The following is a 57671-nucleotide window of genomic DNA, read 5'->3' as shown; positions in this document are numbered from 1 at the left end:
CCCCGCGCAGCCGCGCGACCGCCTGGGCGCTCGAGGCCGAGCCCAAGATGCAGGCGGCCGCCCAGGCCGGCGCCTTCGCGATCGACGGCGTCATGCCCCGCAGCCGCGAAGAGGCCGATTCCATGATCGATGCCGAGATCGCGCGCGGCCGGGCGCTCATCGGCCGCCACGGCCCGCACTCGTTGTTCTTCGTGCCGATGGAGGCCATCGGCATCCTCGCCATGGTGAGCGGCCTCGGATTCCTCGGCGTCGGGGTGTTCCTGACGATCATGGGGTGAGCGCTGAGCGCTGAGCGCTGAGCGCTGAGCGCGCGCCGCGCCCAGCGCCGCGGCCCGCCTACTCTCGACGCTCCTGCGGCGCCGCGTGCCGGTACCCGCGCGGCAGCTCCTCGAGCAGACGCAGCCACAGCTCGGAGGCCGCCGGATAGCTCGGCACCGCATGGCGCAGCACGTCGACCGGGATCTCGCCGACGATCGCGACGGTCGCCGCGTGCACGATCTCCGCGGCGTCCGGGCCCGCGAAGGTCGCCCCGAGCAGCCGGTGCGTCACCGCGTCCACGACGATCTTCGCGACCCCGGCGGCGTCGTCGCGCAGCAGCGCGCTGCCGGCCGACCCCTCGAAGGGCACCTGGGCGACGACCACGTCGAAGCCCGCATCCCGCGCCGCGCTCTCGGTGAGACCGACGCTCGCCACCTGCGGATCCGTGAACACGACCTGCGGGACCGCCCGGCCCTGCGCGACCGGCTCCGGAGGGGGCGTGGGCTCGACGTCCGCGAGGGCGGCGTCCCGGATCTCCTCGCCGATCACGCGCGCCCGGTACTTGCCCCAATGGGTCAGCGGCGCCTCGCCGCTCGCATCCCCGACGGCGCGCAGCCAGTCGGGGAGAGCCTCGCCCGTGACGTCCTCGGGGGAGAGGCCGACCGCCTCGAGCCCCACGTCCTGCAGTCGAGGCCGACGACCGGTCGCGACGAGGATCTCGTCGGCCGTGAAGTCACCACCGATCCCACCACCGTCCCCGTTGTCGTGCGCGCCGGTTCCCGCCGCGCCCCCGACGCGCACCCGCACCTCGCCGCCGTGGACGCGACCGATCCCGCTCTCCTCGGCGGCGTCCTGCGAGACGCCGTCCCGCGAGGCGTCCTGGACAGAGGCCCCGGTGAGCACGCGGACCCCGATCGCCTCGAGACCCGTGCGCACGTGCTCGGAGGCCTCGGGCTCCGCCGACGGCAGCAGACGCTCGCCGCGCACCAGCATCGTGACCTCGCTGCCCAGCGCACGCATCCACGTCGCCGCCTCGCACGCGACCACGCCGCCGCCGACGATCAGCAGGCGCCCCGGCACCTCCTTCACCCCGGTCGCATCGCGCGAGGTCCACGGCGCGAGCTCGCGGTACGGCGCGGGGATCACGGGCTCGCTGCCCGTCGCGAGCACCACCGTCCGGCGGGCACGCAGCACGCGGGGCGCGTCGTCGCCGGCAGGCGTCCCGTCGGCGCCCGTCCCGTCTGCCGCTCGCACGGTCACCTCGCGCTCGCCGCTGAGCGCCCCGTGGCCGCGCACCACGGTGAGTCCCGCGCCCTCGGCCCACTGCACCTGGCCGGTGTCGTCGTAGTGGGAGACCCAGTCGTCGCGCCGGGCGAGCAGCTCCTCGACGTCGATCTCCGGAGTGGTGATGCCCGGCAGGTGCGCGGCCGCGGCACGCACGTCGAGCGGGCGCAGCAGCGCCTTCGACGGCATGCACGCCCAATAGGAGCACTCCCCGCCCATGCGCTCGCCCTCGACGATCGCCGCGGTGAGCCCCGTGCCCTCGATCGCGTACTGGGCGACGTTCTCGCCGACGGGGCCGCCCCCGAGCACGATCACGTCGACCTCGAGGACGTCGTCGGAGGGGGTGGACGCAGAGGTCGGCGTTGCGTCGGAAGAAGGATTGGGAACAGGAGAAGCGGAGGCGGAGCGCGAAGCTCCGGCGGTCCGCGGATCGCTCGTCATGTGAGCCACGCTACGCGCGTCGGGCCGCCCGTGCGTTCCCTCGCTCACGCGACCCGGTGGGCTTGCGTGCAAGCGTGCATGCAAGCCCTTAGGCTGGAGTCGTGAACTTCGAGAACGACGAGAGCGCATCGCCCGCACAGGCTGCGGCCGAGCGCGCATACGAGCACGTCAAGAGCGCCATCATCCGCGGCGAGCTGGCCGGCGGGGAGAGCGTCAGCGAGAACGCGCTGCGCCGCGAGCTCGACCTCTCCCGCACCCCCATGCACGAGGCGTTCCTGCGGCTGGCTGCCGAGGGCCTGCTGAGTCTCGAGCACCGCCGCGGCGCCGTGGTGCGCCCCATGTCCCCGCACGAGGCCCGCGACGTGCTCGAGATGCGCGAGGCCATCGAGTCCTCCGCAGCGGCCCGGGCCATCGCCGACGGCGCGGCGGGGGACCTCGCGTCCGCTCTCGAGGACCTTCTGGACGAGCAGTCCCGCGCGATCGAGGCCGAGGACGTCCCGGCCTTCATCGACGCCGACTCGCGCTTCCACTCCGCCGTCATCGAGGGCTCGGGCAACGCCGTCGCCGTCATGTTCACCGCGACCCTGCGCGACCGCCAGCAGCGCCTGCGCCACCAGCTCATGCGCGTGCGCCCCGAGCAGCTGCATGCCTCGCTCGAGCATCACCGCCGGCTCGCCCGGGCGCTCGCCGAGGGCGATGCCGCCGCCTATGCGCGCACCCTGCACGAGCACGTCGCCTCGCACCAGGGGGTCCTGTGAGCGTCACGGAGACGGAGACGGAGCAGGAGGGCGCGACGGCGGAGGCGGAGACCGAGATCGGGACGGAGACGACGACGGTCCTCGCCGTCGCGTCGGCCGCGGAGGAGCCGGTGACTCCGGCCCGCCGCGCCGCCCTCGGCGGGGTGAAGCCCTGGATCGCCGCCTGGGGCGCGGTCTTCGTGTGCTCGTGGGCGGGCAATCAGTTCAGCCCGCTCCTGCTCATGTACGAGAACAGGGAGCACTTCTCCTCGCTCCTGGTGAACATCTTCCTGGGCGTCTACGTGCTCGGTCTCGCCCCCGCGCTGCTGATCGCCGGGTCCCTCTCCGACCGGCACGGCAGGCGTCCGCTCATGCTTGTCGGCGTGCTCGCCGCCCTGATCGGGAGCGTCCTGCTCGCCCTCGGGCCCGCCGGGGCGCCCTTCCTCGCGGTCGGCAGACTGTTCTCCGGCGTCTCCGTCGGCGTCGCGATGGCCGTGGGCAACGCCTGGATCAAGGAGCTCTCCCAGGGGCGCTTCGACCCCGGAGCCGCCGAGGACTCCGGTGCGCGCCGCGCGTCCCTCGCCTTCACTACGGGCTCCGCGGCCGGGGCGCTGCTGGCCGGGCTCGTCGCCCAGTGGGGCCCGCTGCCCGAGGTGCTGCCCTTCCTCGTGCACCTCGCGCTGGCCGTCCCGTTCCTGGTCATCGTCGCGCGCCTGCCCGAGGGGCGCGTGCCCGGCGGCCTTGCCGGGCCGTGGTGGCGCCAGCTCGGGGTGCCGAGCGCCGGGCACCGCCGGTTCACGCGCGTCGTGCTGCTGGGGGCGCCCTGGATCTTCGGCTCCGCTGCGATCGGCTACGGCTACCTGCCCACGCAGCTCGCCGGCGCGACCGGCAGCTGGGGCCTGGTGTGCGCGACCGCCGCCACGGTGATCGCGCTCGGCGTCTCCAGTGCGATCCAGCCGCTCGCCCAGAGGGTCCACTCGCTCGAATCCGCCCGCGGCCTCGTCGCGGCCGTGGGGATCATGCTGGTGGGCATCGCCGTCGTCGCCCTCGCGATCCGCACGCAGTCGGTGGCGATCGGCCTGGGCGCGAACGTCGTGATCGGCGTGGGCATGGGAATCGCGCTGGTCTCCTCCCTGCTCGAGGTGCAGCGCATCGCCGGCGCGCGCGATCTCGCCGGGCTCACCGGCGTCTTCTACGCCGCCGCCTACGCCGGCTTCCTCGCCCCCGCGGTGATCGCCGCCGTCGCCCACCTCGTCGACGTGCACGTCGTGCTCGCCGTCATCGTGGGTCTGGGCGGGCTGTGCTGGATCGGGATCCTCGTCGCCTCGCGGCGGCATCTCCCGGCCGACGAGCGCGGCCTCGCGGCCGACGGCCCTGGTGCGCGCGCGAGGACGGAACCGTCGCGACCATCGATCGCTGAGCACGGCGCCCCAGCCGCATCGAGGATCGCATCGAGCATCGAAAGGTGAGTTCTCGCCTCATCGCGACATCGAGAGGTGAGTTGTCGTCGTCAAAAGGGTGTTTTGACCACAACAACTCACCTCTCGGTGGGATGTGAACCACGTCTCATCTCGTCGGTGATTCTGCACCGGCGAGATGGAGGAAATCGCCGCCCCTAGCGTGGGGGCATGTCCACGACGGGGTCGCTGCCGACTCCCGCCCATCCGCGCGAGGCCGAAGTCATCGACGCCTTCCGCGGCGGCGGGACGCTCACCCGCGCTCTCATCGCGGAGTCGACGGGCCTGAGCCGCTCGACCGTCTCCGCCGTGCTCACCCGCCTGGTCGAGGAGGGCGCCGTCGAGGTCGTCGGCCACGACGAGCAGCCCGGCCGCGGCCGCCCCACCGAGCGCGTCGCGATCGACCGGGCCGCCGTGCGGTCGATCGGCATCGACCTCGCCCACGGCGCGGTGCGCGTCGTCCACCTGAACACCCTCGGCGAGGTCCTCGCGAGCCGGGAGCGGACCCACGAGGAGAGCCTCGGCGCCGCCCGCCGCCAGCAGCTCGTGCTGCGCATGCTCGCAGACCTCGACGGCGCCGACGACCGCCCGTCGAACCGCCCGACCGCCCTGCGCGGCGTCGGCCTCGGGATCTCCGGCCCGGCCGCGCTCACGCGTCCCGAGCGCGCCCCATGGCACGGTCTCGTCCAGGCGCTGGAGGCGCGCTACGGCGTCCCCGTGCACGTCGACAACACGACCCGCTGCGCCGCCTTCGCGGAGCATCTCGCCGCGGGCGACGGCCACCGCACCACCCTGCACGTGCGCTGCTACCAGGGCGTCGGCGGAGCCGTCGTGCGCGACGGAGTCCTCGACCTGGGGGCCGACGGCATGGCCGGCGAGATCGGCCATCTGCCCGTCGAGCTCCCCGGCATGGCGTGCCGCTGCGGACGCTCCGGGTGCCTCGAGACCGTCGCCTCGACGCCTGCGGTGCTCGCCGCTCTGCGCAGCCACGGCGTGTTGCTGCGTTCGCCGTCCGCGCTGCGCGATGCCCTCGCGGACGACGCCCCGCAGCTGCGCGGCGTGCTGGATCGCGTCGCCCGTGCGCTCGCTCGGGCGATCGTGCTGGCCACCACCATCGTCGACCCCGACGAAGTCATCCTCACCGGCGACCTCCTCGACGCCGACGACCGCCTCCTCGAGGCGGTCCGCCCGCTCGTCGCCGAGGACGTGGGGGAGCGATTCCCCCTGATCCCGCTCGAGCGCGGACGGCTCGACGCCTTCGCGGGCGCCACCGGCGCCGCCCTCGTCGTCCTCCACCCCCGCACCTGAACCACCGCCGCGACCAGCGCATCGGCGCAGCGCTCGTCGCCGCTCCGGATCGCACCCCCGCCTCGCCTTGTACCCCGCCGTATCCCACCCGCCTCGCACCCGCCGCACGTCGCATCGCCGCCCGCCGACCAGGAAAGGACCTGATCGCATGACACACCCCGACCCGTCCACGGCCTCCGCCGGGCCCGGCCCGGACGTCCCCGCCCCCGAGGCGACGCCCGTCGTCCCGCGCGCCGCACGGCGTCGTGCGCTCGGAGCCGCGCTGGCAGCCTCGATCTCCGGCCTCATGTTCGGCTGGGACGCGATGTCCCTGAACGTCATCAAGAACGCGCTCGCCTTCCACACCGGCGCGAGCACCGGGATGCTGGGCTTCGCCGTCGCGTTCGGCGTGCTCACCGCGGTGCTCGGCGCGTTCCTCGCCGGGCGGCTCTCGGATCGCATCGGCCGACGGGCCATCATGATCGTCGCCGCGATCCTGTTCATCGTCTCCTCCGTGGGCACCGCCTTCGTGGGCGACTCGATGGCGATGTTCCTGTTCTGGCGGATCTTCTCCGGGATGGCGATGGGCGCCGCGATGACCATCGCCCCCGCCTATGTCTCGGAGACCTCCCCCGCCTCCATGCGCGGCATGCTCGTCTCCCTGCGCCAGTTCATGCTGATCATCGGTCTGTTCGTGTGCGGCCTGCTGGGCGATGCGATGCTCGCCGCCGCGCCCGCTCCGCAGGGCGACGCCCCGCTGTCGACTTCCCAGCTGGGCCTGCTCGGCCTCCATCTCGAGGTCTGGCAGTGGGCGTTCCTCTCGGTCGCCGTGGGCGGCGTGATCTACCTGGTCGCCTCGCTGCTGATCCCCGAGTCGCCCCGCTTCCTCATCGCCCACGGCCGCACCGACCAGGCTCGCGCCGTGCTCGCCCGAACGGTCGGCGAGGAGGGCGTGGACCAGCGCGTCGAGGAGATCACCCGCTCCCTTACCGGCCACGACTCCGGCCCCGGCTCCGGCCGACGGGGCAGCGGCTTCCGCGCCCTGCTCGTCCCCGGCACGTCCCGGCTGCAGCGCATCGTCTGGGTGGGCATCGGTCTGGCGGCGCTGCAGCAGCTGGTCGGCATCAACGCGATCTTCTACTACGCGACCACGATCTTCTCGACCATCGGCTTCGGCGAGCAGGACGCCCTGAAGCAGACCCTCGTGCTCACCGCGGTGAAGGTCGTCGCGATCATCCTGGGCATGCTGCTCGTGGACCGGGTGGGCAGGCGGCCGCTGCTGCTGTGGGGGTCGATCTCGATGTTCGCCGCGCTCGTGGTCACCGCCGTCATCATGCTGACCGCGCCGCAGGTCGCGCAGGACGGCGGAGGCACCGCCCCCGATCTCGCCTCCTCGCCGGTGCTCGGCATCCTGGCGCTGCTCGCCCTGTGCCTGTACGTCGGCGCCTACGCGGGGACCTGGGGCCCGATCATGTGGGTGCTCATCGGCGAGATGTTCCCCAACCGCATGCGCGGCGCCGCGACCTCCGTCGCGGGCGGCGTCGAGTGGGCCTCGAACTTCGCGGTCACCCTCACCTTCCCGGTGCTCGCGGCCTGGTCGATCGGGACCACGTACGCGGTCTACGCGATCATCGCGCTCGCCTCGATCCTCTTCGTCCTCAAGCTCGTGCCCGAGACCAAGAACCTCGAGCTCGAGCAGATGGACGACATCGCCGACGCCCCCGCCGCCGCCCGCGGCTGACCGTCCCGCGCCGCGCCTCGCGCCTGCCCGACCGTCGCACCTCCGCGACCCACGCGCCCACGAGCTTTCCGCTCCGGCGCGCTCCGTCGGACCGCGAGTGGTACGAAATGGTTGCCAAGAGCGTCCATGGCAACGATTTCGCACCTCTCGCGGTCGGATCCGGGACGGGTCTGGGGTGCGGGGCGGCTCTCGGCCTCGTTCTTCGTCCCACCGCACGTTCCACATCCTCGATGGAAGGATTCCGATCATGACCTCCGGCTCCGCCACCTCCGCCACCGGCACCTCCACGTCTGATGCCTCCGCCACCGGCACCGCTGCGCCCGCCACCGCTGCCCCCGGCACCCCAGCCCCCGACGCCCCCGCCCGCCGGAGCATCCTCATGCTCATGACGGACCAGCACCGGGTCGACACCCTGGGCTGCTACGGCAGCCCGATCTGCCGCACACCGCACCTCGACGCCCTCGCGGCCGAGGGCACGCGCTTCGAGAACTGGTTCACGCCCACGGCGATCTGCACCCCGGCGCGCGCGTCCCTGTTCACCGGCGCGGCACCCTTCCGTCACAAGCTGCTGGCGAATCACGAGCGCAACGTCGGCTACATCGAGGACCTGCCCGAGGACCAGTGGACGGTCCCCGAGGACCTGCGCGCGAGCGGATACGAGTGCGGGCTGGTCGGCAAGTGGCACGTGGGGGAGGAGCGCACGGCCGCCGACTTCGGCTTCGAGGCCGAGCACTACCCGGGCTGGCACAACGCCGTGGACCACCCCGACTACCTGGCGTGGCTCGAGGAGCACGGGCATCCTCCGTACGAGATCAGCGACCGCATCCGCGGCACCTTCCCCAACGGCGAGGTCGGGAACCTCATGGCCGCGCGCCTGCACCAGCCCGTGGAGGCGACTTTCGAGCACTACCTGGCCGATCGCACCATCGAGATGCTCACCCGCTACGCGCAGGGAGCGCGCAGCGGCGAGACGCCGTTCTTCGTGGTCTCGAGCTTCTCCGGCCCCCACCTGCCCTACGTGATCCCCGACGAGTACTTCGACATGTACGACCCGGCGGACGTCGAGCTGCCCCGATCGGTCGCCGAGGACTTCGCCGACAAGCCCCCGGTGCAGCGCAACTACTCCGGGCACTGGGCCTTCGACACCATGACGGAGGAGCAGTCGCGCAAGCTCATCGCCGTCTACTGGGGCTACGTGACCATGATCGACCGCGAGTTCGGGCGGATCCTCGCCGCGCTCGACGAGCTCGGCCTCTCGGAGACCACCGCCGTCGCCTTCAGCTCGGACCACGGCGAGTTCACCGGCTCCCACCGTCTGCACGACAAGGGCCCGGCGATGTACGACGACATCTACCGCACGGGCGGCATCCTGCGCGTCCCCGGCTGCCCGGCGCAGGTGCGGGAGGATTTCGTGAGCCTCATCGACCTGCCCGCGACGTTCCTGGATCTCGCCGGTCGGCCGACGGATCCCGCCGTGGACTCCCGCTCCCTGCTGCCGATCGTGCGGGGCGAGCATCCGGAGTGGGACGAGAACGTGCTGTGCGAGTTCCACGGCCACCACTTCCCGATCGCCCAGCGCATGCTGCGCGGGCCCCGCTTCAAGCTCGTGGTGAATCCCGAGTCGCGCAACGAGTTCTACGACCTGCAGTCGGACCCCGACGAGCTCTCCAACCGCTTCGAGGACCCCCTGCTCGAGCAGCCGCGCCGGGCGATGCTCGCCGACCTCTACGAGCGCCTGCGCGAGCGCGGCGACAACTTCTACCACTGGATGAGCTCGATGGATGCGGTGGGCCACCTCGACCACGACCCGACGATGTCGGGGCTCGACGAGTCGACCTATCGCGGCTGATCGGTCGGAGGGTGTCGCCGTCCGGATTCGCCGTCCCGTTTCGCCGGCCGGATGCGCCGGCCGGCTCCGTCGGACGGCGGGCTTCCGCCGAACGGCGTCGTGAACTCCCTCAGCCGACGGGGTAGGGGAGGCCCTGCGCGATCCGGGGCGGGAGCGCCGCGAGCTCGTCGGCCGACGCGGTCCGCCTGCCCGTGAGGATCCGCAGCAGATCCGCGTCGGGGACGTCGATCGACGGTGGGTCGCCCGGTCCGGCGATGACACGGATCAGCAGCTCGCGGGCGCGCGCGAGGGAGGCGGCCGACGGGGCGGGGGTGCCCGATGCCCCCTCGACGAGGTCCAGATGGTGCAGGGTCCACTCGAGCACGTAGGCGTCCGCGAAGTCCCCCGCGCGCAGCACCATGCCCTGCGTCTCGACGAGGCGGTCGGGGTCGGCGTCCCGCATCGCGCGCGAGGCGGCCGACCCCAGGTCGTCGAGATGGAAGGTGAGCAGGGCAGGGTCCCCGTACGCCGCGGCGAGGCGGGGGATGAGCGCATCGAGCGGGTCCTCGCCCGTGGGCGCGTCCACGATGCTCCAGTAGCCCGCCGCGTCGACGGGTCGCTGCGGTTCCTCGTCGGCCGACGTCCCGGCATCCGCCTCGACCGGGGTCGCGCCCGGGGCCTCTGCCGACGTCCCGGCCGGCGTCGCGAGCGTGATCAGCACGTCCTGCACGTCGATCACCAGGTGGCAGACGAGGTCGCGCACCAGCCAGCCCCGGCACCCCGAGGGTTCGGAGAAGGCCTCGGAAGGGAGCGCGTCGATGGCGCTCCATAGGTCGCCCCACGCGTCGAGATAGGCCTCGATCCGGGCGTCCCTGCCCGGTGCTGCCGTCCGCCCCATCACGCACCCCGCTCCTCGCGCCGTGTGAAGGATCGTGCCACGCCCTGCGGGGCCGCGTCGGGGACGACGCGGTGCGCGCTCAGCCCAGGGCATCCACCACGTGCCGGGTGACCTGGGCGATCAGCTCCGTCGGCAGCTCGGCGTCCTCGTTGCGGCCCGTCGTGTACACGGCGAGCACGAGAGGCGCCGCATGCGGACGGGTGATCACGGCGACGTCGTTGCTGGTGCCGTAGCCGCCGGCGCCGGTCTTGTCCGCGACGGTCCAGGTCGACGGGACGCCCGCGCGGATCGCCGCGTCCCCCGTGGTGTTCGCGCGCATCATCGCGAGCAGCTGCGCCGAGCGGTCGCGTCCGAGGGCATTGCGACCGTGGCCGTGGCCGAGCGTCGCGACCTCGAGGTCGGCTGCCATCTGGGCTGGGGTGGTCGTGTCGCGGGCATCGCCGGGGATCGCGGTGTTCAGCTCGGGCTCGGTGCGGTCGGTCCGGGTGATGCCGTCGCCCAGGCGCCGGAGTCGGCGCTGCACCGCGCGCGGTCCGCCCAGCTCCGTGAACAGCAGGTTCTGGGCCGTGTTGTCGCTGCGGGTGAGCGCGGCGTCGATGAGCTCGATGAGGCGCATCCCCTCGTCCACGTGCTCGCTCGTGACGGGGGAGTACTCCTCGAGATCCTCGGCGGTGAAGCGGATGATCTGCTGGAGCCGCTCGTCGGAGGCCTCGCGCAGGACGAGCGCCGAGGTGAGGACCTTGCCCGTGGAGGCGAGGGCGAAGCGTTCGTGGCCGCGGTGGGTGAGAGCAGGGGAGCCGCCGACGACGCGGGCGCTCACCCCGATCCGGGCGTCGTGGGCGGTCTCGAGGTCCGCGAGGGCCCGGCGGAAGCCCCGCCGTGCGCCTCCCTGCTCGGCGTCGGCAGCGGGCTCGGCGCGGGCCGCGGAGGCCGAGAGGACCCCCGGCGTGATCGCGGCGGCGGAGAGCAGGGCGCGTCGGGTGAACGTCATGCAGCCATCCTCGCGTCGGTGTCCGAGCGGCTCAAGACGAGCCGCACCGGAGGGCGATCCGCCCCGGAAGGCGGTCAGCACCGGACGGCGGTCTGCACCGGACGCCGCCGGGGCGTCGCCGACTCGGATGTCCGCGCCTCCGCATAGGCTCGTCGACATGTTGATCCTGCACACCTCGGACTGGCACCTGGGGCGCACCCTGCACGGCGAGGACCTGCACGAACACCAGGTCGCCTTCCACGACTGGCTCGTGGACCTGGTGCGCGAGCGCGAGGTCGACGTGGTCGTGATCCCCGGCGACGTGTACGACCGCGCCGTGCCGCCGATCCCTGCGATCCGGCTGCTCGGGCGCACCCTCTCGCGCCTCGCGGAGACCGCGACCGTGGTGCTGACTCCCGGAAACCACGATTCTGCGGACCGCCTGGGCTTCGGTCGCGAGCTCATGCGTGCGGGCGTCCACCTGCTGACCGACACCCCCGGGCTCGACCATCCGGTGAGCGTCGAGGACGAGCACGGCGAGGTGCTGTTCTTCGGCCTGCCCTATCTCGAGCCGGACACGGCCCGCCACCGGCTCGTCGCGGAGGGGGAGGAGCCGCTGGGCCGCAGCCACGAGGCCGTCACCCGCGCCGCCCTGGACCGGGTGCGCGAGCGCGCGGCCGAGCATCCCGGCGCCCGCACCGTCGTGCTCGCCCACACCTTCGTCAGCGGCGGCGAGCCCAGCGAGTCCGAGAGGGACCTCTCGGTGGGCGGCGTCGACTCCGTCCCGGCGCCCGTGCTCGCCGGATTCGACTACGTGGCCCTCGGCCACCTCCACGGATGCCAGGACCTCACGCGGTCCGTCGGCTCCCCGGCCCGCTACTCGGGCTCCCCGCTCGCCTTCTCCTTCTCCGAGAAGGACCACCGCAAGTCCGTGCTCCTCGTCGAGCTCGGGGCACGCGGGGAGATCGAGGTCGAGCGCATCGGGACGCCTGTGCCCCGCCGCCTCACCGCCCTGCGCGGGGACCTCGAGTCCCTGCTCGCGCAGGCCGGCGCGCACGGCGAGGACTGGCTGAAGGCCACCGTCACCGACACCGCCCGTCCCGCCCACCTGCAGGAGCGCCTGCGCGCCGCCTACCCGCACCTGCTGCTCACCTCCTACGAGCCCGAGGGGCGCGAGGCCGGCGAGGCGGCGCCCGAGGTGCGGCGCGAGGCCGATCCCCTCGAGGTCATGGACGAGTTCCTGGGCTACGTCACCGGCGGCGAGCCGAGCGCGCGCGAGCACGAGGTCATGGACGAGGCGTACACGGCCGTGCGCTCGCGCGATCAGGAGGCCTCGTGAAGCTCCACCACCTGCACCTGCGAGGGATCGGCCCCTTCGCGGGGGCCGTCGACATCGACTTCGCCGCGCTCGGCGCGAGCGGCATGTTCCTCCTCGAGGGGCCGACGGGCTCCGGCAAGTCCACGATCCTCGACGCGATCGTCTACGCGCTCTTTGGGAGCGTTGCCGGCAGCGGCGCGAGCAGCGACCGGATCCGCTCCCAGTTCGCCTCCGCGAACTCCGCGAGCGTGGTCGACCTCGTCTTCGAGACCGGCGCCGGCATCTTCCGCGTCCACCGCGAGCCCGAGTACGAGCGCGCCAAGAAGCGCGGCACCGGCACCACGAAGCAGCAGGCCAAGGCGCTGCTGTGGCGGCTCGGCTCACCCGAGCTGCTGCCCGGCGTGATCGCGGAGGTCACCGGGGGAGCGGCCGACGGGACGGACTCCCCGTCGGGCACGGCGGGCGCGGCATCGTCCCCGGTCGGCGCGGCGGAGCCCCTGGCGACCCGCCTGGACGAGGTGGGTCGCGAGATCCAGCGCGCCGTCGGCCTCAGCCGCGAGCAGTTCACGCAGACCGTCCTGCTGCCCCAGAACGAGTTCGCGCGCTTCCTGCGCGCCGGCACCGCCGAGCGCCAGCAGGTGCTGCAGCGCGTGTTCGGCACCGAGATCTACCAGGACGTCGAGAAGCAGCTCGAGGAGATGCGCAAGGAGGCCAAGCGCGAGGTCGACGCCGCGAAGGGATCCCTCGGCCGCGCCCTCGCCCGCTTCGTCGAGGCCGTCGGCGTGGAGGGCGAGCCGCTCGACGCGCTCGAGGGCCATGCCGAGGCGCTGCGCCTGGACGAGCTCGGCGCCGCCGCCCGCGAGCACCTCGAAGCGAGCCGGCAGACCGCTGCCGACGCCGCGCAGGACCAGGACGCCCAGACCGCCTCCGAGGCGTCCGCCCGCGCCCACGCGGAGCAGACCGCTCTCTCGCGCACACGCATCGACCGCCGCCGTGAGCTCGACGCCCTGGGCGCGCGCCTCGACGCGGCCGCGCCGCAGATCCGCTCGGCCCGCGCCCGCCTCGCCCGCGACGAGGCCGCACGCCCCGTCGCCGAGCTGCTGCGCCGCCGCGAACAGGCGGCGGGCAGAGCCGCCCGGGCCGAGCGCGACCTCACGGATCTCGCCGAGACCACCCGGAACCAGCATCCCGAGATCGCCGAGCTCCTGTCCGGGGAGGACGCCCCCGCTGCGCTCGCCGCCTCCGCCGAGGAGGACACCGCACGCGCCGGAGCGCTCGCCGACCTCGCCTCCCTCGAGGAGGGCCTCGAGAGCCGCGGCGCACAGCTCGCCGACCGTGCCGAGCGCAGCGACCGTGCCGCCCGCGACCTCGCCGCCCTCGACGAGACCATCGCTGCGCGTCCCGCCGCGAAGCAGGAGCTCCTCGCCGCTCGGGACGACGCCCGCACCCGTGCCTCCGGCCTCGCCGACGCGCGCCTCGCCGAGAAGACCGCCGCCGAGCGCCTGCAGGCCGCCCGCGCCGCCGCTCAGCAGCAGACCGCGCTGACCCGGGCCGAGACCCTCGCGGCGAGCACCCTCGAGGCCGCGCGCCTCGCCTCCGAGACCGAGGCCGACCTGCGTCGACGCCGCTTCGCGGGCATCGCCGCCGAGCTCGCCGTCGATCTCGGCGAGGACGCCCCGTGCCCCGTCTGCGGATCCGCCGACCACCCGCATCCCGCCACCCCCACGCATGATGCCGTCGACGCCGAGCAGGTCGAGCAGGCGGAGGCCCAGCGCCAGCAGGCCGAACGCACCTACCACGATGCTGCGCGGAAGAAGGCCGTCGTCGAGGGCGAGCTCGAGACCCTGCGCGAGCGCGCCGGCGGCCTCGACACCGACGCCGCCGAGGCCGCGCACACGGCCGCCCGCGAGGCCACCGCGAAGGCCACGGCCGCACAGACCGAGGCCACCGAAGCGGAGACCGCGATCACCGCCCACGACGAGGCGACCTCGCAGCTCACCACCGAGCGCTCCCAGCAGGCCCTGGCCCTCGAGCGCGAGCGCACCGCGCAGCGGGAGGCGTCGGCCGCACTCGAGAAGGATCGTGCGCGCGTGGCGGACGCCCGCGGCGAGGCGGAATCGATCGCCGCGCGCCGCGGCCACCACGCAGCCCGCGCCCGCGCCGCGACCGCCCTGCGCGAGGCCCTTCGCGCCTCCACCGAGGAGGCGGCGCGCGCCGAAAGCCTCGCCGAGGAGACCGAGGCCGCTCGCGAGAACGCGCGGGCTGCACTGCGCGAGCAGGCGGAACGGACAGCCCAGGAGCGGACGGAGGACGGCACGTCGGCGGCGGGCGCGCCGCGCGACGACGCCGCGTCCGACGACGACGTTCTCGTCGACGACGGTGCTCTCGTCGACGGCGATGCCCTCGCCGATGACGCCGCCGTGCGCGAGGCCGTGCTGCCGGAGGCCGAGCGCCGCACCCTCACGGCCTCCCTCCAGCAGCGCGCCGTCGAGGAGTCGCGCCATGCCGACGGCCTCGCCGAGGACGGCGTGTCCGATGCCGACCCGAGCGACGAGGCGCTCGAGGCCGCCCGCGTCGCAGCCTCCACCGCCGGCGAACAGCTCGTCGCGGCGCAGAACGCCCTGCGCGAGGCCTCCGCCGTCGCGGCCCGCCTCGGTGCCGTCGCCGAGCGCTCCGCCGCCGCCCTCGAGGCGCTCGAGCGGGCGATGCGCGAGGTCACGGGCGTCAGCGAGCGCGCCGGCGTGGTGGTGCGCGTCGCCGACCTCGCCACCGCCCGCTCCGCCGAGGGCCGCCGCATCCCGCTGTCGACATTCGTGCTCATGCGGCGGTTCGAGGACGTCGTGGACGCCGCCAACGCCCGGCTCGCCCGCTTCTCCGGCACCGACCTCGAGCTGCTGCGCGACGACGGCGCCCGCGGCGCCCGCAAGACCGGGCTGGACCTGCTGGTCATGGACCGGCGCACCGACCAGGCGCGCGTGCCCGAGACCCTCTCCGGCGGCGAGACCTTCTTCGTCTCCCTCGCTCTCGCCCTGGGTCTGGCGGACATCGTCACCGGTGAGGCCGGGGGAGTGCGCATGGAGACCCTGTTCATCGATGAGGGCTTCGGCTCGCTCGACCCGCAGACCCTCGAGACCGTCGTCGCCGAGATCGGCCACCTCGCCCAGCACGGCCGCACCATCGGCATCGTCAGCCACGTCGGCGACCTCAAGACCCAGATCTCCGAGCAGATCCACGTGCGCCGCAGCCCGTCGGGCTCCTCGACCGCCACCATCACCGCCTGAGCGGCCGACGGGAGCGATGGCCGGGAGCGGTCGGGGCGGCGGCCGACGCGGGAGGTCGGCCGTGTCCCTGCGCTCGAGAAGTACGAAACGGTTGCCATGGGCGCCCATGGCAACCGTTTCGTGCTTCTCGTCAGGCAGCGCGGTTTCGTGCTTCCGGGCAGGCGGCGCGGGCGGAGCCCCGCACGCTGCGCGAATCGCCGCACCTTCCCCGGAAAAGTTGCAGAGGACGTCACGCGTCAATCGTTTTGCGATACGGTCGTGCCGTGATCGGGGTCACCTCTCGTGCTCCGGCATGGTCCCCGATCCCCCCGTCCCCGACCCCCAGGAATCCCCATGACCAGCAGGTCTCGTGCTGCATCGATCCTGTCCGCCGCTGTCGCCGGGCTCGTGATCGCCACCCCGTCCCTCGCCTCCGCCGCGCCGATGGCCACCGGAGCCCCCGTCGCGGCCGACGGCTCGGACTCCTCGCAGGCCGCGTCCTCGTCGGCCGAGATCACCGTCGGCGCCAGCCACGACTACGCCTTCCCCGACGACACTCCAGCCGCGATGTTCACCGATGCCGACGGCAGCTTCCACGCGCAGTCGGCCCACGCCCTCTACGCGAAGGACGATCCGCGCGAGTGGCTCTTCTTTAGGGGCACGAACATCGACGACATGACCGCGGACAAGGAGCGCAACACCGCCGCGGACCCGGACGACCCCACGCACCGCAACGACGATACGACCGTGCGCTGCAACCAGAGCCCCACCGGCAAGGAGGCCAGCAAGGACCCCACCGGCTCCTACAGCCAGAAGAACTTCTGCGACCTCGTGGGCGTGTGGGTCGACCCCGACTCCGGGGACTGGATCGGCATCGTGCACAACGAGTTCACCGGTCGCCCCTTCGGCGACGGCCTGCACTACGACTCCCTGGACTACGCCGTCTCCACGGACAGCGGGAAGACCTGGGACATCAAGGACCACATCATCACCTCGCCGTACTCCACGAAGCGCGGTGACGAGAAGCAGTTCCCCGAGGACACGTACAACTACGGCGACGGCGACCCGCGGCTGTTCGTCGACACGGCCTCCGGCTACTTCTACGTCTACTACGGCTCCCGCGTGATCGGGAAGCAGGGCAAGGGCGGGGAGAACGTGAACCTCTCGCATGTGGCCCGCGCGCCGATCTCGAAGAAGATGGCGCCCGGCTCGTGGACCAAGTTCTACGACGGCTCGTTCTCCCAGAAGGGCCTGGGCGGCAAGGAGTCGAACCTGACCCCGGTCACCGACCGCGACGCCGCCGGGTATACCGCTCCCGAGGACGACTACGACCCGACCAACCCGGGGAACACCGACGCCCAGGTGAAGGCCGGCGAGTTGCCCGGCACCTCGCCCCTGTTCGTCATGAACATCAGCTACGACGCGCACCTGGGGCTCTACATCGGCCAGCCCGAGGGCGCGACGCGCCCCGGCCCGCAGGAGTACTACGCCACCTACGACCTCACGAGCCAGAAGTGGCATCTCCTCGGCACCGGCGACGACCAGGACTGGGCTTCCTGGTACCGCTGGATGGTGGACTCGAAGTCCCTGACCAGCGGCAACATCATCGGCAAGGACTTCCGCTCCTACTGCTCGATCTCCTGCACGGGCGAGTCGGACGGCGAGTACTTCGACGTCTCGATCGACAGCGAGGACCAGACCGCGACCGAGGCCCAGAACCTCTTCTCCACGAAGAAGGCCTACACCCTCTCCACCGGGAAGAGCACCGCGCTCGGCCAGCAGAAGAAGGGACAGGCGAAGGTGGTCGGCACCGCGAAGCGCACCGATGTCGGCGCATCCTGGAAGATCGCCCCGACGGGCGACGGCGCGTACACGATCGCCAACACCCGCAGCGGAGCACTGCTGGGCGTCGACTCCACGAAGACGGAGCAGCGCGCCTGGGGCACCAAGGTGAAGGCCACCGAGGCGGCGGGCGAGAAGCACGGCAAGCGCACGGATCCGTCCGTGGGCCAGCAGTGGTGGGTCGTGCGCGACACCGACCCGGCCACCGGTGAGCACACCGGCACCTACCACCTGGTGAACCGCTACTCCGGCCTCGTTCTCGACCTCGAGGGCAGCGTGACCTCAGCGACCACGGACGCCGCCGACTTCCACGGCAGCGCCTCGACGGCCGACGAAGGACAGTCCCTGAAGATCGCCGTCGCGAAGGGCTGATCGGCGCCCCGAGGGGCTGAGCGGCGAACCGGGCCGGGGTCTCGGCCGGCCGCGCCCGTCCTGGGGCCGCGAGTGGTACGAAACGGTTGTCATGGACGCTCATGGCAACCGTTTCGCACCACTCGACGGCGAGACCGCGGCTCCTGCGGCCCCTGCCGGGCGTCGCCGTCCTGCCCCGAGTCGCGCTGCCCCGCGCCGCCCCGCCCCGCGCTGCGCCGCCCCGCCCCCGCCACCACGCCCGCCGTCCGATCCGTCCCCGGCGTGACCCGGCGTCCCGCGCGGTCCGCTCACGGGTGGAGAGCGCGCCGTCCGCGAGCGCTCGCAGGCGGATGCCGCGCGGGGCCGGGTCGCCGTAATGTCCTGAGGCGTGAGCGATTGGACCTGGCAGATCCCCTTCTCCGTGATCGGCGGCGGCGTGCTGTTCGTCGGCCTGCTCGTGCCGATCCTCGTCCTCCAGTACCGCAGGTACGGGCGGCTCAGCGTCCTGCGCCTTCTCGGTGCGGCGGCGGTGAGCGTCTACGGCGTCGCCCTGGTCGCCTACACGCTGCTGCCCCTGCCCGATCCGGCGCGGGCCTGCGGCGAGGGCGCCGGCCGAGTGCTGCAGGTGACGCCGTTCCAGTTCGTCGCGGACATCGTGCGCGAGGGCGGCGGGCTGGGGCTCCGTGAGGCCGTCACCAGCTGGGCGGTCCTGCAGGCCGCGCTGAACGTGGTGCTGTTCGTCCCGCTCGGGCTCGCGGTGCGGGGCATGCTCCGCCGCGGAGTGCTCGCGGCCACCGCGCTCGGCGCCCTCGTCTCCCTCGCGATCGAGACCACCCAGTACACCGGGCTGTGGGGCATCTACGACTGCAGCTACCGCATCGCCGACATCGACGACCTCCTCCTGAACACCGCGGGCGCTCTCGTCGGCGCGCTGCTCGCCCCGCTGCTCCTGCACTGGTGGATGCCGAGTCCCGAGCAGCTCACGGCCCGGCGCTCGCATCGCGTCTCGGGTCTGCGCCGTCTGCTGGGCATGGTGGTCGATCTGATCGCCGTCGGCCTCGTCGGGTTCTTGTTCGATCTCGGACGCGCCGTCGTCGAGCTCGTGTTCGCGACCGACGCACGGCAGATCCGCGAGCTCGGCGAACCGGGGCAGGCCGTGCTCCTCGTGCTCGCCTTCGCCGTGGTCTTCGCCCTGCCCGCCCTGGGGCGCAGCGGCGCCTCCATCGGGCAGCGAGCCGTGGGCATCGCGCCGGCGTGGCCGCGCGGGAGCGGCGGCGTCCGAGCCCGCCTGCTGCGCGCGAGCGCCGTGGGCGGCGTGTGGACGGTGGGGCGCGCGCTCGCGCTGCTGCTGTCCGCGGCGGGCGTGCCTCTGGCGTCCGGCGCACTGAGCCTCGCGATCGGCCTGTACATGCTGGTCGTGCTGGTCTTCGCGCTCGTCGGCGACCATCGTGGGCTCTCGGGGCGTCTGGCGGGCAACGGGATGGTCGATGCGCGTGCTCTCACAGATGCGGGCGTCACGGCGCGTGAGCGGTCCACCGCGGCCTAGACTCCCGGCAGACCAGCCTTTGCAGGAAGGACCCACATGCCCACCACGCCTCCGGCCGGCTCGCGGATCGTCGGCACCGGTCACTACCGGCCCGAGCGCATCATGACCAATCACGACCTCGAGCAGATGGTCGAGACCAGCGATGAGTGGATCCGCCAGCGCACGGGCATCGAGTCCCGCCGCATCGCCGCCGACGACCAGGACGTCGCCGATCTCGCCGCCGAGGCCGGTCGCAACGCCCTGGCCGACGCCGGCATCGACCCCGCGCAGGTCACCCAGGTGATCGTCGCGACCTGCTCGAACCAAGAGCGCTCGCCGAGCGCGGCCGGTCGGGTCGCGCACCTGCTGGGCCTGTCCGACCCCGCCGCCTTCGACGTGGGCGCCGCCTGCTCGGGCTTCGAGCACGCGCTCGCGGTGGCGGACATGTCGATCCGCGCGGGCGCCTCCACCACGACGCTCGTGATCGGCGCCGAGAAGCTCTCCGCGGTCACCGACTACTCCGACCGCACCACCTGCATCCTCACGGCCGACGGCGCGGGCGCCATGGTCCTGGTCCCGAACGATGAGCCGACGATCTCGCCCGTGCAGTGGGGGACCGTCACCGATCTCGCCGACGCCGTCACCATCGGCCCGCCCAGCGGCTGCTTCTCCCAGCAGGGACGCCAGGTGCTCGGATGGGCGCTGCGCGAGGCGCCGAAGCTCTCGCAGAAGATCGTCGAGACCGCCGGCCTGACCATGGCCGACATCGACGTGTTCGTGCCCCACCAGGCGAACCTGCGCATGATCGAGCCGCTCGCCGCCGCCCTCGACCTGCGCGAGGACGCGATCGTGGCCGACGACATCATCACCTCCGGCAACACCTCCGCCGCGACCATCCCGCTCGCGATCTCCCGCATGCGCGAGGCTGGGAGGATCCCCGCCGGCGCCACCGCGCTGCTGGTCGGCTTCGGCGGCGGCTTCTCCTGGGCCGGCCAGGTCGTGCGCCTGCCCTGAGCCGGTTCCGGATGCCCGGGGCCGACGGGTCAGGACCCTCGGCTTCGCATTCACCGCAGGCTTATTGCGCGACGGGACCGGCTCTCATACGGGAGCGGGTCCCGTCGTCATGCGGAGGACCAGCTCCGGGCTCGTGACCTCGAGCTCGGGAGGCGCTGCGGGATCCGCGAGGCGGCGCAGCGCGGCGCGGCCCGCCGCGGCGCCGAGCTGCGCACCGTGGAGATCGACGGAGGAGAGCGAGGTCCCGGGGGCACCGCTCACCGAGCTGTTGTCGTAGCCGATCACGGAGACCTCGCGGCCGGGGGTGATCCCGCGGGCGAGCAGCACTTCGAGCACGCCCAGAGCGGTCTGGTCGTTGTGCGCGAAGAACGCCGAGGGTGCGTCGTCGCCGTCGAGCAGTGCGATCGCCGCAGTCGCGGCGTCGGCCCGGGAGTAGGAGACCTCCACCGTCCGCGAGGCGAGACCGGCGCTGGCCATCTGCTCCTCGTAGCCGGCGCGTCGGCCGAGATAACCGTCCGAGGGCGGGTTCGCGAGCATCGCGATGCGGCGGTGGCCGAGCTCGATGAGATGTGAGGTCGCCAGGCGTCCGCCGGCGAGGTTGTCGGAGGAGACGCTGTCCACGCCCGGCACCTCGCGCGCGATGCTCACGATGGGCGTGCGTGAGGAGAACGCCTGCACCTCGGCGTCCGGCATCAGGATCCCGGCGCCGATGATCACTCCCACGCGCGCCCCCTGCAGTGCCCGCAGTGAGCCGGCGTCCCGCTCGCCGCCGAGTGCGCCGACCGCGAGCACGAGGTCGCGAGCCTCGGTCTCGACAGCGTCGCGTATGCCGTCGTGGACGTCGGCGAAGAAGTCGTTGTGGAGATCCTGGAGGTAGACACCGATCGAGGTCGCGCCACTCGAGGCGAGCGAGGCGGCGATGCGGTTGTGCACGTATCCGAGCTCGTCGCCGACGTCCAGGATCCTTCGACGGGTATCGCCGTTGACCCCGAAGGCATCGCGGTAGGCCAGGGACACGAGGGCGCGCGAGACGCCCGCGGCTTCGGCGACGTCGGCCATCGTCACCCGTGCGCTCATGACACCCGCTCCCTCGTCCTGTTGCCGGTTGATGCGTATCCGACGAGTGTTGACTCTACGATCTAGAGCGCTCTAGACCCGCCATGTCCAGACATAGAGCGCCCACGCGAAGGAGCATCATGGCCGCTGTCGACATCTCCCGCATCGACCCCTCGGGCGCCGCGCCCAAAGCCGCAGCGGTTGCTTCCGCGCCGACGAGTGCACCGGACGCCTCCGCGCCGCGCGTCGGCATCGCCCCGGACTCCTGGGGCGTGTGGAATGCGATCGATCCCGCCCAGCCCTCTCCCGAGCAGTACGTGCGTGAGGTCGCCGAGGCCGGCTACCGCTGGACCGAGCTGGGCCCGTATGGGTACCTCGGCACTGATGCCGGTCGCCTCGCCGAGCAGCTGGCCGAGCACGACCTCTCCCTCTCCGCCGGCACCGTCTTCACGCCGCTCCAGGAGGGCGAGGACGCACTCGAGCGCATCTGGCAGGAGACACGCCAGGTCGGCGCCCTGGTGCGCGCGCTCGGCGGCGAGCACGTCATCGCCATCCCGACGCTCTGGGAGCGCGGGGCCGACGGCCACGTCCAGGGACCGCGCACCTTCGACGATGCCCAGTGGGGGCTCTTCACACGTGGGGTCGACGAGCTCGGTCGGCGCCTGGCCGAGGAGTTCGGCCTCGCCCTCCAGTTCCACTCCCATGCCGAGAGCCCCGTGGGCAGCGGGCGCGAGGTGGTCGAACTGCTGGAGCGCACGGACCCCCGCCACGTGAACCTCTGCGTGGACACCGGTCACCTCGCCTACTACCAGGTCGACTGCGAGCGCCTGCTGCGCGAGCACCCCGAGCGCGTGGGGTACCTCCACCTCAAGCAGGTCGACCCCGAGCTGCTGGCCGAGGTGCTGAAGAACGACATCCCCTTCGCCGAGGCCGTGCAGCGGGGCGTCATGGTCGAGCCGCCGTACGGCGTGCCCGGCTACGCCCCGATCCTCGAGCTCGCGGCGGCCGCACGTCCGGGCGTGTTCGCCGTTGTCGAGCAGGACATGTATCCCGTCGCCGACTTCGCCGACCCTGTTCGCATCGCCCGCCGCACCCGCGAGCACATCGCCGGGTGCGGCGCGCCGGTCCGCTTCCGCTGAGTCGCACCTCGCCTCACCCTTCCCGCTGCACCCACCGTTCGAAGGAGAACACCATGACCACGACCGCATCCGTCCCCGCCTCCGCTGCCCCTGTGCGCGTCGCCGTGATCGGCGCCGGGATGGCCGGACAGGCCCACGCCTTCGGCTATCGGACCGCGATGATGGCGGTCAGCACGCCGCTGCGGATCGAGCTCGACACGATCGCCGATCCGAACCTGCCCCTCGCGCAGTCGGTCGCCGACCGCTACGGCTTCGCCCGTGCCACGGCCGACATCGACGGCCTGCTGGCGCGCGAGGACATCGACGCGATCAGCGTGGCTCTGCCGAACTTCCTGCACGCGGAGGTCCTGCCCAAGGTGATCGCCTCGGGCAAGCACCTGTTCGCGGAGAAGCCCATAGGCCGCGACGTCGAGGAGTCCGCGTCGCTGCAGGCCCTCGCCGACGCCTCACCGGCGGTCACCGGCGTCGGCTTCTCCTTCCGCCGACTTCCCGGACTCGCGGCCATCGCCCGCGCGGTGGCCGACGGTCGTATCGGTGAGGTGCACACCGTGCACGCCTGGTACCGGGCCGACTACGCCGCCGACCCTTCGGGTGCACTCTCCTGGCGCTACTCCCAGGAGCAGGCCGGCGGCGGCGCCCTGCTGGACATCGGCTCCCACGCGATCGACGCCGTGCAGTTCGTCGCCGGCGACATCAGCAGCGTCGAGCGGGCAAGCCTGCGCACCGTCATCACCGAGCGCCCGAAGCCGCAGGCCGGGGCGATCGGTCACGGCGCCTCCGCCTCGAGCGAGCGCGGGCCCGTCGACAACGACGACATCGCTCTGCTCACCGTCGGCTTCGAGGGCGGAGCCGTCGGGCAGATCGAACTCAGCCGCATCGCCCACGGCGTCCCCAACTCGCTGGGCATCGAGGTCTACGGCACTCGCGGCCACGTCACCTTCGATTCCCAGCGCGCCGGTGAGTTCTCGATCTTCGAGGACGGCACGGTCGACGCTCCGTACAACGGGCCCCGCACCGTCGTCACCGGGCCTGACCACCCCTATTTCCGCGACGTCGCCGCGATGCCCGGCGGGGGAGTGGGCACGGGGTACGCCGAAGCGTTCACGGCGGAGATCCAGGAGTTCGTCCGCAGCGTCGGCGCGGGCACTCCGATGGACACGGACTTCGCCGCGGCGACCGCCATGATGCGCGTCGTCGGCGCGGCCCTGGAGTCCAGCCGCACGGGCGGCGCTGTCGACGTCGACTGACCCACGTGGGCGGCAGGGCAGCCTGCTCTGCCGCCCGGTGCCCGTCGGCGCCATGGCACCGCACCCACCCCCACCTGCGCCACCTCCACCAGAGCGACCGGACGAAGACGAAGGAGTCCTCCCATGTCCGCAGCAGCCAGATCTCGGGGAGCCTCGCAGCTCCCGCCCCTCACCAAGGGGCCGTTCTCCCGACGTCTCATGATCGTCGCGCTCGTCGCCACCATCGGCGGTCTGCTCTTCGGCTATGACACGGGCGTCATCAACGGCGCCCTGCGGCCGATGGCCACCGAGCTCGGTCTCACGCCTCTGACCGAGGGCGTCGTCACCTCCTCGCTGCTGTTCGGGGCTGCAGTCGGGGCGTTCCTCGGTGGGCGGATGTCCGACGCGATCGGTCGTCGACGCACGATCCTCGCCCTCGCGATCACGTTCCTGTGCGGCACGGTGATCTGCGTGCTCGCTCCCGCCTTCGGGGTGATGGTCGTCGGCCGCGTGGTCCTCGGCATCGCCGTCGGCGGGGCATCCACCGTCGTGCCCGTCTACCTCGCCGAGCTCGCGCCCTTCGAGACCCGCGGGTCTCTCGCCGGGCGCAACGAGGTGATGATCGCTGTCGGCGCGCTCGCGGCGTTCGCGGTCAACGCCGTGATCGGGAACGTCTGGGGGCACATCGACGGGATCTGGCGCTTCATGCTGGCCGTGTGCGCGATCCCGGCGATTGCCCTCTTCTTCGGGATGCTGCGGATGCCCGAGTCGCCGAGGTGGCTCGTGGAGAAGGGCCGCCGGTCCGAGGCTCTCGAGGTGCTGTGCACCGTGCGCTCGCGCGAGCGCGCCGTGGCCGAGCTCGCCCAGGTCGAGTCCGCCGCGAGCACGGACAGTCGGCGCGAGGTCGCCTCCCTGCGGGCGGTGCTCGGGAACAAGTGGCTGCGGAGGATCCTGATCGTCGGCATCGGGGTCGCAGTGTTCCAACAGCTCACGGGCATCAACACGATCGTCTACTACGGGCAGGTGGTGCTCATCGAGGCGGGGTTCGACGAGAGCGCCGCGCTGATCGCCAACGTCGTCCCCGGCCTCATCGGAGTGATCGGATCGATCGTCTCCCTCTACCTCATGGACCGCGTGAACCGCCGCACCATGTTCATCACCGGCTACTTGCTGATCACCCTGTGGCACCTTCTCATCGGGATCGCCTCGCTCGTCCTGCCGGTGGGCAGTGGTGCTCGTCCCTACGTGATCCTCGTACTGGTGGTGCTGTTCGTCGGCTCCATGCAGACGTTCCTCAACGTCGCCACCTGGGTGATCCTCTCGGAGATCTTCCCGCTGCACATGCGTGGACTGAGCATCGGCATCGCCGTGTTCTGCATGTGGATCGCGAACGCTCTGCTGGGACTGCTCTTCCCGACAGTGGTCGAAGGAATCGGCCTCACCGGCTCGTTCTTCATGCTCGCGGCCTTCAACCTGGTCGCCGCTGTGTTCATGCTGAAGCTGCTGCCGGAGACCCGCGGGCGCACCCTCGAGTCCATCGAGGAGGACGTCAGCACGGGCGAGATCTACGCGGTGCCCGAGCCGCGACGCTGAGTGCGCCGAAGATGCCCGGCCGGGTTCGGTCCCAGTTGCAGTCGCTCCCATACACTGCGAACTCGCCCTGCCCGACAGCTCGACGGAGGCCCCGTGGATTCCCTGACCGTCCAGATCATCGTCACGATCGTCGTCGGCCTCGCGTACGTCGTGGGGCTCACGGGCATCGTGCTGCCGATCATCCCCGGCTCGATCACGATCCTCATCGGCTCGCTGGTGTGGGCGATCGTGCTGGGCGGCTGGACCTGGCTGGCCTTCGCGATCATCGCTGTCCTCTGCGCTCTGGGCATGACCTGCAGCTACGTCATGACGGGCAAGCGGCTCAAGGACAACGACGTGCCCACGTGGCCGATCCTCGTGGGTGTGGCCGCGGGCATCGTCGGCATCTTCGTGATCCCGTTCCTGGGCCTGCCGATCGGATTCATCCTGGGCCTCTACGGCTCCGAGTGGTACCGCCGCCGCGACATGAAGCTCGCCTGGGAGTCCAGCTGGATCGCCATCAAGGCCTTCGGCATCGGCGTCATGCTCGAGCTCGTGTGCGGCTTCGCCTCCACCCTCACCTTCGCGATCGCGACCACGCTGCACTTCCTGAACAGCTGAGTCGCCCCACTCCGCCCTCGCGCACCCCCGCGCAGCCCGCCCCCCCCGCGAGAGGTGAGAAGCTGCTGTCAAAAGGGCGGAATGACGACGTCTTCTCACCTCTCGGTGCGGGCCGACGTCTGGGACGATGAGCCCATGAGCGATCCCGCCGTCCCTCCGGTCTCCTCGCGTGACACTCCGCGCTTCGGGACCCGTGAGCGCCACCGCCAGTTGGGCGCGGCGTTCCAGGGTCAGGGCGGGGACTACGACCGCCTGCGTCCCGGATACCCGCCCGAGGTGCTCGACGCGATCCTCGCGGCACTGCCGTTGCACGACGGCGAGGCCGGTGCGCCGAAAGCAGGCACCCCAGCAGGCGCGCCGCGCGCCCACGTCGCGGTCGACCTCGGCGCCGGGACCGGCAAGCTCTCCCTGCAGCTCGCGCGCCGCGGCCTCGACGTGATCGCCGTCGACCCCAGCCGTTCCATGCTCGAGACCGCGGAGCAGGCGTACGAGTCCATGTCCTCGTCGGCCGATGACCCCGCCGGCCCCGCCGACCCCACCGACCCCGCCGTACCCGTCGGCTCTCTGCGCACCCTCCAGGCCTCCGCCGAGGACACCGGCCTCCCGGATGCGAGCGCCGACCTGGTGAGCGCCGCGCAGGCCTGGCACTGGTTCGACACCGAGGCCGCGGGCGCCGAGATCGCGCGGATCCTGCGACCGGGCGGCCTGCTGGCCCTGCTGTGGAACTCGCTCGACGTGCAGATCCCCTGGGTGCACCGCTATTCGCGCATCATGCACGCGGGGGACGTGTACCGCGATGATTTCTCGCCGCCGATCACCCCGCACTTCGCGCTGCGCGAGCGGATCGTGCGCCATTGGGAGGACCCGCGCACCACGCACGAGCTCATCGACCTCGCGCGCACCCGCAGCTACGTCATCACCGCGCCGCCCGAGCGGCGCGAGAAGGTGCTCGCGAATCTCGACTGGTACCTGCACGAGCACCTCGGCCACGCCCCCGGCAGCGAGGTCGGCATGCCCTACCGCACCGACCTGTTCCTCTTCGAGGCCGACGCGGAGTCCTGAGGACCGCGATGGGGACTTCTCCCCATCGTGCCGCGCACCCTGCCCGGCTAGCCTGGGCGCGGATCGAGCCGCAGCGAGTGCGGCCGGGGAACGGGGCGGCGGCGAGATGAGCGGATTCCTGGGAGCGGACACGCAGTCCCTGCGCGAGTATGCGGAGAAAGCGCGCGCGGCGTCCTCGCGCCTGAGCGAGCTCCGGGACGCTCTGTCCTCGAGTGTGGCGTCGGTCGAGTGGAGGGGTGCCGACGGCGACGCTTTCCGCGACGACTTCAGCGGGCGCGTCTCCGGGATGTTCGACACCGTCGGGGTCGGCTCGAACGGGCCGGCGATGATCTGATCGCTCAGGCGGACGAGCAGGACGCAGCGAGCGAGGCAGGCGGGGAGAGCCGAGGGGGCGGCGAGGGCTCTGGCGATCCGCTGGCGGACCTGCTCGCGAACCCGATCAACGCTGTGGCCGGCACCCTCAAGGACGTCATCGGTGCGGGCGGCAAGGCGTGGAAGGCGTTCAAGCAGGGGCGCAGCCTGATGAACCTGCGCGCCGCCATGAACACGCTCGGTCCCGCGGCGGAGTCCGCCCAGACCTTCATCCGCTCGGGGATGGTGGATGACGCGGCCGGGTTCCTGGGCAAGCTGGGCACTGCGGGCAAGTTCCTCGGAGGTGCCGGGGGCGTGCTCGGGATCGTCGGCGGGATCTCGGACATGATCAACCCCGCGCACGGCGGCTGGCGGGGCGTCGGCGACAGGGTCGCCGGCGGGCTCAGCGTGATCGGCGGTGCCGGCGGCCTGGCCGTCGCGCTCGGGGCGGGCGCAGCCCTCGGGCCCGTCGGCCTGGGCGTCGTCGCCGTCGCGGGCGTCGGCGCAGGGCTGTGGGCGGCCGGCAATGCGATCGTCGACAACTGGGATTCCATCAGCTCGTTCGCCGGAGACGTCGGCGGGCACGTGAGCGACTTCGTCTCGGATGCGGGCGATGCGATCGGCGGGGCCGCAGACGCGGTCGGCGACTTCGTCGGGGGGCTCTTCTGACGCCTCGACGTGGGCCGACGTGCGCCGCCCGGCCGGTCTGCGTAGCCTCACTGTCAGCACCACCGCGAGGATCCCGCCGCCCTCGCGCATGAACGGCACGACCACGCTCCGCCCTCGGGCCTCCCGCCCCGAGACCCCGCAGCACCCCGCCCGATCAAGGAGACTCGCATGACCGCCGCACCGACGCCTCCCGCGGACGTCCCGCAGTTCTCTGCCCGGGACGTGGAGATCGCCACCGAACTCCTCGAGCAGCCGCTCGACGAGCCCGTCGTGGAGATCGTGACGCTCACGGACGAGGAGCTCATGGCTCTCGACGGGGTGCAGCACGATCCTCTGACCCCGACCCCCTGGGTGAGCGGGTCGGCAGAGGACCCCGAGGCTCGGCGGCTCGTCGCGGCCGCGGCGATGCGGTCTCTCATCGCCCGGGGCGTCGTGAGCTCGACCGCGGTGCTGGACCCCCGCCGTTACGAGGACGGCAGCACGGAGGCGGCGCGGATGGTCGCCGTCCCGGCCCTGCACGGCACGGTCGTGCTGCGTCGCACGGCGGATGCGGTGCTGGTCGCCGAGCGGCGCACGGATCGAGGCACGGCCTTCGCGTACTTCTATCTGTTCCACCTCGAGAGCGGCGAGGTCCGGGTGCTCTGGGAAGCGTTCGACGACGGCGGCTTCCATCTCTTCTTCCTGCTCGACGGCAAGACCCTGCCCGAGCAGTTCATCGCCTTCATCGACCCGGTCGACGGGATCTCGGACGACGACGGCGACGTCGAGGAGGTCCCGGCGGCGGACTTCGGGACGAGCACCGTCGCGCAGGGCCTCGCCGAGGCGCGCGCGGCCACGACGACGCTGATCCTCGCTCGCGGCGTCGACGCCGCCCCCACAGCGTTCACCCTCTTCTCGATGCCGGACAGGGTCGTGCTGATGGAATCCGACGGAGACGATCACGACGCCGTCCAGCGCCTGGGCACGGTGTCCCGCGCATCCCTCGAGAACATCCTCGGGGAGCTGGTCGCCGCGACCGCGCCGGATGCGTCCGATGCCGATGCCGATGCCGATGCCGAGTCCGAGTCCGAGGCCGAGGCAGAGAACGCATGAGCGCCCGTCGCGCCGCACGCCGGCACCGTGACGAGGTCGGTGAGGTGCTCGCGGTCCACGCGGATCGTCCCGGTCCGCTCGTGATCGGACTGTTCGTGCTGGTCTGGCTGGTGTTCTCCGGGCTCACCCTCATCAATCCCGGCGAGAGCGCCGTGCTCGCCGTGGCGCCCGCCGTCGCCTTCGCGATCATCTTCGGCCTGATCCTGCTGTTCATCAGCGGGGAGAGGCTGGTGGTGTGCGAACGGGGGATCGTGGTCGGCAGCTGCGCGCCGGGCCTGCGCCCTTACGTGATCCCCTCGGATCAGATCATCCCGGGCAGCGTGGTCCCCGTGACGGGCGCCCGGCGGTATGCGGCCGAGACCGGGACCGGCGGCTTCCCGCAGTCGACCGTGCGCCGATCCGCCTGGACCCGTCGCGGCATCCACTTCGTGGGGCCCTCGCCGAAGCAGGCGCGCCGCCATCGCGCGGTGCTGGCGCCGCTGCAGGATCCTCCGCCGCGCTCGATCGACGGCCGCTGGGTCTGGTTCGCCGGCACGGGGTCGACCCCGCCCGAGCTGGTCACCGCCCAGATCGCGCGCGCCGCAGAGGCGAGCGGTCAGCGCGAGCTGGCGAGGGCCGCTGCGGCCGAGCCCGCGCGCGAGCTCACCGGCAACCGCGGGGACGCGGCGCGCCAGCTCCCCGGGTTCCCGCAGGCGCGCTGACAGCCACGCCGGCTGGGCCGGCCGTGGCGCGCCCGTCGGCCGCGCGGCCTCAGCCCGCCGCGCCGCCTGCGTCGGACGCGCCCGTCCCGCTGGCCCCGTCGGCCCCGGTGATCGACATGTCGCCGACCTTCCACTGCTTGCCGTCCCAGTTCAGCTTCATCTGCATCTCGCCGGTGAACCCGTCGACGTCCTGGGCCTGCTTGTTCGGGTCGTCGACGATCGTGGCGTCCTTCTGGGTGACCTCGAGGGTGAGCGTGCCGCTGGTGGGCGGATCGCCGGCGCCGTCGAAGCTCGCGGACCTCACGGTGAACTCGCCGCCCACCTGGTACCCGTCCTGCTCATGGAGCTGGGTGGCGTTGGAGAGGAACGACGTGCAGACCTCGCAGTTCGAGTCGACGACCTGCATCCAGCCGTCGGTGTCTCCCGTGGCCATCATGTACGCGTAGGACTCGAGCAGATAGGTGCCGACCCCGGTGGCGCCGTCGTCCGACTGGTCGGTCATCGCCGACTTCGGCAGCTTCGGGCCGGACGTGGGGGAGGGGCTCGGCTGGGACGACGGGTCGACGGCGGGGCGCGTGTCCTGGGCCGTCGCGCTCGCCGTGGCGGAGGCGGCGTCGGTCTTCCCGTTGCTGCGGCCGAAGACCTGCGCGAGGCCGACCGCGCCGAAGGGGATCACCAGGGCGATGGCCGCCACGATGATGATGATCTGCTGCATCCGTCTGCTCACGCAGGCCAGGGTAGAGGTCCGGCCTGGACGCGCGGGCATCCGGCCTGGACGCGCGGGCATCCGGCCCGGGCGCACGAGGATCAGCCGATCGGCGGATGTGCGGGGAGGGCGCCGCGGGGGAGACTCGACCCTCGCGGGCGACGCGCGCTCCGCCCTCCGATCGACGTCATCCCGCGGCGTTCCACCCTCGGCGGAATCCGCCCGATTCCGCCCGAATCCCATGGACCGTGCGCACGGGCCGACGTAGGCTTCACCGCGCAGTCCGCGCGCCCCCGGACCGCACCGCATCTGCCCAAGGACCCCTGTGACTCTGCTGCGACTCGTGCTCGCGGCCGCCCGCCGGTACTGGACCCTGATCATCATCGTCGTGATCTTCCAGCTGCTCGGCGTGCTGGCCAACCTCTACCTGCCCACGCTGAACGCCGACATCATCGATGACGGCGTCGCCCAGGGCGACATCCCGACGATCTGGCGCCTGGGCGCCTGGATGCTCGCGGTGACCTTCGCGAACATCGTCGCCGTCGTCGTCGCGAACTACGCGGCCGCCCGCGCGGCCATGAGCATCGGCCGCGACCTGCGCAGCCGTGTCTTCGACCAGGTCGCCACCTACTCCGCGCACGAGATGAACGAGTTCGGGGCCGCCTCGCTGATCACCCGTTCCACGAACGACGTGCAGCAGGTCCAGATGCTCGTCTTCTTCTCGATGCAGTTCCTGGTGCAGGCGCCCATCACGGGCATCGGCGGCATCGTCCTCGCGCTGCGCGAGGAGGCCGGGCTGGCCTGGCTGATCGCGGTGATGGTGCCGCTCATGCTGGTCTCCGTCGGCTTCCTCATCGCCCGCGCGGCACCGCTGTTCCGCGTCATGCAGGAGCGGATCGACGCGATCAACAAGGTGCTGCGCGAGCAGATCACCGGCATCCGCGTGCTGCGCGCCTTCACCCGCGAGGACTTCGAGCGCGAGCGCTACGAGGGCGCCAACGAGGCCCTCACGGACACCAACCGCCGCGTGGGCCTGCTGATGATCCTCATCAACCCGATCATCATGTTCCTGCTGCAGGTCTCCAGCGTGCTCGTGCTCTGGTTCGCGGCGCCGCGCGTGGAGTCCGGGACCATGCAGGTCGGCTCGATCACCGCGTTCATCGCCTACCTGATCCAGATCCTCATCGCGGTGATGATGGCGACCTTCATGACGATGATGATCCCGCGCGCCATGGTCTCCGCCGAGCGCATCGACGCCGTGCTGACCACCGAGACCTCCGTGACGGTGCCCGAGCGCGGCGTCACCGAGGTGCGCGGCCGCGGCGACCTCGCCTTCGAGAAGGTCTCCTTCACCTACCCGGGCGCCGAGAACAACGTGCTCACGGACATCGACTTCACCGCCCACGCGGGGCAGACCGTCGCGATCATCGGCGGCACCGGCTCGGGCAAGACCACCCTGCTCAGCCTCGTGCCGCGCCTGATGGACGCGACCTCCGGCAGCGTGAAGGTCGACGGGGTCGACGTGCGCGAGCTGGACCCGCAGGTGCTGTGGGACCGCATCGGCCTGGTGCCGCAGCGTCCCTACCTCTTCTCCGGGACGGTCGCGACGAACCTCCGCTTCGGCCGGCCCGACGCGACCGACGAGGAGCTCTGGCACGCGCTCACCGTCGCCCAGGGCCGCGACTTCGTCGCCGCCATGCCCGACGGGCTCGACTCGCCGATCGCCCAGGGCGGCACGAACGTCTCCGGCGGTCAGCGTCAGCGCCTGTGCATCGCCCGCGCGCTGGTCGCGAGGCCGGAGATCTACCTGTTCGACGACTCCTTCAGCGCGCTCGACCTCACCACGGACGCCCGCCTGCGGGCGGCGCTCGCGCCGGAGACCCGTGACGCGCTCAAGGTGATCGTCGCCCAGCGCGTCACCACGATCACCTCGGCCGATCTGATCCTGGTGCTCGAGCACGGGAGGGTCGTCGGCTCCGGCACCCACGCCGAGCTGCTCGAGACCAACGAGACCTATCAGGAGATCGTCCGCTCCCAGGGCGCCGAGGAGGTGGTCGCATGAACGCCGACGACACGACGAACACGCCGGCTACGCCCGACGGCGCCGACTCGCCCGACGGCGTGACCCCGGCCGACGGCGCGACTCCGGACGAGGGCGCGGCCTCGGCGGACGGTGCGACCCCGGCGGACGGCGCTGCCCCCGCTGGCGGGGCGCGCACCGCGCCCGCTTCCACGCCCACGAAGCCCGCGGGGGACGAGGCCGGCGAGGCCGCGGAGATCGAGGCCGAGAAGAGCGCCGAGCGCGGACTGCGGCCCGGCCAGAGCGCGCGGAACTTCTGGCCCTCGGCGCTGCGACTGATCCGCACCATCGGCCCCGAGAAGATGTACGCGATCCTGGGCATCGCCCTCGGCGTGATCGGCGTGGGCCTGGCCGTCGTCGGCCCGAAGATCCTGGGCCGCGCGACCGACATCGTCTTCTCCGGCGCGATCTCCAAGCAGCTGCCCGCGGGCGCCACCAAGGCGCAGATCATCGAGGGCCTGCGCGCGCAGGGAAACGACACCTACGCCGACCTGCTCGCCGGCATGGACCTCACGCCCGGTCAGGGCATCGACTTCGCGGCCCTGCACCAGGTGCTGTGGTTCGTGGTCGGGATCTACGTGGTCGCGAGCCTGTTCCAGTGGCTGCAGGGCGTGATGCTCAACCGCATCATCTTCCGGATGGTCTACCGCCTGCGCCGGGAGGTCGAGGAGAAGCTGCACCGTCTGCCGCTGTCCTACTTCGACCGCCAGCGCCGCGGCGAGATCCTCTCGCGCGTCACCAACGACATCGACAACATCCAGAACACCCTCATCAACACGCTGACCGGCCTGGTCAACGCGCTGCTGACGGTGCTCGGCGTGATCGTCATGATGCTGACGCTGTCGTGGCAGCTCACCCTCATCGCCCTGTGCGTGATCCCGCTGGCCGCGGTCATCACGGCCATCGTGGGCAAGCGCTCCCAGAAGCTGTTCCAGCAGCAGTGGGACGCGACCGGCAAGGTCAACGCCGAGGTCGAGGAGGCCTTCAGCGGCCACGAGCTCGTGAACGTCTTCGGCCGCCGCCAGGAGGCGTCCCGCAGCTTCGAGGCCCGCAACGGCGAGATGTACAAGGCGTCCTTCGGCGCCCAGTTCGTCTCCTCCCTCATCGGCCCGCTGATGATGTTCGCCGGGAACCTCACCTACGTCGCGATCGCGATCGTGGGCGGCCTCAAGGTGATCGGCGGCGACATGTCGCTGGGCAGCGTGCAGGCGTTCATCCAGTACTCGCGCCAGTTCACGCAGCCGCTCTCCCAGGTCGCCTCGATGGCCACGATGCTGCAGTCCGGCGTGGCCAGCGCCGAGCGCGTCTTCGAGCTGCTGGACGCCGAGGAGCAGACCCCGGACTCGGCCCGCGACGAGGCCGGCAACCCGGACCCGACGTCGCTGGACGCCGCCTCGCGGATCCGCGAGGGCCGCGTCGAGTTCGACCACGTGCGCTTCTCGTACACGCCCGAGCGCGAGCTCATCCGCGACCTCTCCCTGGTCGCCGAGCCCGGGCACACGGTCGCGATCGTGGGGCCGACGGGCGCGGGCAAGACCACGCTCGTGAACCTCGTGATGCGCTTCTACGAGATCGACGGCGGCCGCATCACGATCGACGGCATCGACATCCGCGACCTCACCCGCACGCAGCTGCGCGAGCGCACCGGCATGGTCCTCCAGGACACCTGGCTGTTCAACGGCACGATCATGGAGAACATCCGCTACGGGCGCCTGGACGCGAGCGACGAGGAGGTCATCGAGGCCGCGAAGGCGACCCACGTCGACGACTTCGTGTGCCATCTGCCCGAGGGGTACGAGACCGTCCTGGACTCCGACGCCTCGAACGTCAGCGCCGGGGAGAAGCAGCTGCTGACCATCGCCCGCGCGTTCCTCGCCCGGCCCAGCCTGTTGATCCTGGACGAGGCCACCTCGAGCGTGGACACCCGCACCGAGCTGCTCGTGCAGAACGCGATGAACCGCCTGCGCTCGGGTCGCACCTCGTTCGTGATCGCGCACAGGCTCTCCACGATCCGCGACGCGGACCTGATCCTGGTGATGGAGGCCGGCGACATCGTCGAGCAGGGCACCCACGACGAGCTGCTCGAGGCGAACGGCGCCTACGCGCGGCTGTACCGCTCGCAGTTCGAGGGCGCGATGGCCGATCCTGACGCCGAGGAGGAGCAGGGCGAGCCCGTGCCCACCGGCGGCGGGGGCGGCATGCCGGGGATGTGAGCGATCGACGGGGGCCGCGCGGTGCGCGGCCCCCGTGTGCCCCACACCCCACGGATTTGTCGTCATGCATACCTCTGCATAAACTTCCATTCGTGTTCCCGTCACCCCGGCCCCGCAGACGCACCCTGCTGCGCGCGCTGCCCCTCGCCCTCGGCGCCGCGATCACCGTGCCCGCCCTCGGCGGCTGCACCCACGCCTCCGAGCGGCTGGATGCCGAGACCGACGCGATCCCGACGATCGACCTCTCGGGCATCACGAAGCAGGACGACCTCGCGGACCTCGTCCCGAAGGACGTCCGCGATCGCGGCACCCTCGTCAACGGCGCGGCCCTGAACTACGCGCCCGGCGAGTTCGTGGGCTCGGACGGCGGGGCCGTGGGCATCGACATGGACATCCTCAGCGGCGTCGGCAAGGTGCTGGGACTGGGGACGCGCACCGAGTCCGCGGTGTTCGCGCAGATCATCCCCTCGATCGGCTCGAAGTACGACGTGGGGATCTCGAGCTTCACCATCGACCCGGACCGTCTGAAGCAGGTCTCGATGGTCTCCTACTTCTCCGCCGGCATGTCCTACGCGGTGAAGACGGGCAACCCCTACGGCATCGACCCGCCCGACCTGTGCGGCGCCCGCGTCGCCCACCAGGTCGGGACCTACATGGATGACGTCGTCGCCGAGCGCGACGCCGCTTGCCGGAAGGACGGCGGCCAGGGCGTCATCGACCAGCCCTACGTGGGCAACGCCGACGCCGCGACCGCTGCCGCCGGCGGCAAGGCCGACGTCCTCATCGGCGACTCCCCGGTCGTCGCCTACGCGATCGAGAAGTCCCGCGGGACCCTCGAGCAGGTGGGCGACATCGAGGACGCGGCCCTGTACGGGATCGTCGTCTCCAAGGACCAGCCCGAGCTCGCGACGGCGATCCGCGGGGCGGTCCAGCACCTCATCGACACCGGCGCCATGCACGACATCCTCGATGCCTGGGGCAACGCCGCCGGCATGATCAAGACCTCGGAAGTGGACCCGCAGTGAGCACGACACAGCCCTCGCCCGCGCCCGCCGACGGGCCCGTCGGCCCGGCGCCCGCCCCCGGCTCCCCGCAGCCGACCGGCCGCGGCGCCGACCCGATCCCCGGACGGATCCGCGCCAAGCGCAGCCCGCGCCCGGGCACCTGGATCAGCGCCGTCATCGTGGTGCTGCTGGTGCTCGCCCTCGCGAACTTCCTGGTCACCAACCCCGTCTTCGACTGGGGAACGGTCGCGACGTACATCCTGGACGTGAAGGTCGTCCAGGGCGTGGGCTGGACGCTGCTGATCACGGTGCTCTCGATGGTGCTGGGCACGATCGTGGCGCTCACCGCGGCGATCATGCGGCGCAGTGAGAACCCGGTGCTGCGCGGCGTCTCCTGGGCGTACATCTTCGTGTTCCGCGGCACCCCGGTGTACACCCAGCTGGTGTTCTGGGGCCTGTTCACGGTGATCGTCCCGAAGATCGCCGTGGGCGTCCCCTTCGGCCCCGAGTGGTTCTCCTTCTCCACCCGCGACTACTTCCCGGCGTTCTGGGCGGCCGTCGTCGGCCTCGGACTCAACGAGGGCGCCTACCTCGCCGAGATCATCCGCTCTGGCCTGAACTCCGTGGACAAGGGCCAGGGCGAGGCGTCGAAGGCGCTGGGCATGGGCAACGGCCAGATCCTGCGGCGCATCATCATCCCGCAGGCCATGCGCGTGATCGTGCCGCCGCTGGGCAACGAGACCATCGGCATGCTCAAGACCACCTCGCTCGTGCTCGCGGTGCCCTTCACCCTGGACCTCACCTTCGCGACCAACGCGATCGCCAACAAGCTCTACGCGCCGATCCCGCTGCTGGTCGTCGCCGCGATCTGGTACCTCGCGATCACGAGCGTGCTGATGGTGGGCCAGTACTTCCTCGAGCGCTACTTCGGTCGCGGCTTCGACGATCGCCCCGGCGGCGCGGGTCCGACGAAGCGCGGCCGACGCGCCCGCCAGCAGGCCGTGAACAGCGCCGCGACGACCCCCAAGAACTCTCTCCCGGAGGTGGAGCTGTGATGAGCCAGGACCCCCGGAACACCCATCGGGCCGACGAGCAGGGAGACCAGGCCGCGCCTGCGTCCCCGTCGGACCCGGCGGCACCGGCCGACGGCCCCGCCCTCATCGAGCTCGAGGGCGTGCACAAGGCCTTCGGCGACCTGCACGTGCTCAAGGACTGCGACCTGCGTGTGGCCGAGGGCGAGGTGGCGGTGCTCATCGGCCCCTCGGGCTCGGGCAAGTCCACGCTGCTGCGCTGCATCAACCAGCTCGAGGAGCCCACGGCGGGCCGCGTGCGCATCGCCGGCGTCACCCAGGGGTACGCGGAGGAGCCGCTGCCCGACGGCCGCTGGCAGAAGCTCTCGCCGAAGCAGATCGCGCGCCAGCGCGCCCGCATCGGCATGGTCTTCCAGCGCTTCGACCTGTTCCCGCACATGACGGCGCTGCAGAACGTCATGGAGGCGCCCGTGCACGTGCTCGGCCGCCCCAAGGCGCAGGCCGAGAAGGACGCGCTCGCGCTTCTCGAGCGCGTGGGCCTGGCCGATCGCGCCGAGCACTACCCCTCCGAGCTCTCCGGCGGTCAGCAGCAGCGGGTGGCGATCGCCCGCGCGCTCGCGATGGAGCCCGAGCTCATGCTCTTCGACGAGCCGACGTCGGCCCTGGACCCCGAGCTCGTGGCCGAGGTCCTCACGGTGCTCAAGGAGCTCGCCGAGGGCGGCATGACCATGGTGGTGGTGACCCACGAGATGGGCTTCGCCCGAGAGGTCGCCGATCAGGTCGTCTTCATGGCCGACGGGCAGATCCTCGAGCAGGGCAGCCCCGAGCAGGTCATCGACCATCCGCAGTCGGATCGTCTGCAGGGGTTCCTCGCCTCCGTGCTGTGAGCGACGAGGGCCGGCAGGACTCGCGGCTCCCGCCCGCGGCGCCGCCGACCGCTCCGACGGCCGTGACGAGGAGGAGCGATCCGACCACGTCGCTGGGGCGGTGCCATCCGTAGTGCACGAGTTCGAAGGCGGCCACGGCGAGCACGAGCGCGGCGACCATCGTGAAGACGCCGCGCATGACGCGGGGGAGCACGATCCACAGGGCCAGCGCCACCGACCCGAAGGCGATCATGTGCCCGCTGGGGAAGGAGTTGCCCTGGTGCGTCGCGATCGCATCGCGCCCGAACACGAAGCCCTTGAGCACCTGCCCCAGCACGTTGCAGGCGGCCAGGATCATGAGCGCGCGCACGCCCCGCATCGCCCTGCCCCGGCCGGCGGCGATCAGGAGCACGACCGCACTGCTCAGCATCAACGTGGGCACGGAGACCGCGCGCAGCAGTGTGGGGTTGCCGTGCGTCTCCAGCATCCAGAAGATGCCGAGGTCCAGCTGCTCCGCGGGCCGGTACGACCCGGAGAGCCGGTAGAGGACGAGGAACAACCCGGTCGAGATGACGGTCACCAGGACGCGGAGGACCATCTGCCGACGGCCCCCGTCGAGCGGGCGCGCTCGGGTCACGCCGCGCGTGAGGTCCGCGGTCAGGGTCTGCGAGTCCTGTTCCGTGGTGAGCACGCCCCGATGATGGCATCGCGGCCGGTGCTCCTCGAGGGGTCGGTGGCATCTCGCACACGCTCTTCCCAGCGAACACCTGCAGGTGAGAGCGTCGCGGCGCTCAGCCGTCCGTCCGGCTCACCTCGCCCCACACCGTGCGCATGTGCGAGCGGGAGAAGGTCTCGGCGGCCTCCGCGTCGCCGTCGGCGATCGCGAGCGCGACGCGCATGTGCTCCTCGAGCGTGCCCTCGACGGGCAGCGGGGGAGTGAGGCCCAGGCGGTTGCGGCCCTCGAGCACCGCGCGCACCGGGCGGGCGAGGGCCGTGAGCTGCGGGTTCCCCGAGGCGGCGAGCAGCAGGTCGTGGAAGGCGACGTCGGCCTCGAGGTAGTCCTCTGAATCGCCCAGGCCCCGCCCTCCCAGGTCCACGAGCCGATCGGCCAGGCGCCGCAGCTCCGCGCACTGGCGGGAGTCGGCGCGGCGTGCGGCGAGGTGGGCGGCCATGGGCTCGGCGGCCACGCGCAGCTCGGCGAGCGCCTCGAGCTGGCGCTGGCGGAACGGGCCGGCCAGGTGCCAGTCGATCAGGCGCGGGGAGAAGGCGTCCCACGCCTCGCGGGGCTGCACCGTGATGCCCACGCGCCGGCGCGAGGCGACCATGCCGAGGGACTCGAGCACGCGCACGGCCTCCCGGGCCACGGTCCGCGAGGCGCCGCAGTCCTTCTCGATGCCGGAGAGCGTGAGCACGGAGCCCTCGGGGAGGCGGCCGTCGGTGATGTGCCTGCCCAGGTCGTCCAGGACCCCCTCGTGCATGGCGGACGTGGGCATGGCGACTCCTTCATCGTCGAGGGCTGCGCGGGCGCCGCACGGTGCGGCGGGGCGGAGGGCGTCCACGGATCGAACGATGATCCGGGGTCCCAGCGCCCGCTTCAATGGTGCTACCTTAGCGCGCATAAAGTAGTACCTTTGCGGTCGGGTGTTCGGCGGTCGCCGCCGGTTGCCGTCGGTGCGCAGGCATCGCCGCCCCACCCGAACCACTCTGCTTCCCACCCGCATTCAACGGAGAATCCCCATGGACAACTGGACCCAGACCCTGGGTGCCGGACCGCTCCTCGGCATCGCCGCGGTCGCCGTCGCGCTCATCCTGTTCCTGGTCATCAAGGTGAGGCTGCACGCCTTCCTCGTGCTGGTCATCGTCTCGCTGCTGACGGCCCTGGCCACGGGCATCCCCTCGGGCGCGATCATCGAGACCCTCGTCGACGGCTTCGGGTCGACGCTCGGATCCGTCGCCCTGCTCATCGGCTTCGGTGCAGTGCTGGGCCGCCTCATCGAGTCCAGCGGCGGCGCCAAGGTCATCGCCGAGAAGATGGTCGCCGTCTTCGGCGAGAAGCGCGCCGCCTTCGCCCTGGGCCTGACCTCGCTGGTGCTGGGCTTCCCGATCTTCTTCGACGCCGGCCTCGTGGTCATGCTGCCGATCATCTTCGCGGTGGCCCGCCGCATCGGCGGGAAGAACCTGCTGCTCTACGGGCTGAGCTCGGCGGCGGCGTTCTCGGTCATGCACGTGTTCGTGCCGCCGCACCCCGGCCCGGTCGCCGCGAGCGACTTCTTCGGCGCGAACCTGGGCGTCGTGCTGCTCGTCGGCCTGATCATCGCCTTCCCCGTCTGGTACGTCTCGGGCTACCTGTGGGCGAAGTTCGTCAACGCGCGCACGCCGCTGCTGGTGCCCGACCTCTTCGGCACCGACGAGGACCAGCCGGCCGTGCCGCCGAGGGCCTCCACCGTGCTCGCCGTCGTGGCGCTCCCGCTCGTGCTGATCCTGCTGAACACCGGCCTGGACGCGCTGGGCACGGCGAAGGTCGTGGACGCGGACGCCGCCTGGGTGCAGGCCCTTCGCCTGGTGGGCGAGTCGCCCGTCGCCCTGCTGATCACCGTCCTGGTGGCCATGCTGGTGCTCGGGAAGTTCCGCGGCCAGGACGGCTCGGCGCTCGAGAAGCTCGTGGACTCCACGCTGGGCCAGGTCGCCTCGGTCATCCTCATCACCGGTGCCGGCGGCATGTTCGGCGGCGTACTGCGCGCCTCCGGGATCGGCGACGCGCTCGCCTCGACCCTCGACTCCTGGGGCATGCCCGTCATCTTCGCCGCGTACGTCATCGCCCTCGCCCTGCGCCTGGCGCAGGGCTCGGCGACGGTCGCGCTGGTGACCACCGCGGGCCTGCTCTCCCCGGCCGTGATGGCCGGCGGCTACGGCGCGATCGACACCGCCGCGATCACCCTCGCGGCCGCCGCAGGCTCGGTCTTCGCGGGGCACGTGAACGACTCCGGCTTCTGGCTCGTCGGTCGCCTGATGGGCATGGACGTGAAGACCACCCTGAAGACCTGGACCGTCCAGCAGGGCATCGAGTCCCTGGTCGGCTTCGCCTTCGTCCTCGCGGTCTACGCGATCTTCTGAGGCGGGCGGCTCGGCCGCGGCGCTCAACCGGACAGACGGCCCGGCCGCAGCGCTCAGCCGGGCGGGAGGATCGGCTCGGGACGATCGCGTCCCTCGCCCGCCCTGTCGGCATCGCCCTGATGGCTCGACCCGCCGCCGAGCACGCCGACGGCGGTGACCAGCAGCAGCGATCCGATCACGTCGCTGGGGCGGTGCCAGCCGTAGTGGACCAGCTCGAAGGCGACCACGCACAGCACGAGCGCGGCGATCACGGTGAAGACCCCACGCATGCGCCGCGGCAGCACGATCCGCAGGGCGAGTGCGACCGAGGCGAAGGCGATCATGTGGCCGCTGGGGTAGGTGTTGTCCACCATGAGCACGATCGAATCGCGGTGCAGCACGACCTTCTTCAGCAGCTGCCCGAGCACGTTGCACACGGCCAGCAGGGCGAAGGCGCGCAGGCCGTCCATGGCGCGGCCGCGTCGGATGCCGATCGCGATCACGATGATGCTGCACAGGATCAGCCACGGCACCGAGACGATCCACAGCAGCCGCGGCGTGCCGTTCGTCCACAGCGAGGTGAGCACGCGGATGTCGAGCGACTCCGTCGGCCCCACCCAGCCCGAGAGGTAGAAGACCAGCAGGAAAAGAGCGAGCGCGGCCCCCGCGATGAGCCAGCGGACGGGGGAAATGCGCATTTCCCGATCATCCCACCGCGGTCGCCGAGCGCCCCTGTCGCGGTGGCCTCACCCACAGATCCGACGGGTCACGTCGGTGCGTCGGCGGAGCTGCCGGAGCGGAGCACGCCTGCACGAGGATCAGTCGCACTGGATGCTCTCGGAGTCCGAGGTCGATGCCGAGTCGTCCGACGGCGGAGTGCTCGAGGAGGCGCTGCCCGACGGCCGCTCGTCGGCATCGGCCCCACCGCCGTCGGGCTTCGAGGACGGTGAGTCCGTGGATTCCTCGCCCTTCGAGCTGTGGGACGACCTGCCCTTCGAGTCCTCGTCGGACAGGGTCGCGAAGACCGCGGCGGCCTTCGAGGAGGGGACCACCCGATTGGGGTCCGACGGGGCAGGGGTCCAGGGCATCGTCTCCACGGTGATGCTGTCCGAGGGGACACGGGTGAGGCGCGAGGCCAGCGAGGTCATGCGGGGGATCGACCCCAGCTGGTCGTCGACCGTGAGGGCCGAGGAGGTCGCCTGCAGGAACGGGTACAGGCGGTCCGGCCGCGTGAGCAGATTCCGGCTGTCCGCGCGCTGCATGATGGCCTTCATGACCTGCTGCTGGTGGTCGAGGCGCGCGATGTCACTGCCGTCGCCCACGGCATGCCGGGTGCGGGCGAGGGCGAGCGCCTGGCGGCCGTCCAGGGTCTGCCGGCCCGCCGGCAGGTCGAGATCGGCGGCCTTGTCGTGCAGACCCTCGGGCAGGCACACGGGGAGCCCGTCGAGGGCGTCGACGATCGCGGCGAAGCCCGCGAAGTCCACCTCCACGAAGTGGTCCACGCGCACGCCCGTCAGGGACTCGACGGCCGCGACCGAGCAGGCGGGGCCGAAGTTCAGCACGGAGTTGATCATGCCGCGGCCGCCCGCGAACGATCCGTTCCCGGTGTCCGCGCACGAGGGCAGATCCATGAGGGTGTCGCGGGGGATCTGGACCGCATGCACCGAGGAGTCGTCGGCATCGAGGTGCGCCAGCAGGATCGAGTCGCTGCGCGCCGTGGAGTCCTTCTCGTCGGCCTCGCCCACGCGCGAGTCCGAGCCCAGGAACAGGATGTTCACGGCGCCGTCGTCGTCCGCCGACTCGTTCTGGGCGGCGGGCCCCGCGTGCAGCGGCGCGACCGTGAGCCCGCTGCGCAGGGTCTGCGCGGGCACCAGGATCAGTGCCAGCAGTGAGAGTGCGGCGAGCCCTGCGAGGGCGGCGATCGTGCGGCGCCGCCGCCTGCGCACGAGCACGCGCGCGCCGGCAGGGGAGAGGTGCGCCGGCCCGCGGGGCGTCCTGCGCGTCGCTCGGCGTGCGTGCTCGAGGTGCGGGCTGTGGTCTGCATCGGGTGCGGGCATGGGACTCCTCGATCGTCGGGCATTCGCCGACGGTCACCCAAGCACCCTGCATTGATAGCGTCCAATAGCAGTCAGAGCGGAAGGCATGCACGCAACGTATGAATCCAGGTCGATCCTCGGAGTTCCGATGCGGGGGATGGACGACGTCCCGGGTGCTGCCTCACACGTCGGCGGCGAGCACCTCGAGAAAGGCGGAGAGCGCCGGCGTGCGCAGATGCTCCCGGCGGTGGAGGGCGACCACGGGACGCTGCACGTCAGAGGGCAGCCGCAGGCGACGCGTGCCCGTCGCCGGGGAGCTCTCGGCGAGATCCTCCGGGACGATGGTCAGGCCGTCGGCGGCGAGGGCGAGGGTCACCAGGGCGTCCCGCTGGGTCGTGGTGATCACGCGCGGAGGGGTGGTGCCCAGGCCGCGGAACACGGACTCGGTGACCTCGCGGATCGACGTCCCCTCGGGCAGGGTCACGAGCGTCCGCTCCGCGAGGTCGCGCGCGCTCAGGGTGCCCTGCGCGTGCGACGTGTCCGACGTGTCCAAGGCGCCGACCGTGGCCTGCGCGTCCGACGTGCCCGTCTCGCGCGGGACCACGGCGAGGAAGGTCTGCGGCCTCAGCTCGAGAGCCTCCAGGTCCGGCGGGACGTGGCCGGCGGCCGTGAGCGCGACGTCGGCCCGCCCGGTGCGCACCGACTCGACCAGCAGCTCGCGGTCCTCCTGCGCGAACACCTCGATCCGCACGTCCCGGTGCGCGCGATGGAACGCGCCCAGGTGCCTCGGCAGACGCGTCGCGACCAGCGAGGGCAGGCCGGCGGCGCGCAGCGTGCCGCTCAGCGCCCCGTCGGCCCCTGCCTCCTGGCGCCGGAGATCCTCGAGGTCCTGCAGGGTGCGGCGGGCCGTGTTCGCGACCCGTCGTCCCGCGTCGGTCAGCTGCATCTGCCGGCCGACGGGCAGGAACAGGCGCAGCCCGAGCGTCTCCTCGAGGCTGTGGATGCGCCGGGAGAGGGAGGGCTGCGAGATGCCCAGGACCTGCGCGGCGATGGTGAACGAGCCCTCGTCGGCGACGGCGAGCACCGCCTCCAGCTGGGGGAGGGTGAGGGCGCCGGGCCCGGTCACCGTCGCGTGCTCACGTCGTGCTCACTTCCGCCCGGTGCCGTCGACCGCGAACTCGTCGATCGCGGCGAGCTCCGAGTCGGTGAACTCGGCGCCGCGGGCGGCCTCGACGTTCTGCTCGAGCTGCGTGGTGGAGGAGGCGCCGACGAGCGCGGTCGCGACCTCGCGGTGGCGCAGCACCCAGGCGAGGGCCATCTGCGCGAGGCTCTGGCCGCGGGACTCGGCGATCTTCGCGAGGCCCCGCACGCGCTCCTGGTACGTCTCGTCCTCCGTCTGGGTGGCCGACAGGAACGGGGAAGCGCCGGCGGCGCGTGATCCCTGCGGCACACCCTTGAGGTACTTGCTGGTCAGCAGCCCCTGCTGCAGCGGCGAGAACACCGCGAGACCGATGCCCAGATCCGAGGCGGTCTCCAGCAGACCGTCCTCGACATGGCGGTTGAACATCGAATAGGAGGGCTGGTGGATGAGCAGCGGCACCCCGTGGCCCTCGAGGATGCGGGCGGCCTCGCGGGTGTGCTCGGGCGAGTAGTTCGAGATCCCGGCGTACAGCGCCTTGCCCGAGTGGACGGCGTGGGCGAGCGCGCCCATGGTCTCCTCGAGCGGGGTCTCGGGGTCCTCGCGGTGGTGGTAGAAGATGTCGACGTACTCCAGGCCCAGGCGGTCCAGGGACTGGTCGAGCGAGCTCAGCAGGTACTTGCGCGAGCCGCCGTCGCCGTAGGGGCCGTCCCACATGAGATAGCCGGCCTTGGTGGAGATGACGAGCTCGTCGCGGTGGCGGCCGAAGTCGCGGGCGAGGATCCGCCCCAGGTGGGACTCGGCGCTGCCGGGAGGCGGGCCGTAGTTGTTCGCCAGGTCGAAGTGGGTGATGCCCATGTCGAACGCGCGGCGCACGATCGCGGTCAGCGTGCCGGGGTCGCGGTCCTCGCCGAAGTTCTGCCAGAAGCCCAGCGAGATCGGCGGCAGGCGCAGGCCGGAGTCGCCGACCCGGCGGTAGTCGGTGCTCTCGTAGCGGTCGGGGGAGGGCGCGAAGGCCTCGTTGCTCATGGGGTCAAGCCTAGGCGAGCGCGCGCACCATGACCGCCATGCCCAGCCCCGGCACCTTGAGATCGGCGGCGTCGCCCGCGAAGGGCACCACCTCGCCGGTCTCGACGAAGCCGTGCCGGGCGTACCAGGCCTGCAGCTCCGGGCGGGACTCGAGGACCCGCAGGTGGAGGGAGGCGAGGCCCTCGTCGGCCCGGCGTCGCGCCTGCTCCTCCATGAGCGCGCCGCCCACGCCGCCGGCCTGCAGCGTCGGGTCGACCGCGAACAGGCCCAGCTCGGCGCTGTCGCCCTGCCGGTCGGTGTAGCAGCAGCCGACGAGTGCGCCGTCGCGCTCGGCGACCAGCAGCAGGTGGGTGTCGTCCGCGATCGCCGCGCGCACGTCCTCGGCGTCGGTGCGGGCGCCGCCGACGAGGTGCTCCTCGGTGGTCCAGCCGCCCTGGGTGCGGTAGGCGAGATTGACGACGCGGACGATCCCCTCGACGTCGGCGGGGGTCGCCTCGCGGATCGCGGGCGGTGCCGGGCGAGGGGCGGGTGCGGGCGTGGCGGCGGCGGTGGACACGGTGGTCTGGAGCTCCTGCGGGTGGGGTGCGGGCGGGGGGGGGCGTCGGTCGGCTGGCGGTCAGCCGGTGGCCGGCCGACGGCCGGCAGCTGGTCGGCCGGTGATTCGTGACCAGGTTCTCTCACGAGAACGGCTGGATCCTGTCATAGATCCTGGTCATGGTCGGGTTCTGCCCGGCGGATGCGGCCACCGGGCGCGCTCTGCAGATGCGGCCCGGCGGATTCGGGCCAGCGGGCGCGGCTGGCGGTCGGTGCGACGCGGGGACGCGGGCCGCTCACGGCACGATGCCCTCGCGGCGCAGGCCGTGGAGCAGGGCGTGGCCGTCGGCCCCCTGCACCCACACCACGGGGGAGTCGGCGGGCAGATCGGGGTGGCGGCGGGCGCGCAGGCCGCTGGAGAGCACCTGCTCGGGCTCGGTGAGCTCGCGGATCGCGACGGCGGCGACGTTCTCGGGATGCGCGCGGGCGAAGGCCGCGTAGATCGCCGGGTCGTGCTGCCCGTCGTCCCCGATGAGCAGCCAGCGGGCGTGCGGGAACTGCTCGACGAGCGTCTCCAGGGTGCGCTCCTTGTGAGCGCGGCCGGAGCGGAAGAAGCCGGTGTTCGTGGGCCCCCAGTCGGTGAGCAGCAGCGGGCCGTCGGGGTAGCCGTTCTTGTAGAGGAAGCGCTGGAGCACGGGGAACACGTTCCAGGCGCCCGTCGAGAGGTACACGAACGGGGCGGAGGTGCGGCAGCGCGCGATCCGCTGGTAGAGCATCGCCATGCCGGCGACGGCGCGGCGGGAGGTCTGCGGGATGACGAAGGCGTTCCAGAAGGCGAGCATCGGCCGCGGGAGCCAGGTGACCACCACGGTGTCGTCGATGTCGCTGACCACGCCGAACGCCTCGTCGGGGGAGTGGACGTGGACCTCGGCGGTCACGGTGTTCTCGGTCGTGGTCGCGATGCGGGCGATGTGCACGCCGGGCGGCAGGTCCGCGTCGAGCTCGACGTCCACGAGGCCCGAGCGGTCCGAGCGCACCGCGTACTCGCGCCCGTCGAGGTGGATGCGGACGTCCTGGTGCGGGGCGACCTGCGAGATGAAGCTGCGCCAGCCCCGCACCGCCATCGAGCGCATGTCCCACACGGGCTGGTCGTGGTAGTCGGAGGGGGCCGACGGCCGGGCCCACAGCACGCGCGCGATGATCCGCACGCGTCCGGGGGTGCCGAAGCCGGTGAACGGCTTGATCCGCAGCACCCAGCCCACGGTGTCGAGAACGCGGCTGACCACAGCGTTCTTGACGTTCTCGATCCGCGCCGACCAGTGCGGCTGCAGGCGCGCCTGCTGCGGGCCCGAGGGCTGAGGCGCGGGTGTCACACGCTGCGCGACATCTTGATCCAGGAGGAGCGCGGATCGTCCTCGACGACCTCCCAGCGGTCGCCCGTGTCGGCGAAGCCGAGCGCCTCGTAGGTCTTGCGGGCGCCGGTGTTCTCGGGGCCGACGTACAGGGTGACCGTGTCGGCGCCGTCCTCCTTGGCCCAGGAGCAGACGCTCTGGGCGAGCTTCTGAGCGATGCCGCCCTTGCGGGCCTCGGGCGTGACCCACATGGCCTGCAGCTCGCGCTCGTTCTCGGGCGAGTCCGCCTCGTGGCGGCTGGCGACCACGGCGACGGGCTGCTCGTTCTCGACGGCGAGGAACCAGGCGGCGGCCTCGATGCGCTCGCGCCAGGCGGAGTCGTCGTAGGTGCTCTCGTGCTCCCAGGTCTGGCCGAAGGCCTCGGGGTCGGTGCTCAGCGAACGAAGCCGGATCTCGCGGACGAGTGACCAGTCGTCCTCGCGTGCACGGATGATGTCGACCATGGTCTCCTCCGGTTCGTGGGTCAGCGTCGGGACGAGCGGTCCCGCGCTCACCCGTCAGGCATCCTACCTGCGCGGGGTGCGAGAACTGGAAGAGTCTCGACCCCAGGATCGCTCCCACCCTGCCATATCTCCGGATGGCCGCGCATGCGTCATCGTGCTGTCACAATAACGATGTGGCTGATTTCCGTGTCCTGACCGTGTGCACGGGGAACATGTGTCGTTCCCCCGCAGCGGCCGTCATCCTGCGGCAGGGGCTGGTCCAGGAGGGCCTGTCGGGCCGCATCGACGTGGGGTCGGCCGGCACCAGCTGGGACTCCGAGGGCATGCCGATGGACGACCGCACCGTGAAGGCCCTGGTGAGCGCTGGTTTCGAGGAGCCCTTCGACCACACCGCCCGCACGGTCCACCAGTCCGAGCTGGTCGAGTGGGACCTGGTGCTCGCGATGACCGCGGAGCACGCGGCGACGATGCGCCGCAAGGTCGACCAGATCCCCGAGGGCGAGCCCCGCCCGGATGTGCTGCTGTGGCGCCAGTTCGACCCCGTCGTCCCCGCGAACGCGCGCGAGGAGGACATGGCGGTGCCGGATCCCTGGTACGAGGGGCAGAAGGCCTTCGACCGCACGGTCCTGGGGATGATCCGCGCGATGCCCTCGCTCGTGCTCTACCTGCGGGTGCAGTTGGATGCCCTGGACAGCGCGAAGAAGCGTGCGGGCAAGAGCGAGGGACGGACGCCGACGCACCGCGCCTGAGACGTGCGGCGGGTGATCCGGCCTTGGTCGATGCCCGATTCAGTGCGCCCGATCCGATAGGCCGACGGCAGGTCGGCTCAGTGCCTGCGGTGGAACAGCTGGCGCAGGCCGGCGCGGGCGCTGTGGGTGCCGCTGCGGCGGCTCAGCCACGAGGCGGTGGTGAATCCTGCGGCGGTCAGGAAGGCGACGCCCAGGGTCGCCACGAATACCTGGCGGATGCGGTTCATGCCGCTCGCGTCCTCGCCGCCGATGGAGCTGAAGAGTTTCACCAGCGGGCCGCCGCCGTCGTCCTCCGTGGTGACGGTGGTGGGGCCGCTCGAGGTGGTGTCGTCCTCATCCATGGTCGCGGCGGCCTGGGTGGCGTCGCTCTGCTCATCGGACACCGGCTGGTCAGAGGTCTGCTGCGGCGTGTCCGAGGTCTTCTTGTCCTCGTCCTTGGCCTTCTCGGAGTCCTCGTCCTTCGTCGGCTTCTCCGACGTGTCCTTCTCCTCGGACTCCTCCGTGCTCTTCGACGACGAGTCGTCCGACGGCGCGCTCAGCTCGATCTCCTTCGAGCTATCGCGCGTGCTCGTGGCCGGCGGGACCTCGGAGGTCGTGGACGGGCTACTCGAGCCGCTGTCCGACGGTGTGGTCGACGTCGTGGTGGACGAGCTACTGGACGACGAACTGGAGGAAGACGAATCGCTGGAGGAGGGTGAACTGGGGACCTCTGACGTCGGTGACTCGGAGGACGTCGGAGGAGAGGAGTGTGACGGCGGGTTGTTTGTGTCCGTTCCGCCTTCCTCGGGAGCTTCCACCGTGAGAGTGGTTGTCTTCGACTTCACGCCCTTGGCGTCCGTGGCGAACACCGAGTACTTGCCATCGGCCTTCGGGGCAGTGAGGTCGCCGGTGAGCTCACCATTGCCGTCGACGGTGAGGTGGGCGCTGCTGTCGCTCTTACCCGCAATCGTGAGGGTGGCAGGTCCGCTGGCGGTGAAGTGCTCGCCGTGGGCATCGATCTTCGAGCTCGGGCTGACTGGATCTTGCGTCAGACTCAGAGTGGGGGTCACCTCGTCCTTAGATCCGGACACTGTGAAAGTGCCCGACGCGCTTTCACCATTCCGGTTCCCAGCATTGACCGTGAACTCCGTCCCTGGCTTAGCCTCCGGCGGGATCGTGAACTTGTAGGAAAACTCTTCGTTCTCGATATTGACCCTACGGTTCTTCGTCGCCCAGCTGCCGTCCGTAGCCTCCGCTCGGACCTTCACTTGCTTCGCAGTGGAGAAGCTCTCGCCGTGCACCGTGGCTTGCTCGCCGGGCCCTGCAGTATCAACGGTCAGACTCGGTGCATCCTGCGGTTCGCCGGGTGAGGTTTCTTCTTCGTTCTCGGCGGGGGTGTTGTTTGTCGGGTCTGGGGTACCACTCGGGCTCCCGGACGCGCTGGGGTCAGGGGGCGTTGCTGATTCAGTCGGATCTTCCCCTGCCTCCGCCGCGCGCTCAGAGCTGGTCGTCCGCGCCTGCTGGCGCTCGCTGGACGGCTGCGACTCCTTCCCCGCGTCAGTGGTGGAGGTGCCGGTGCGCTCTTGCGCCGTGTTGGTCGACTGCTGCTCCTCATCGCCGCTGTCGCTGCCGCCACCATCGCTCACGGCATCGCTCTTGTCGGCCGTCACGATGGCCGAGTGCGTACCCGTCAGGGGCGCTGCGACGGCAGGGGCCACCCCCACCCCGAGGGCGGCGAGTGCGACGACGGAGGCGGCGCGCAGATGGATGGCGCGGGCAGGGCGCCGTGCATCGCGTGCACTGCGTGCGGGTGTCGTGCGTCGCATGCGCCTCCTCTCCTCGCGTCACTCTGTGCGGCTCGCCGGTCGACGATCCGTCTTCGGATGGGGTTCCCACGTGGTGTGGGTCATTGCTCTGCGGAACGATACATGGCGAGGGCGAAGTCCGGGGCTTGCGTCGTCTTTGCAGGTCAGCAATGTTCGTGCCAACCAGACGGGCGGATTCGGTGGGTATGTGCGGGGAAGCTCCGTGTGCCCTTTGCCGACTCGTTACTGTTCCTTGGCCAACTACCACCCTGCCTCTTTCCCGGCGATCGCGCAATGGCGGTGTGCACGAGCGCTCATCGCGGGGAACGCCCTGGGAAGCGCATCCGAGCACCGGGGAGCCCCGGGGGAAGCAGGATGCGCAGTGACCGTCGCCCGGCAGGCGGGCGTCGGAAGTTGAAGACTCTACGGTAACCACAACCCGTTCCCGCGCGCACGCGCGTGGTGCCCGTGCGCGAGCGGCCCCACACACGCAGCGCCCGCCCCACGGTCGCGGGACGGGCGCTGCGCGGTGCTCCGTCGGCCCGGAGTCAGCCCTCCAGAGCGGTGTCGACGACCTGCTTCGCGGCCTCCTGGACCTCGGCGAGGTGGTCCTCGCCGCGGAAGGACTCGGCGTAGATCTTGTACACGTCCTCCGTGCCCGAGGGGCGCGCGGCGAACCACGAGCTCTCGGTGGAGACCTTGAGGCCGCCGATCGCGGAGCCGTCGGGCGCGACCGTCATCTTGTCGGTGATGGTCTCTCCGGCGAGGTCGGTCGCGCTCACCGCGTCGGGCGTGAGGCTCTTGAGCTTCGCCTTCTGCTCGCGGTTCGCCGGGGCGTCGATGCGGGCGTAGGCGCTCGCTCCGAACTCCTCGACGAGCTCGCCGTGCAGCTGGCTCGGGGTCTTCCCGGTGACGGCGAGGATCTCCGAGGCCAGCAGCGCCAGGATGATGCCGTCCTTGTCGGTCGTCCACACGCTGCCGTCGCGGCGCAGGAACGAGGCGCCCGCGCTCTCCTCGCCGCCGAAGCCCACCGAGGAGTCGATGAGGCCCGGCACGAAGTACTTGAAGCCCACCGGCACCTCGAACAGGTCACGCCCCAGCGAGGCCGTCACCTTGTCGATGAGCGAGGAGGAGACGATGGTCTTGCCGACCTTCGCGGACGTCGGCCAGTCCGGCCGATGGGAGAAGAGGTAGCGAATGGCGACCGCGAGGTAGTGGTTGGGGTTCATCAGCCCGCCGTCGGGCGTGACGATGCCGTGCCGGTCGGAGTCCGCGTCGTTGCCGGTGGCGATGTCGTAGCGGTCCTTGACCTCGAGCAGCGAGGCCATCGCCCACGGGCTCGAGCAGTCCATGCGGATCTTGCCGTCGCGGTCCAGGGTCATGAACGACCACTGCGGGTCGACGTTCGGGTTCACGACGTCGAGGTTCAGGTCGTGCATCTCGGCGATCATCGCCCAGTAGTCCACCGAGGCGCCGCCCAGCGGGTCCGCGCCGATGTGCACGCCCGCGCTGCGGATCGCATCGAGGTCCACCACGCTGGGCAGATCGTCGATGTAGTTCTTGAGGTAGTCGTAGCGCTCGGCGCGGGAATGGGCCTGCTGGCGCTCGATCCGGCGCACGCCGCTCAGGCCGCTCTTCAGCAGCTCGTTCGCGCGGTCGGCGATCCAGCCGGTCGCGTCCGAGCCCGCCGGTCCGCCGTGCGGCGGGTTGTACTTGAAGCCGCCGTCGCGCGGCGGGTTGTGGCTGGGGGTGACGACGATGCCGTCGGCCCGGGTCGCATCCTGGCCGCCCTTGCCGCGGTTGTGCACGAGGATCGCGTGCGAGACCGCGGGCGTCGGCGTATAGGCATCGCGCGAGTCGATGAGCACGGTGACGTCGTTGCCGCCGAGCACCTCGAGCGCGGTGTCGAAGGCCGGGGTGGACAGCGCATGCGTGTCCCGGCCGATGAACAGCGGGCCGCGGATCCCCTGCGCGGCCCGGTACTCCACGATCGCCTGCGTCGTCGCCGCGATGTGGTCCTCGTTGAACGCCGTGTCCAGCGACGAGCCGCGATGGCCGGAGGTGCCGAAGACGACCGCCTGATCGGGATCGCTCGCATCCGGATGCAGGTCGTAGTACGCGTCCAGGAGCTCTGCGACGTCGACAAGATCCTCCGGGCGGGCCTTCTGACCTGCTCGCTCATGCTGCGCCATGATCATCTCTCCCTCGATTGGTCCGATCGGCCCACTCTAGGAAGCGCGGCTGGGCGCCGCCGCCCGGGGCCCGGTGCGTGAGATGGGGCCTGTCCACGATCCCGGAAGGCTCCGGGACGGGACCCGGAGGGTTCCGGGGCGGATCCCGGAGGGTTCCCGGGAGGAGCCGTGGTCAGCGCAGCAGGCGGTCCATCCGACGGTCGCTCAGACGCCGACCGCCGGTCTGGCAGGTGGGGCAGTACTGCAGGGACCTTTCGGCGAAGGAGACCTCCGCGATCGTCGTCCCGCACCTGGGGCAGTCCTCCCCGGCCCTGCCGTGCACGCGCAGCAGCGACTTCTTCGCCCTCTTGATGCGGTCCAGCGGCAGGTCCCGCAGTCCCTGCGCGGAGCGGTCCAGCACCTCGCGCAGGGCCGCGTGCAGACGCTGCGCGGCCTCGCGGTCCAGGCCGTCGGCCGCGGCGAAGGGGGAGAGGCGCGCGGTGTGGAGGACCTCGTCGGACCAGGCGCTGCCGATGCCGGCCATCAGGGTCTGGTCGGTGAGGACCGTCTTCAGGTGCGCGTGGGTCCCGGCGCAGATGCCCCTGAACGCGGCCTCGTCGAGCGCATCGGCCTCCGGGCCCAGGCGGGCCAGGGTCTCCAGCTCCTCCGGGTTGGCGGAGGCCCACAGCGCGACGGCCTTGCGGGTGCCCTGCTCGGTGACGTCCAGGGCGGAGCCGTCGTCCCACACCATGCGCACCGCGAGAGGGCCCTTCCGCGGTCCCGGCGCACCCGCAGGGGCCTGCGCATGGTGCCGCAGCCAGCCCGCGCGCGCCAGATGCATGACCAGCGAGGTCCCCTCGAGATCCAGCAGGAGGTGCTTGCCGCGGCGGCTGACGCCGGTGAGCTCGCGGCCCGTGAGATCGGCCAGCGGCGGGTCCGCCGTCTTCAGCACGCTGATGGCGGCGACGTCCGCGCCGTGCAGACGACGCGAGGTGAGGAGTCGGTCGATCTGCGCGACGGCGGCGTCGAGCTCGGGCAGTTCCGGCATGCCCCCAGTATGGGGCGACGGGGTCGCGGGGGAGCGGGACTACGCGCGTGCGGAGGGGGCCGACGCGGCGGGCGCGTCGGACGCTCCGCTCCCGGCGGAGATCCGCCAGGGGCCCGTGCGCCCTCGGGCGAACAACGTGACGCCGAGCATCATCACCACCAGGAAGGCGATGCCGACGACCCCGCCCTCCAGACCGAACCCGCCGCCCGTCAACCACGACGGTCCCGCGAGCGGCTGGCGCATGAGGCCGTCCTGGAGGGCGAAGCCGCTGTCGGTGAAGCCGAGCGCCACCACCGCCGTGTTCCACAGCCAGCGCTGCCCGAATCCCCACCAGATGCGGCCCGTCCGCCAGCGCGCAAGGCCCGTGAGCAGGTTCGTGATGATCGCGCCCGCCACCGGCAGCACGCCCGTGTGCGGCGCGAAGGCGTAGGCGCCCGCTACCGCCACCGCCGTGATCACCCAGGCGCCCGAACGCCCGATCAGCACGCCGAGCCCCGTCATCAGCAGGGCGCGGAACGCGATCTCCTCGAGCAGGAACAGCACCAGGAAGTACACCGCGATCCCCGCTGCGGAGGCCCAGCCCCCGATCCACTCGGGGCCGTCCACGAGGCCGGTGAGGTCCATGACCCCGATGAGCACCAGCACGAAGGGGAGCGAGAAGCCGCAGCCGGCGAGGAACTCCGTCACGGCGCCGTGGCGGAGGGAGAGGCCGAGGGCGGTCCGTCGCCGATGAGCGGCCACGGCCCCGATGATGCCGAGGACGAGCGCGGGGATCAGCAGGCATGCGGTCCAGAGATCCTGAGTCGACATCATCGGTCTCATCTCTTCCTAGAGGGGTTCGGCCCTCTCCTGGGTGCGTGGGGTGCGGGAGACGTGCACCGTCCCGCGCGGGCCGCGCAGGCCGACGACGAGGACGGCGCCCGCGAGCACGTGCATCGCGAGCAGCGCCAGCAGGATGGGCCCGGAAGCGCCCATCACCACCGGGCCGAGCAGGGACAGCACGAGCACCACGAGCACGATGATCGTCCAGATCATCGGCCCGCGGGGCGAGGGCTCGAAGGCGATGCGCAGCACCCACGCGAGGATCCCGGGCACGAGCACCGCGGGGATGATCGCGCCGGGGCTGATGGACCAGCCGCCGGCGTGCAGGTCGAGCCCGGCGATCGGGGTCGCGACCACCCACACCAGGATCGCCGCGAGCGCGGCGAGCACGAGCGTGGCGATCGCCCGTGAGGCGCGCGGCGTGTCCACGGGCCCGCGCCGCGACCCGGCGGACCGGGAGGTCTCGCGCGAGGCCGCGTTGCGGGAAGGCGGATTCGCTCCGTCCGCGGTGGACGAAGCAGCGCCGGAGCGGGAAGCACCGGGCCGACGGGATTCGCCGGGCCGGGAGGCGCCGGTGCGGGAGGTGCCCGACGGGGCGGCGGAACGAGATGCGTCATGCCGGGAGGCGGTGCGCTTGGCCGTCTGGGGCCGTGAGCCGGTGGGGCTGGGGGACTCGTGGGCCTCGTGAGGATCACCGGAGTCGTTCGAATCGCGGGGGTCCTGCGCTGCGGCGTCGTCCGGGCGGGGCGCTCCCGGCCAGGACGAGCGGGGCCGGGGCTCGACGGGCGGGATCCCTCCGGGCCATGACGACTCGGGCTGATGCGGGCTCGCGTCGGTCGCCTCGGGCTGAGGCGGGTTCGCGTCGGTCGACTCGGTCGTGTCCGGCTGCGACGGGCTGGCCCCCGATGCCTCCGGCTGAGGCGGGTTCGGATCCGATGCGTTGGGCTCGGGGGAGGTGGGCTGCGAGGACGGCATGCGCATCACGCCCGACGCGAGCGCACCATCAGGACGATCCCCACGATCGTGAGGACCAGGCCGATCAGCCCGAGGAACAGCCCCAGCACGATGCCGCCGAAGAACGGCACCACGAAGCCCCACACGTTGATCGGTCCCACATACATCGCGTCGGCCGAGCTCGTGCCGGTGCAGGAGACGGTCACCGTCGTGTCCGAGGTCGCGAGGATCCCCGAGCGCTGCTCGTAGGAGGTGCCGTTGGGGAAGGTGACGGACTGGCCGCCGCCGGTGTCCGTCTGCACGGAGGAGTCCCCGGGGCTCGACGACGTGCACTCGGCGGTCCCCGAGTCGTCGCTCGGGACGTACACGAGGATCATGTCGAACTCGTCCAGCGGGACCTCGGCCTTGCCGTCGGTGATGGCGTTGCCGTCCGCGTCGATCGCCGAGACGACGTTCCGCACGCTGATGATCGGGCCGATGATCGCCAGGGCGAGCGCGACGACGATGAGCACGATGCCCAGGATGAGCGGAAGCTTCCCGCGACGACGCGTCGGCGCGGCCGCTCCCGCGGGGCCCGTCGGCCCGCCGGATCCCGCAGGCCCGTACGCCGGGCCCGAGGGGCCGGCCGGACCGCCACCGGGGCCCGTCGAACCTCCACCGGGTCCGGCAGGACCGCCCGCGGAGCCCGCCGGACCGCCGGCGGAGCCGCGCTGCCCCTTCGGAGGGAGCACATAGCCCGTCGGACCCGACGGCGCCGAGACGCCTGCCGGGCCACTCGCATCGGCGGACGGCGCACCAGATGACGTGCCTGCGGAGGACGTGCCACCGGTCGTGCCGGCGGACGGTGCGCCGGGCGCCGACTGGCCGTACGTCGGGCGCCCGCCGTCGGCCGAGGGACGGTCCGACCCGTTCGGGTTCGGACCGGGCAGGCCGTAGCTGGGTCGAGGTCGTGCGGTGGGGCGCTCGTCGGGCGAGGGCATCTGACCTCCTGTGAGGCGACGTCGGGTCGGGACAGGATAACGAGAGGTCCCGAACGTCGGCAGGGTGCGCGCGGCGACGCGGGGACTCAGGTGAGGCGGTGCACCAGCAGCGTGCACATCGCGCCCAGCCCCAGGCACGCGACCGGCGTCGCGACCCAGATGCCCAGGATCCCGCCGAACAGCTTCCAGCGGATCTGGCGCGGGCCCAGCGCGAGGCCGGAGCCGACGACGCTCGAGGTCAGCGACTGCGAGGTCGAGAAGGAGGTGCCCGTGCCGCTCGCGCCCACGAGCACCACGATCGCCGCGACGGCCTCGGCGGCGAAGCCCTGGACCGTCGCCAGGTTCGTCAGGCGGCGCGCGAGCGTGCGGATGATGCGGTGCCCGCCCACCAGCGTCCCGAGCGCGAGGGCGAGCGAGACGGCGATCATCGCGGAGACCGCGGCAGGGGTGTCCGCCATGTCGATGCCCTGGTAGGAGGCCGCGAGCACGATCAGCGCCATCGAGATCCGCGAGTCGGAGAAGCCGTGGGCGGTGGCGACGGCGCCGGCGGAGAGGGTCTGCAGGAACTGCAGGGTCCCGATGCTGATGCGGTCCTCCGCGCCCAGGCGGCGGATCCCGCGGGCGAGCGCGTAGGAGGCGACGCCGCTGACCACCGGCGCGACCACCAGCGGCAGCACGATCAGCGCGAGCGCCGCGAGCCAGGGCACCGGCAGCCCCATCGCGAGAGCCGCCCCGGCGGCTGCGCCGAGCATCGCCTGCCAGGTCGAGGAGGGGATCCCGAGCGCCCACGTGAGAACCGACCAGCAGATCACGGCGAGCGCCACGCCCACGAGCATCGGCGGCACCAGCGGGTCGCCGTGGACGTCCCCATGGGTGAGGGACTCCAGGCCCGCGAGGTCCAGCGCCCACCGGGCCCCGGTCAGCGACATGCCGAGCCCCAGCAGGGAGCCCAGCAGGTTGAGGATCGCGGCGAGGATCAGGGCCGCGCGCTCGGACATCGCGCGAGTGGCGATGGTGGTGGAGACCGCGTTCGAGGCGTCGTGCAGACCGTTCACGTAGGCCATGACCAGGGCTAGGCACACCGCCGCGACGAAGAAGGGCGAGAGCATCGGCGGGCCTATGGTGCCTTGACGCGCAGCAGGTCCGCCGTGCGTCCCAGCTCGTCCAGCAGCCGCAGGCTCGCCTCGACGCTCTCGACCTGGTCGCGCTCGCGCAGCAGATCCGCCGCCGCGCCGCCGCGCGCGTAGACCTCGGTGCGGGCGCGCAGGGCCAGACCGTCGCCGTGGCGGCGCAGGCGCCGCATCTCCTGGGCGTAGCCCTCGAGCTCCTTGACCGCCTGCAGCTTCCAGACCGCCTCGACCGTCAGCTCGCAGCCGCGCTCGATGAGCTGCGCGGCCTCCAGCAGCACGTCGGGCACGGCCGTGGCGCCGCGCGCCGCAGAGAGCTCCGCCGTGCGCTCGAGGGAGTACATGAGGTCGGACATGGTCAGCGCGAGGTCGTGGAGGGCGTCGGCCTCGAAGGGGGTGATCAGCGAGTCCGCCAGACGGTTCGCGATCCGGTGCGAGAGCTGCGAGGAGTCGCTCGCCAGCTCGTGCAGGCGCGGGGCGCTGCGGGCCCGGTCGCGCGGGGACTGGCCGAGGGTGCGCGAGTGGATCTCCGCCCCGGCGACCAGCACCTGCGCGAGATCGTTGAAGAGGTCGTGCAGGGAGCTCTCGAAGCGACGGGAGAACAAGCGGAACGCCACGACGTCTCCTCGCAAGGGCGGGTCGGCACGGATACTCGGCACGGACAGGGTCGGCACGAATGCCGGCAGTGCGGGCGAACAGGGCTGACGCCCGAGGGCGCCACCCAAGGGGCGACGACGCCGCCCGCAGAAGA

The 57671-nt window shown here is 71.9% G+C and carries 49 protein-coding genes (1 of these 49 cut by a window edge); 27 read left to right on the top strand and 22 right to left on the bottom strand.

The window, feature by feature from the left end; genetic code table 11:
- Nucleotides 1-278, top strand: partial view of a hypothetical protein gene (locus M4486_RS11100; protein ID WP_249477226.1) — the 3' portion only. Its footprint begins 187 nt before the window's first position; 278 of the gene's 465 nt are visible here — the last part of the coding sequence; its start codon lies off the left edge, out of view; the stop codon is at nt 276-278.
- 58 nt (nt 279-336) lie between these two features.
- On the opposite strand, the gene M4486_RS11095 is transcribed toward M4486_RS11100, so the two are convergent.
- The gene (locus M4486_RS11095) at nt 337-1983 is read right to left on the bottom strand and encodes a dihydrolipoyl dehydrogenase family protein (RefSeq protein WP_249477225.1); all 1647 of its coding nucleotides are present in this window, start codon (nt 1981-1983) and stop codon (nt 337-339) included.
- Between the two features lie 101 nt (nt 1984-2084).
- Here M4486_RS11095 and M4486_RS11090 point away from each other — a divergent pair, with 101 nt between their 5' ends.
- The 5 genes from M4486_RS11090 (at nt 2085) to M4486_RS11070 (ending at nt 9054) form a co-directional block, all read left to right on the top strand.
- On the top strand, nt 2085-2741 hold the full coding sequence (locus M4486_RS11090; RefSeq protein WP_249477224.1) for a GntR family transcriptional regulator: 657 nt from the start codon (nt 2085-2087) through the stop codon (nt 2739-2741).
- Entirely contained in the window at nt 2738-4189 is a 1452-nt protein-coding gene (locus M4486_RS11085) for an MFS transporter (protein ID WP_249477223.1), read from the top strand. Before M4486_RS11090 ends, M4486_RS11085 begins: the two co-directional genes overlap by 4 nt.
- 159 nt (nt 4190-4348) lie before the next feature.
- The gene (locus M4486_RS11080; RefSeq protein WP_249477222.1) at nt 4349-5485 is read left to right on the top strand and encodes an ROK family transcriptional regulator; all 1137 of its coding nucleotides are present in this window, start codon (nt 4349-4351) and stop codon (nt 5483-5485) included.
- A 148-nt stretch (nt 5486-5633) separates the two neighbouring features.
- Nucleotides 5634-7205, top strand: coding sequence for a sugar porter family MFS transporter (locus tag M4486_RS11075; protein ID WP_249477221.1), 1572 nt, complete (start codon nt 5634-5636; stop codon nt 7203-7205).
- Nucleotides 7206-7452: 247 nt separating this feature from the next.
- The gene (locus tag M4486_RS11070) at nt 7453-9054 is read left to right on the top strand and encodes a sulfatase family protein (protein ID WP_249477219.1); all 1602 of its coding nucleotides are present in this window, start codon (nt 7453-7455) and stop codon (nt 9052-9054) included.
- 109 nt (nt 9055-9163) lie between these two features.
- Here the strand turns inward: M4486_RS11070 and M4486_RS11065 are convergent, their stop codons facing one another.
- Both M4486_RS11065 and bla read right to left on the bottom strand, forming a co-directional pair.
- A complete protein-coding gene (locus M4486_RS11065; protein ID WP_249481117.1) occupies nt 9164-9931 on the bottom strand; it encodes a maleylpyruvate isomerase N-terminal domain-containing protein in 768 nt (255 codons plus the stop codon).
- 79 nt (nt 9932-10010) lie between these two features.
- Entirely contained in the window at nt 10011-10922 is a 912-nt protein-coding gene (gene bla, locus M4486_RS11060; RefSeq protein ID WP_249477218.1) for a class A beta-lactamase, read from the bottom strand.
- Between the two features lie 157 nt (nt 10923-11079).
- On the opposite strand from bla, the gene M4486_RS11055 reads away from it, so the two are divergent.
- The 5 genes from M4486_RS11055 (at nt 11080) to M4486_RS11035 (ending at nt 20211) form a co-directional block, all read left to right on the top strand.
- On the top strand, nt 11080-12240 hold the full coding sequence (locus tag M4486_RS11055) for an exonuclease SbcCD subunit D (RefSeq protein ID WP_249477217.1): 1161 nt from the start codon (nt 11080-11082) through the stop codon (nt 12238-12240).
- Nucleotides 12237-15500 carry an AAA family ATPase gene (locus M4486_RS11050; protein WP_249477216.1) on the top strand — a complete coding sequence of 1088 codons (3264 nt, stop codon included), beginning with the start codon at nt 12237-12239 and terminating at the stop codon, nt 15498-15500. The genes M4486_RS11055 and M4486_RS11050 overlap by 4 nt, the downstream gene beginning before the upstream one ends.
- A 333-nt stretch (nt 15501-15833) precedes the next feature.
- Complete coding sequence (locus tag M4486_RS11045) at nt 15834-17693, top strand: RICIN domain-containing protein (RefSeq protein WP_249477215.1); 1860 nt, start codon at nt 15834-15836, stop codon at nt 17691-17693.
- Nucleotides 17694-18060: 367 nt separating this feature from the next.
- Nucleotides 18061-19218, top strand: a complete 1158-nt coding sequence (locus tag M4486_RS11040) for a VanZ family protein (RefSeq protein ID WP_249477214.1) — start codon at nt 18061-18063, stop codon at nt 19216-19218.
- A gap of 36 nt (nt 19219-19254) precedes the next feature.
- Nucleotides 19255-20211 (top strand): beta-ketoacyl-ACP synthase III, encoded by a 957-nt coding sequence (locus tag M4486_RS11035; protein WP_249477213.1) that lies wholly within the window; start codon nt 19255-19257, stop codon nt 20209-20211.
- Between the two features lie 84 nt (nt 20212-20295).
- Here the strand turns inward: M4486_RS11035 and M4486_RS11030 are convergent, their stop codons facing one another.
- Nucleotides 20296-21288, bottom strand: coding sequence for a LacI family DNA-binding transcriptional regulator (locus M4486_RS11030; RefSeq protein ID WP_249477212.1), 993 nt, complete (start codon nt 21286-21288; stop codon nt 20296-20298).
- A 119-nt stretch (nt 21289-21407) separates the two neighbouring features.
- Between M4486_RS11030 and M4486_RS11025 the strand changes: the two genes are divergently transcribed.
- The 9 genes from M4486_RS11025 (at nt 21408) to M4486_RS10985 (ending at nt 29700) form a co-directional block, all read left to right on the top strand.
- Nucleotides 21408-22406 (top strand): sugar phosphate isomerase/epimerase family protein, encoded by a 999-nt coding sequence (locus M4486_RS11025; protein WP_249477210.1) that lies wholly within the window; start codon nt 21408-21410, stop codon nt 22404-22406.
- A gap of 53 nt (nt 22407-22459) precedes the next feature.
- Nucleotides 22460-23653, top strand: a complete 1194-nt coding sequence (locus M4486_RS11020) for a Gfo/Idh/MocA family protein (RefSeq protein WP_249477208.1) — start codon at nt 22460-22462, stop codon at nt 23651-23653.
- 123 nt (nt 23654-23776) lie between these two features.
- Nucleotides 23777-25225, top strand: a complete 1449-nt coding sequence (locus tag M4486_RS11015) for a sugar porter family MFS transporter (protein ID WP_283257916.1) — start codon at nt 23777-23779, stop codon at nt 25223-25225.
- A 93-nt stretch (nt 25226-25318) separates the two neighbouring features.
- Nucleotides 25319-25825, top strand: a complete 507-nt coding sequence (locus M4486_RS11010) for a DUF456 domain-containing protein (RefSeq protein ID WP_249477206.1) — start codon at nt 25319-25321, stop codon at nt 25823-25825.
- A gap of 135 nt (nt 25826-25960) precedes the next feature.
- The gene (locus M4486_RS11005; protein ID WP_249477205.1) at nt 25961-26887 is read left to right on the top strand and encodes a class I SAM-dependent methyltransferase; all 927 of its coding nucleotides are present in this window, start codon (nt 25961-25963) and stop codon (nt 26885-26887) included.
- A gap of 106 nt (nt 26888-26993) precedes the next feature.
- Nucleotides 26994-27221, top strand: a complete 228-nt coding sequence (locus M4486_RS11000) for a hypothetical protein (RefSeq protein ID WP_249477204.1) — start codon at nt 26994-26996, stop codon at nt 27219-27221.
- 113 nt (nt 27222-27334) lie between these two features.
- Nucleotides 27335-27907 (top strand): hypothetical protein, encoded by a 573-nt coding sequence (locus M4486_RS10995; RefSeq protein WP_249477203.1) that lies wholly within the window; start codon nt 27335-27337, stop codon nt 27905-27907.
- 168 nt (nt 27908-28075) lie between these two features.
- The gene (locus tag M4486_RS10990) at nt 28076-28999 is read left to right on the top strand and encodes a hypothetical protein (protein ID WP_249477202.1); all 924 of its coding nucleotides are present in this window, start codon (nt 28076-28078) and stop codon (nt 28997-28999) included.
- On the top strand, nt 28996-29700 hold the full coding sequence (locus M4486_RS10985) for a hypothetical protein (protein WP_249477200.1): 705 nt from the start codon (nt 28996-28998) through the stop codon (nt 29698-29700). Before M4486_RS10990 ends, M4486_RS10985 begins: the two co-directional genes overlap by 4 nt.
- 49 nt (nt 29701-29749) lie before the next feature.
- Here M4486_RS10985 and M4486_RS10980 read toward each other — a convergent pair whose 3' ends face one another.
- Nucleotides 29750-30427 (bottom strand): DUF6318 family protein, encoded by a 678-nt coding sequence (locus M4486_RS10980; RefSeq protein ID WP_249477199.1) that lies wholly within the window; start codon nt 30425-30427, stop codon nt 29750-29752.
- A 304-nt stretch (nt 30428-30731) separates the two neighbouring features.
- Between M4486_RS10980 and M4486_RS10975 the strand changes: the two genes are divergently transcribed.
- The 5 genes from M4486_RS10975 to M4486_RS10955 all read left to right on the top strand — a co-directional run bounded on the left by M4486_RS10975 (nt 30732) and on the right by M4486_RS10955 (nt 37621).
- Entirely contained in the window at nt 30732-32468 is a 1737-nt protein-coding gene (locus M4486_RS10975; protein ID WP_249477198.1) for an ABC transporter ATP-binding protein, read from the top strand.
- Nucleotides 32465-34699: an ABC transporter ATP-binding protein gene (locus M4486_RS10970; RefSeq protein ID WP_249477197.1), complete on the top strand. Its 2235-nt coding sequence runs from the start codon at nt 32465-32467 to the stop codon at nt 34697-34699. The genes M4486_RS10975 and M4486_RS10970 overlap by 4 nt, the downstream gene beginning before the upstream one ends.
- A gap of 92 nt (nt 34700-34791) precedes the next feature.
- Complete coding sequence (locus M4486_RS10965) at nt 34792-35724, top strand: transporter substrate-binding domain-containing protein (protein ID WP_249477196.1); 933 nt, start codon at nt 34792-34794, stop codon at nt 35722-35724.
- A complete protein-coding gene (locus tag M4486_RS10960; protein WP_429798295.1) occupies nt 35721-36758 on the top strand; it encodes an amino acid ABC transporter permease in 1038 nt (345 codons plus the stop codon). The genes M4486_RS10965 and M4486_RS10960 overlap by 4 nt, the downstream gene beginning before the upstream one ends.
- Entirely contained in the window at nt 36758-37621 is an 864-nt protein-coding gene (locus M4486_RS10955) for an amino acid ABC transporter ATP-binding protein (protein ID WP_249477195.1), read from the top strand. Before M4486_RS10960 ends, M4486_RS10955 begins: the two co-directional genes overlap by 1 nt.
- On the opposite strand, the gene M4486_RS10950 is transcribed toward M4486_RS10955, so the two are convergent.
- Complete coding sequence (locus M4486_RS10950; RefSeq protein ID WP_249477194.1) at nt 37566-38291, bottom strand: phosphatase PAP2 family protein; 726 nt, start codon at nt 38289-38291, stop codon at nt 37566-37568. The two genes, M4486_RS10955 and M4486_RS10950, sit on opposite strands and share 56 nt — an antisense overlap.
- Before the next feature lie 100 nt (nt 38292-38391).
- The gene (locus M4486_RS10945; RefSeq protein ID WP_249477193.1) at nt 38392-39093 is read right to left on the bottom strand and encodes a FadR/GntR family transcriptional regulator; all 702 of its coding nucleotides are present in this window, start codon (nt 39091-39093) and stop codon (nt 38392-38394) included.
- 244 nt (nt 39094-39337) lie between these two features.
- On the opposite strand from M4486_RS10945, the gene M4486_RS10940 reads away from it, so the two are divergent.
- Nucleotides 39338-40714 (top strand): GntP family permease, encoded by a 1377-nt coding sequence (locus M4486_RS10940; RefSeq protein WP_249477192.1) that lies wholly within the window; start codon nt 39338-39340, stop codon nt 40712-40714.
- A gap of 53 nt (nt 40715-40767) precedes the next feature.
- Here M4486_RS10940 and M4486_RS10935 read toward each other — a convergent pair whose 3' ends face one another.
- The 7 genes from M4486_RS10935 to M4486_RS10905 all read right to left on the bottom strand — a co-directional run bounded on the left by M4486_RS10935 (nt 40768) and on the right by M4486_RS10905 (nt 47336).
- Nucleotides 40768-41391 carry a phosphatase PAP2 family protein gene (locus tag M4486_RS10935; protein ID WP_249477191.1) on the bottom strand — a complete coding sequence of 208 codons (624 nt, stop codon included), beginning with the start codon at nt 41389-41391 and terminating at the stop codon, nt 40768-40770.
- Nucleotides 41392-41511: 120 nt separating this feature from the next.
- Nucleotides 41512-42750: an LCP family protein gene (locus M4486_RS10930; protein ID WP_249477190.1), complete on the bottom strand. Its 1239-nt coding sequence runs from the start codon at nt 42748-42750 to the stop codon at nt 41512-41514.
- A 160-nt stretch (nt 42751-42910) separates the two neighbouring features.
- A complete protein-coding gene (locus M4486_RS10925; protein ID WP_249477188.1) occupies nt 42911-43855 on the bottom strand; it encodes a LysR family transcriptional regulator in 945 nt (314 codons plus the stop codon).
- Nucleotides 43856-43876: 21 nt separating this feature from the next.
- A complete protein-coding gene (locus M4486_RS10920; protein WP_249477187.1) occupies nt 43877-44896 on the bottom strand; it encodes an aldo/keto reductase in 1020 nt (339 codons plus the stop codon).
- A 10-nt stretch (nt 44897-44906) separates the two neighbouring features.
- The gene (locus M4486_RS10915; RefSeq protein WP_249477186.1) at nt 44907-45452 is read right to left on the bottom strand and encodes a GNAT family N-acetyltransferase; all 546 of its coding nucleotides are present in this window, start codon (nt 45450-45452) and stop codon (nt 44907-44909) included.
- A gap of 274 nt (nt 45453-45726) precedes the next feature.
- Nucleotides 45727-46803 (bottom strand): App1 family protein phosphatidate phosphatase, encoded by a 1077-nt coding sequence (locus M4486_RS10910; RefSeq protein ID WP_249477185.1) that lies wholly within the window; start codon nt 46801-46803, stop codon nt 45727-45729.
- Complete coding sequence (locus M4486_RS10905; RefSeq protein WP_249477184.1) at nt 46800-47336, bottom strand: GNAT family N-acetyltransferase; 537 nt, start codon at nt 47334-47336, stop codon at nt 46800-46802. Before M4486_RS10905 ends, M4486_RS10910 begins: the two co-directional genes overlap by 4 nt.
- 122 nt (nt 47337-47458) lie before the next feature.
- On the opposite strand from M4486_RS10905, the gene M4486_RS10900 reads away from it, so the two are divergent.
- A complete protein-coding gene (locus M4486_RS10900) occupies nt 47459-48034 on the top strand; it encodes an arsenate reductase/protein-tyrosine-phosphatase family protein (protein ID WP_249477183.1) in 576 nt (191 codons plus the stop codon).
- Nucleotides 48035-48111: 77 nt separating this feature from the next.
- Here M4486_RS10900 and M4486_RS10895 read toward each other — a convergent pair whose 3' ends face one another.
- The 8 genes from M4486_RS10895 to M4486_RS10860 form a co-directional block, all read right to left on the bottom strand.
- Entirely contained in the window at nt 48112-49839 is a 1728-nt protein-coding gene (locus tag M4486_RS10895; RefSeq protein WP_249477182.1) for a prolipoprotein diacylglyceryl transferase, read from the bottom strand.
- Nucleotides 49840-50366: 527 nt separating this feature from the next.
- On the bottom strand, nt 50367-52010 hold the full coding sequence (gene pgm / locus M4486_RS10890; RefSeq protein ID WP_249477181.1) for a phosphoglucomutase (alpha-D-glucose-1,6-bisphosphate-dependent): 1644 nt from the start codon (nt 52008-52010) through the stop codon (nt 50367-50369).
- A gap of 172 nt (nt 52011-52182) precedes the next feature.
- Complete coding sequence (locus tag M4486_RS10885) at nt 52183-53037, bottom strand: Fpg/Nei family DNA glycosylase (RefSeq protein ID WP_249477180.1); 855 nt, start codon at nt 53035-53037, stop codon at nt 52183-52185.
- Nucleotides 53038-53076: 39 nt separating this feature from the next.
- The gene (locus tag M4486_RS10880) at nt 53077-53850 is read right to left on the bottom strand and encodes a CPBP family intramembrane glutamic endopeptidase (RefSeq protein ID WP_249477179.1); all 774 of its coding nucleotides are present in this window, start codon (nt 53848-53850) and stop codon (nt 53077-53079) included.
- Between the two features lie 15 nt (nt 53851-53865).
- Entirely contained in the window at nt 53866-54288 is a 423-nt protein-coding gene (locus tag M4486_RS10875; RefSeq protein WP_249477178.1) for a DUF6069 family protein, read from the bottom strand.
- 551 nt (nt 54289-54839) lie between these two features.
- Nucleotides 54840-55325 (bottom strand): hypothetical protein, encoded by a 486-nt coding sequence (locus tag M4486_RS10870; protein WP_249477177.1) that lies wholly within the window; start codon nt 55323-55325, stop codon nt 54840-54842.
- Between the two features lie 554 nt (nt 55326-55879).
- On the bottom strand, nt 55880-56902 hold the full coding sequence (locus M4486_RS10865) for an inorganic phosphate transporter (protein WP_249477176.1): 1023 nt from the start codon (nt 56900-56902) through the stop codon (nt 55880-55882).
- A gap of 8 nt (nt 56903-56910) precedes the next feature.
- Nucleotides 56911-57537, bottom strand: coding sequence for a DUF47 domain-containing protein (locus M4486_RS10860; protein WP_200501450.1), 627 nt, complete (start codon nt 57535-57537; stop codon nt 56911-56913).
- Nucleotides 57538-57671: the final 134 nt, after the last annotated feature.

The organism is Brachybacterium kimchii, assembly GCF_023373525.1.
In the GTDB taxonomy this organism is placed as follows: Bacteria; Actinomycetota; Actinomycetes; order Actinomycetales; family Dermabacteraceae; genus Brachybacterium; species Brachybacterium kimchii.
The sequence above is the reverse complement of the archived record's forward strand: the minus strand, read 5'-3'. Positions and strand labels throughout refer to the sequence as shown.

Bases quoted from the DNA above. Each gene is read 5' to 3' on its own strand.
- M4486_RS10945 (WP_249477193.1), bottom strand. From the start codon at position 39,093: ATGCCCACGTCCGCCATGCACGAGGGGGTCCTGGACGACCTGGGCAGG.
- M4486_RS10880 (WP_249477179.1), bottom strand. From the start codon at position 53,850: ATGATGTCGACTCAGGATCTCTGGACCGCATGCCTGCTGATCCCCGCG.
- M4486_RS11070 (WP_249477219.1), top strand. From the start codon at position 7,453: ATGACCTCCGGCTCCGCCACCTCCGCCACCGGCACCTCCACGTCTGAT.
- M4486_RS11075 (WP_249477221.1), top strand. From the start codon at position 5,634: ATGACACACCCCGACCCGTCCACGGCCTCCGCCGGGCCCGGCCCGGAC.
- M4486_RS10970 (WP_249477197.1), top strand. From the start codon at position 32,465: ATGAACGCCGACGACACGACGAACACGCCGGCTACGCCCGACGGCGCC.
- M4486_RS11015 (WP_283257916.1), top strand. From the start codon at position 23,777: ATGTCCGCAGCAGCCAGATCTCGGGGAGCCTCGCAGCTCCCGCCCCTC.
- M4486_RS10935 (WP_249477191.1), bottom strand. From the start codon at position 41,391: ATGCGCATTTCCCCCGTCCGCTGGCTCATCGCGGGGGCCGCGCTCGCT.
- M4486_RS11025 (WP_249477210.1), top strand. From the start codon at position 21,408: ATGGCCGCTGTCGACATCTCCCGCATCGACCCCTCGGGCGCCGCGCCC.
- M4486_RS10940 (WP_249477192.1), top strand. From the start codon at position 39,338: ATGGACAACTGGACCCAGACCCTGGGTGCCGGACCGCTCCTCGGCATC.
- M4486_RS11035 (WP_249477213.1), top strand. From the start codon at position 19,255: ATGCCCACCACGCCTCCGGCCGGCTCGCGGATCGTCGGCACCGGTCAC.
- M4486_RS10920 (WP_249477187.1), bottom strand. From the start codon at position 44,896: ATGAGCAACGAGGCCTTCGCGCCCTCCCCCGACCGCTACGAGAGCACC.
- M4486_RS10885 (WP_249477180.1), bottom strand. From the start codon at position 53,037: ATGCCGGAACTGCCCGAGCTCGACGCCGCCGTCGCGCAGATCGACCGA.
- M4486_RS11095 (WP_249477225.1), bottom strand. From the start codon at position 1,983: ATGACGAGCGATCCGCGGACCGCCGGAGCTTCGCGCTCCGCCTCCGCT.
- M4486_RS11000 (WP_249477204.1), top strand. From the start codon at position 26,994: ATGAGCGGATTCCTGGGAGCGGACACGCAGTCCCTGCGCGAGTATGCG.
- M4486_RS11005 (WP_249477205.1), top strand. From the start codon at position 25,961: ATGAGCGATCCCGCCGTCCCTCCGGTCTCCTCGCGTGACACTCCGCGC.
- M4486_RS11045 (WP_249477215.1), top strand. From the start codon at position 15,834: ATGACCAGCAGGTCTCGTGCTGCATCGATCCTGTCCGCCGCTGTCGCC.
- M4486_RS11020 (WP_249477208.1), top strand. From the start codon at position 22,460: ATGACCACGACCGCATCCGTCCCCGCCTCCGCTGCCCCTGTGCGCGTC.
- M4486_RS11055 (WP_249477217.1), top strand. From the start codon at position 11,080: ATGTTGATCCTGCACACCTCGGACTGGCACCTGGGGCGCACCCTGCAC.
- M4486_RS11030 (WP_249477212.1), bottom strand. From the start codon at position 21,288: ATGAGCGCACGGGTGACGATGGCCGACGTCGCCGAAGCCGCGGGCGTC.
- M4486_RS11080 (WP_249477222.1), top strand. From the start codon at position 4,349: ATGTCCACGACGGGGTCGCTGCCGACTCCCGCCCATCCGCGCGAGGCC.
- M4486_RS10955 (WP_249477195.1), top strand. From the start codon at position 36,758: ATGAGCCAGGACCCCCGGAACACCCATCGGGCCGACGAGCAGGGAGAC.
- M4486_RS10990 (WP_249477202.1), top strand. From the start codon at position 28,076: ATGACCGCCGCACCGACGCCTCCCGCGGACGTCCCGCAGTTCTCTGCC.
- M4486_RS10865 (WP_249477176.1), bottom strand. From the start codon at position 56,902: ATGCTCTCGCCCTTCTTCGTCGCGGCGGTGTGCCTAGCCCTGGTCATG.
- pgm (WP_249477181.1), bottom strand. From the start codon at position 52,010: ATGGCGCAGCATGAGCGAGCAGGTCAGAAGGCCCGCCCGGAGGATCTT.
- bla (WP_249477218.1), bottom strand. From the start codon at position 10,922: ATGACGTTCACCCGACGCGCCCTGCTCTCCGCCGCCGCGATCACGCCG.
- M4486_RS10930 (WP_249477190.1), bottom strand. From the start codon at position 42,750: ATGCCCGCACCCGATGCAGACCACAGCCCGCACCTCGAGCACGCACGC.
- M4486_RS11065 (WP_249481117.1), bottom strand. From the start codon at position 9,931: ATGGGGCGGACGGCAGCACCGGGCAGGGACGCCCGGATCGAGGCCTAT.
- M4486_RS10895 (WP_249477182.1), bottom strand. From the start codon at position 49,839: ATGCGACGCACGACACCCGCACGCAGTGCACGCGATGCACGGCGCCCT.
- M4486_RS10985 (WP_249477200.1), top strand. From the start codon at position 28,996: ATGAGCGCCCGTCGCGCCGCACGCCGGCACCGTGACGAGGTCGGTGAG.